Annotated in this window: 64 protein-coding genes and 9 pseudogenes (1 of these 73 running past the window's edge); 53 read left to right on the forward strand and 20 right to left on the reverse strand. The window is 38.9% G+C overall.

Annotated features, from left to right (window positions below):
- Positions 1-67 precede the first annotated feature (67 nt).
- Together M1D81_RS06050 and M1D81_RS06055 are read right to left on the reverse strand one after the other, a co-directional pair.
- Positions 68-331 (reverse strand): Arm DNA-binding domain-containing protein, encoded by a 264-nt coding sequence (locus M1D81_RS06050; protein ID WP_456265316.1) that lies wholly within the window; start codon positions 329-331, stop codon positions 68-70.
- Between the two features lie 49 nt (positions 332-380).
- The gene (locus M1D81_RS06055; RefSeq protein WP_456265315.1) at positions 381-1,037 is read right to left on the reverse strand and encodes a helix-turn-helix domain-containing protein; all 657 of its coding nucleotides are present in this window, start codon (positions 1,035-1,037) and stop codon (positions 381-383) included.
- 206 nt (positions 1,038-1,243) lie between these two features.
- Here M1D81_RS06055 and M1D81_RS06060 point away from each other — a divergent pair, with 206 nt between their 5' ends.
- The 14 genes from M1D81_RS06060 to M1D81_RS06125 all read left to right on the forward strand — a co-directional run bounded on the left by M1D81_RS06060 (position 1,244) and on the right by M1D81_RS06125 (position 9,306).
- The gene (locus tag M1D81_RS06060) at positions 1,244-1,426 is read left to right on the forward strand and encodes a helix-turn-helix domain-containing protein (RefSeq protein ID WP_456265314.1); all 183 of its coding nucleotides are present in this window, start codon (positions 1,244-1,246) and stop codon (positions 1,424-1,426) included.
- 263 nt (positions 1,427-1,689) lie between these two features.
- Positions 1,690-2,433, forward strand: a complete 744-nt coding sequence (locus M1D81_RS06065; RefSeq protein ID WP_456265313.1) for a phage antirepressor KilAC domain-containing protein — start codon at positions 1,690-1,692, stop codon at positions 2,431-2,433.
- Positions 2,434-2,479: 46 nt separating this feature from the next.
- A complete protein-coding gene (locus tag M1D81_RS06070) occupies positions 2,480-2,698 on the forward strand; it encodes a hypothetical protein (RefSeq protein ID WP_456265312.1) in 219 nt (72 codons plus the stop codon).
- Positions 2,699-2,798: 100 nt separating this feature from the next.
- The gene (locus tag M1D81_RS06075) at positions 2,799-3,002 is read left to right on the forward strand and encodes a hypothetical protein (RefSeq protein ID WP_456267152.1); all 204 of its coding nucleotides are present in this window, start codon (positions 2,799-2,801) and stop codon (positions 3,000-3,002) included.
- Positions 2,998-3,642, forward strand: a complete 645-nt coding sequence (locus M1D81_RS06080; protein ID WP_456270900.1) for an AimR family lysis-lysogeny pheromone receptor — start codon at positions 2,998-3,000, stop codon at positions 3,640-3,642. The genes M1D81_RS06075 and M1D81_RS06080 overlap by 5 nt, the downstream gene beginning before the upstream one ends.
- Positions 3,643-3,718: 76 nt before the next feature.
- Complete coding sequence (locus M1D81_RS06085) at positions 3,719-3,844, forward strand: lysogeny pheromone AimP family peptide (RefSeq protein ID WP_456265310.1); 126 nt, start codon at positions 3,719-3,721, stop codon at positions 3,842-3,844.
- 96 nt (positions 3,845-3,940) lie between these two features.
- Positions 3,941-4,090 (forward strand): hypothetical protein, encoded by a 150-nt coding sequence (locus M1D81_RS06090; RefSeq protein WP_456265308.1) that lies wholly within the window; start codon positions 3,941-3,943, stop codon positions 4,088-4,090.
- A gap of 77 nt (positions 4,091-4,167) precedes the next feature.
- On the forward strand, positions 4,168-4,566 hold the full coding sequence (locus M1D81_RS06095) for a hypothetical protein (protein WP_456265307.1): 399 nt from the start codon (positions 4,168-4,170) through the stop codon (positions 4,564-4,566).
- A 58-nt stretch (positions 4,567-4,624) separates the two neighbouring features.
- Complete coding sequence (locus M1D81_RS06100) at positions 4,625-5,599, forward strand: hypothetical protein (RefSeq protein WP_456265306.1); 975 nt, start codon at positions 4,625-4,627, stop codon at positions 5,597-5,599.
- 625 nt (positions 5,600-6,224) lie between these two features.
- A complete protein-coding gene (locus M1D81_RS06105) occupies positions 6,225-6,731 on the forward strand; it encodes a hypothetical protein (RefSeq protein ID WP_456265304.1) in 507 nt (168 codons plus the stop codon).
- 15 nt (positions 6,732-6,746) lie between these two features.
- The gene (locus tag M1D81_RS06110; RefSeq protein WP_456265303.1) at positions 6,747-7,079 is read left to right on the forward strand and encodes a hypothetical protein; all 333 of its coding nucleotides are present in this window, start codon (positions 6,747-6,749) and stop codon (positions 7,077-7,079) included.
- Positions 7,080-7,910: 831 nt separating this feature from the next.
- Positions 7,911-8,453 carry a hypothetical protein gene (locus tag M1D81_RS06115; protein WP_456265302.1) on the forward strand — a complete coding sequence of 181 codons (543 nt, stop codon included), beginning with the start codon at positions 7,911-7,913 and terminating at the stop codon, positions 8,451-8,453.
- Positions 8,454-8,523: 70 nt separating this feature from the next.
- Positions 8,524-9,063: a superinfection exclusion B family protein gene (locus M1D81_RS06120; RefSeq protein WP_456265301.1), complete on the forward strand. Its 540-nt coding sequence runs from the start codon at positions 8,524-8,526 to the stop codon at positions 9,061-9,063.
- A gap of 18 nt (positions 9,064-9,081) precedes the next feature.
- A complete protein-coding gene (locus M1D81_RS06125) occupies positions 9,082-9,306 on the forward strand; it encodes a hypothetical protein (protein ID WP_456265300.1) in 225 nt (74 codons plus the stop codon).
- A gap of 632 nt (positions 9,307-9,938) precedes the next feature.
- Here M1D81_RS06125 and M1D81_RS06130 read toward each other — a convergent pair.
- Together M1D81_RS06130 and M1D81_RS06135 are read right to left on the reverse strand one after the other, a co-directional pair.
- Positions 9,939-10,879, reverse strand: a pseudogene (locus tag M1D81_RS06130) (acetyl-CoA carboxylase carboxyltransferase subunit alpha).
- A 32-nt stretch (positions 10,880-10,911) separates the two neighbouring features.
- Complete coding sequence (locus M1D81_RS06135; RefSeq protein WP_285707907.1) at positions 10,912-11,358, reverse strand: MarR family winged helix-turn-helix transcriptional regulator; 447 nt, start codon at positions 11,356-11,358, stop codon at positions 10,912-10,914.
- Between the two features lie 500 nt (positions 11,359-11,858).
- On the opposite strand from M1D81_RS06135, the gene M1D81_RS06140 reads away from it, so the two are divergent.
- From M1D81_RS06140 to M1D81_RS06150, 3 genes and pseudogenes are all read left to right on the forward strand, one after another.
- Entirely contained in the window at positions 11,859-12,176 is a 318-nt protein-coding gene (locus M1D81_RS06140; RefSeq protein WP_025093598.1) for a hypothetical protein, read from the forward strand.
- A gap of 398 nt (positions 12,177-12,574) precedes the next feature.
- Positions 12,575-12,967 (forward strand): annotated as a pseudogene (locus tag M1D81_RS06145) (SMI1/KNR4 family protein); the annotation flags it as partial.
- A 44-nt stretch (positions 12,968-13,011) separates the two neighbouring features.
- Positions 13,012-13,353: pseudogene (locus M1D81_RS06150) on the forward strand (NUDIX hydrolase); the annotation flags it as partial.
- 43 nt (positions 13,354-13,396) lie between these two features.
- Here M1D81_RS06150 and M1D81_RS06155 read toward each other — a convergent pair.
- Positions 13,397-14,559, reverse strand: a protein-coding gene (locus tag M1D81_RS06155) for an IS3 family transposase (RefSeq protein ID WP_456265299.1) whose coding sequence is annotated in 2 segments (ribosomal slippage) — positions 13,397-14,283 and positions 14,283-14,559 — 1,164 coding nt in all. Because the reading frame shifts where the segments join, the coding sequence is not laid out codon by codon here.
- 84 nt (positions 14,560-14,643) lie between these two features.
- Between M1D81_RS06155 and M1D81_RS06160 the strand changes: the two are divergent.
- A pseudogene (locus tag M1D81_RS06160) lies at positions 14,644-14,742 on the forward strand (NUDIX pyrophosphatase); the annotation flags it as partial.
- A 325-nt stretch (positions 14,743-15,067) separates the two neighbouring features.
- Here the strand turns inward: M1D81_RS06160 and M1D81_RS06165 are convergent.
- Both M1D81_RS06165 and M1D81_RS06170 read right to left on the reverse strand, forming a co-directional pair.
- Complete coding sequence (locus M1D81_RS06165) at positions 15,068-15,325, reverse strand: YesK family protein (RefSeq protein WP_456265297.1); 258 nt, start codon at positions 15,323-15,325, stop codon at positions 15,068-15,070.
- Positions 15,326-15,359: 34 nt separating this feature from the next.
- Entirely contained in the window at positions 15,360-15,779 is a 420-nt protein-coding gene (locus M1D81_RS06170) for a stress protein (protein ID WP_285707914.1), read from the reverse strand.
- Positions 15,780-15,945: 166 nt separating this feature from the next.
- On the opposite strand from M1D81_RS06170, the pseudogene M1D81_RS06175 reads away from it, so the two are divergent.
- From M1D81_RS06175 to M1D81_RS06200, 6 genes and pseudogenes are all read left to right on the forward strand, one after another.
- Positions 15,946-16,776 (forward strand): annotated as a pseudogene (locus tag M1D81_RS06175) (sialate O-acetylesterase).
- Between the two features lie 108 nt (positions 16,777-16,884).
- Positions 16,885-17,544 carry a type A chloramphenicol O-acetyltransferase gene (gene catA, locus M1D81_RS06180; protein WP_456265296.1) on the forward strand — a complete coding sequence of 220 codons (660 nt, stop codon included), beginning with the start codon at positions 16,885-16,887 and terminating at the stop codon, positions 17,542-17,544.
- A 176-nt stretch (positions 17,545-17,720) separates the two neighbouring features.
- On the forward strand, positions 17,721-18,839 hold the full coding sequence (locus M1D81_RS06185; protein ID WP_456265295.1) for a response regulator aspartate phosphatase: 1,119 nt from the start codon (positions 17,721-17,723) through the stop codon (positions 18,837-18,839).
- Positions 18,829-19,005 (forward strand): hypothetical protein, encoded by a 177-nt coding sequence (locus tag M1D81_RS06190; protein WP_034621741.1) that lies wholly within the window; start codon positions 18,829-18,831, stop codon positions 19,003-19,005. Before M1D81_RS06185 ends, M1D81_RS06190 begins: the two co-directional genes overlap by 11 nt.
- Positions 19,006-19,114: 109 nt before the next feature.
- Positions 19,115-19,990: an SMI1/KNR4 family protein gene (locus M1D81_RS06195; RefSeq protein ID WP_456265294.1), complete on the forward strand. Its 876-nt coding sequence runs from the start codon at positions 19,115-19,117 to the stop codon at positions 19,988-19,990.
- Between the two features lie 81 nt (positions 19,991-20,071).
- Positions 20,072-20,233, forward strand: a pseudogene (locus tag M1D81_RS06200) (macrolide 2'-phosphotransferase); the annotation flags it as partial.
- A 44-nt stretch (positions 20,234-20,277) separates the two neighbouring features.
- On the opposite strand, the gene M1D81_RS06205 reads toward M1D81_RS06200, so the two are convergent.
- Positions 20,278-21,153, reverse strand: coding sequence for a LysR family transcriptional regulator (locus tag M1D81_RS06205; RefSeq protein WP_024424981.1), 876 nt, complete (start codon positions 21,151-21,153; stop codon positions 20,278-20,280).
- 23 nt (positions 21,154-21,176) lie between these two features.
- Positions 21,177-21,875, reverse strand: coding sequence for a cysteate racemase (cuyB, locus tag M1D81_RS06210; RefSeq protein WP_456265293.1), 699 nt, complete (start codon positions 21,873-21,875; stop codon positions 21,177-21,179).
- 170 nt (positions 21,876-22,045) lie between these two features.
- On the opposite strand from cuyB, the pseudogene M1D81_RS06215 reads away from it, so the two are divergent.
- Positions 22,046-22,569, forward strand: a pseudogene (locus M1D81_RS06215) (DinB family protein).
- Between the two features lie 4 nt (positions 22,570-22,573).
- Here the strand turns inward: M1D81_RS06215 and M1D81_RS06220 are convergent.
- Together M1D81_RS06220 and M1D81_RS06225 are read right to left on the reverse strand one after the other, a co-directional pair.
- Positions 22,574-23,137 (reverse strand): GNAT family N-acetyltransferase, encoded by a 564-nt coding sequence (locus M1D81_RS06220; RefSeq protein WP_456265292.1) that lies wholly within the window; start codon positions 23,135-23,137, stop codon positions 22,574-22,576.
- A 16-nt stretch (positions 23,138-23,153) separates the two neighbouring features.
- A complete protein-coding gene (locus tag M1D81_RS06225) occupies positions 23,154-24,044 on the reverse strand; it encodes a LysR family transcriptional regulator (protein WP_135031994.1) in 891 nt (296 codons plus the stop codon).
- 127 nt (positions 24,045-24,171) lie between these two features.
- Here M1D81_RS06225 and M1D81_RS06230 point away from each other — a divergent pair, with 127 nt between their 5' ends.
- From M1D81_RS06230 to M1D81_RS06245, 4 genes are all read left to right on the forward strand, one after another.
- The gene (locus M1D81_RS06230; protein WP_456265291.1) at positions 24,172-25,329 is read left to right on the forward strand and encodes an MFS transporter; all 1,158 of its coding nucleotides are present in this window, start codon (positions 24,172-24,174) and stop codon (positions 25,327-25,329) included.
- A gap of 41 nt (positions 25,330-25,370) precedes the next feature.
- Entirely contained in the window at positions 25,371-25,790 is a 420-nt protein-coding gene (locus M1D81_RS06235) for a GNAT family N-acetyltransferase (RefSeq protein WP_212053334.1), read from the forward strand.
- 129 nt (positions 25,791-25,919) lie between these two features.
- Complete coding sequence (locus M1D81_RS06240) at positions 25,920-27,053, forward strand: response regulator aspartate phosphatase (protein WP_456265290.1); 1,134 nt, start codon at positions 25,920-25,922, stop codon at positions 27,051-27,053.
- Positions 27,043-27,180 carry an aspartate phosphatase gene (locus tag M1D81_RS06245; protein WP_095408252.1) on the forward strand — a complete coding sequence of 46 codons (138 nt, stop codon included), beginning with the start codon at positions 27,043-27,045 and terminating at the stop codon, positions 27,178-27,180. Before M1D81_RS06240 ends, M1D81_RS06245 begins: the two co-directional genes overlap by 11 nt.
- A 37-nt stretch (positions 27,181-27,217) precedes the next feature.
- Here M1D81_RS06245 and M1D81_RS06250 read toward each other — a convergent pair.
- Positions 27,218-27,559, reverse strand: a pseudogene (locus M1D81_RS06250) (YunG family protein).
- A gap of 140 nt (positions 27,560-27,699) precedes the next feature.
- On the opposite strand from M1D81_RS06250, the gene M1D81_RS06255 reads away from it, so the two are divergent.
- From M1D81_RS06255 to hag (M1D81_RS06275), 5 genes and pseudogenes are all read left to right on the forward strand, one after another.
- Positions 27,700-28,311: a GlsB/YeaQ/YmgE family stress response membrane protein gene (locus M1D81_RS06255; RefSeq protein ID WP_456265289.1), complete on the forward strand. Its 612-nt coding sequence runs from the start codon at positions 27,700-27,702 to the stop codon at positions 28,309-28,311.
- 173 nt (positions 28,312-28,484) lie between these two features.
- Positions 28,485-29,666: an alanine racemase gene (gene alr, locus M1D81_RS06260; protein WP_456265288.1), complete on the forward strand. Its 1,182-nt coding sequence runs from the start codon at positions 28,485-28,487 to the stop codon at positions 29,664-29,666.
- Positions 29,667-29,767: 101 nt separating this feature from the next.
- Positions 29,768-31,086: pseudogene (locus M1D81_RS06265) on the forward strand (Kelch repeat-containing protein).
- Positions 31,087-31,318: 232 nt separating this feature from the next.
- Positions 31,319-32,152 (forward strand): flagellin Hag, encoded by an 834-nt coding sequence (gene hag, locus M1D81_RS06270; protein WP_456265287.1) that lies wholly within the window; start codon positions 31,319-31,321, stop codon positions 32,150-32,152.
- A 286-nt stretch (positions 32,153-32,438) separates the two neighbouring features.
- The gene (hag, locus tag M1D81_RS06275; protein ID WP_024424967.1) at positions 32,439-33,260 is read left to right on the forward strand and encodes a flagellin Hag; all 822 of its coding nucleotides are present in this window, start codon (positions 32,439-32,441) and stop codon (positions 33,258-33,260) included.
- Positions 33,261-33,668: 408 nt separating this feature from the next.
- On the opposite strand, the gene M1D81_RS06280 is transcribed toward hag (M1D81_RS06275), so the two are convergent.
- Positions 33,669-34,040: a DUF5412 domain-containing protein gene (locus M1D81_RS06280; protein WP_456265285.1), complete on the reverse strand. Its 372-nt coding sequence runs from the start codon at positions 34,038-34,040 to the stop codon at positions 33,669-33,671.
- A 242-nt stretch (positions 34,041-34,282) separates the two neighbouring features.
- Here M1D81_RS06280 and M1D81_RS06285 point away from each other — a divergent pair, with 242 nt between their 5' ends.
- Positions 34,283-34,906 (forward strand): poly-gamma-glutamate hydrolase family protein, encoded by a 624-nt coding sequence (locus M1D81_RS06285; RefSeq protein WP_456265284.1) that lies wholly within the window; start codon positions 34,283-34,285, stop codon positions 34,904-34,906.
- A gap of 3 nt (positions 34,907-34,909) precedes the next feature.
- Here M1D81_RS06285 and M1D81_RS06290 read toward each other — a convergent pair whose 3' ends face one another.
- Positions 34,910-35,458, reverse strand: a complete 549-nt coding sequence (locus M1D81_RS06290; protein ID WP_456265283.1) for an ImmA/IrrE family metallo-endopeptidase — start codon at positions 35,456-35,458, stop codon at positions 34,910-34,912.
- Between the two features lie 310 nt (positions 35,459-35,768).
- Between M1D81_RS06290 and M1D81_RS06295 the strand changes: the two genes are divergently transcribed.
- Entirely contained in the window at positions 35,769-36,668 is a 900-nt protein-coding gene (locus M1D81_RS06295; protein WP_456265282.1) for an N-acetylmuramoyl-L-alanine amidase, read from the forward strand.
- Here M1D81_RS06295 and M1D81_RS06300 read toward each other — a convergent pair.
- From M1D81_RS06300 to M1D81_RS06325, 6 genes are all read right to left on the reverse strand, one after another.
- Positions 36,657-36,788, reverse strand: coding sequence for a hypothetical protein (locus M1D81_RS06300; RefSeq protein ID WP_258954603.1), 132 nt, complete (start codon positions 36,786-36,788; stop codon positions 36,657-36,659). The genes M1D81_RS06295 and M1D81_RS06300 overlap by 12 nt on opposite strands.
- Positions 36,789-36,886: 98 nt before the next feature.
- On the reverse strand, positions 36,887-37,057 hold the full coding sequence (locus tag M1D81_RS06305; RefSeq protein WP_024424961.1) for a type II toxin-antitoxin system SpoIISB family antitoxin: 171 nt from the start codon (positions 37,055-37,057) through the stop codon (positions 36,887-36,889).
- Positions 37,032-37,802: a type II toxin-antitoxin system SpoIISA family toxin gene (locus tag M1D81_RS06310; protein ID WP_024424960.1), complete on the reverse strand. Its 771-nt coding sequence runs from the start codon at positions 37,800-37,802 to the stop codon at positions 37,032-37,034. The genes M1D81_RS06305 and M1D81_RS06310 overlap by 26 nt, the downstream gene beginning before the upstream one ends.
- A 146-nt stretch (positions 37,803-37,948) precedes the next feature.
- Positions 37,949-38,947 (reverse strand): anion permease, encoded by a 999-nt coding sequence (locus tag M1D81_RS06315; RefSeq protein WP_456265281.1) that lies wholly within the window; start codon positions 38,945-38,947, stop codon positions 37,949-37,951.
- A gap of 15 nt (positions 38,948-38,962) precedes the next feature.
- Entirely contained in the window at positions 38,963-39,580 is a 618-nt protein-coding gene (locus tag M1D81_RS06320) for a DUF47 domain-containing protein (RefSeq protein WP_024426775.1), read from the reverse strand.
- Between the two features lie 206 nt (positions 39,581-39,786).
- Positions 39,787-40,245, reverse strand: coding sequence for an ASCH domain-containing protein (locus M1D81_RS06325; protein WP_456265280.1), 459 nt, complete (start codon positions 40,243-40,245; stop codon positions 39,787-39,789).
- Between the two features lie 228 nt (positions 40,246-40,473).
- Between M1D81_RS06325 and ggt the strand changes: the two genes are divergently transcribed.
- From ggt to M1D81_RS06410, 17 genes are all read left to right on the forward strand, one after another.
- Entirely contained in the window at positions 40,474-42,225 is a 1,752-nt protein-coding gene (gene ggt, locus M1D81_RS06330) for a gamma-glutamyltransferase (RefSeq protein ID WP_456265279.1), read from the forward strand.
- 263 nt (positions 42,226-42,488) lie between these two features.
- Complete coding sequence (locus M1D81_RS06335; RefSeq protein WP_456265278.1) at positions 42,489-43,526, forward strand: sulfate ABC transporter substrate-binding protein; 1,038 nt, start codon at positions 42,489-42,491, stop codon at positions 43,524-43,526.
- A gap of 11 nt (positions 43,527-43,537) precedes the next feature.
- On the forward strand, positions 43,538-44,383 hold the full coding sequence (cysT, locus tag M1D81_RS06340) for a sulfate ABC transporter permease subunit CysT (RefSeq protein WP_456265277.1): 846 nt from the start codon (positions 43,538-43,540) through the stop codon (positions 44,381-44,383).
- 5 nt (positions 44,384-44,388) lie between these two features.
- The gene (cysW, locus tag M1D81_RS06345; protein WP_248351393.1) at positions 44,389-45,258 is read left to right on the forward strand and encodes a sulfate ABC transporter permease subunit CysW; all 870 of its coding nucleotides are present in this window, start codon (positions 44,389-44,391) and stop codon (positions 45,256-45,258) included.
- Positions 45,259-45,273: 15 nt separating this feature from the next.
- Complete coding sequence (locus tag M1D81_RS06350; protein WP_456265276.1) at positions 45,274-46,005, forward strand: sulfate/molybdate ABC transporter ATP-binding protein; 732 nt, start codon at positions 45,274-45,276, stop codon at positions 46,003-46,005.
- A 238-nt stretch (positions 46,006-46,243) separates the two neighbouring features.
- Positions 46,244-46,711: a PTS sugar transporter subunit IIA gene (locus tag M1D81_RS06355; protein ID WP_024424952.1), complete on the forward strand. Its 468-nt coding sequence runs from the start codon at positions 46,244-46,246 to the stop codon at positions 46,709-46,711.
- A 54-nt stretch (positions 46,712-46,765) separates the two neighbouring features.
- A complete protein-coding gene (locus M1D81_RS06360) occupies positions 46,766-48,139 on the forward strand; it encodes a PTS galactitol transporter subunit IIC (RefSeq protein ID WP_024426780.1) in 1,374 nt (457 codons plus the stop codon).
- 19 nt (positions 48,140-48,158) lie between these two features.
- The gene (locus tag M1D81_RS06365) at positions 48,159-48,437 is read left to right on the forward strand and encodes a PTS sugar transporter subunit IIB (protein ID WP_003212259.1); all 279 of its coding nucleotides are present in this window, start codon (positions 48,159-48,161) and stop codon (positions 48,435-48,437) included.
- A gap of 61 nt (positions 48,438-48,498) precedes the next feature.
- Positions 48,499-48,945 carry a hypothetical protein gene (locus M1D81_RS06370; protein ID WP_456265275.1) on the forward strand — a complete coding sequence of 149 codons (447 nt, stop codon included), beginning with the start codon at positions 48,499-48,501 and terminating at the stop codon, positions 48,943-48,945.
- The gene (locus M1D81_RS06375) at positions 48,942-49,982 is read left to right on the forward strand and encodes an alcohol dehydrogenase catalytic domain-containing protein (protein WP_456265274.1); all 1,041 of its coding nucleotides are present in this window, start codon (positions 48,942-48,944) and stop codon (positions 49,980-49,982) included. The genes M1D81_RS06370 and M1D81_RS06375 overlap by 4 nt, the downstream gene beginning before the upstream one ends.
- Positions 49,983-50,154: 172 nt before the next feature.
- Positions 50,155-51,138 (forward strand): pyruvate dehydrogenase (acetyl-transferring) E1 component subunit alpha, encoded by a 984-nt coding sequence (gene pdhA, locus M1D81_RS06380; RefSeq protein ID WP_024424949.1) that lies wholly within the window; start codon positions 50,155-50,157, stop codon positions 51,136-51,138.
- A 31-nt stretch (positions 51,139-51,169) separates the two neighbouring features.
- Positions 51,170-52,150, forward strand: a complete 981-nt coding sequence (locus M1D81_RS06385; RefSeq protein WP_163115341.1) for an alpha-ketoacid dehydrogenase subunit beta — start codon at positions 51,170-51,172, stop codon at positions 52,148-52,150.
- Between the two features lie 17 nt (positions 52,151-52,167).
- Positions 52,168-53,493, forward strand: a complete 1,326-nt coding sequence (locus M1D81_RS06390) for a dihydrolipoamide acetyltransferase family protein (RefSeq protein WP_456265273.1) — start codon at positions 52,168-52,170, stop codon at positions 53,491-53,493.
- A 12-nt stretch (positions 53,494-53,505) separates the two neighbouring features.
- Positions 53,506-54,888, forward strand: a complete 1,383-nt coding sequence (gene lpdA, locus M1D81_RS06395) for a dihydrolipoyl dehydrogenase (RefSeq protein WP_456265272.1) — start codon at positions 53,506-53,508, stop codon at positions 54,886-54,888.
- A 25-nt stretch (positions 54,889-54,913) separates the two neighbouring features.
- Positions 54,914-55,615, forward strand: coding sequence for an SDR family NAD(P)-dependent oxidoreductase (locus tag M1D81_RS06400; protein ID WP_456265271.1), 702 nt, complete (start codon positions 54,914-54,916; stop codon positions 55,613-55,615).
- Positions 55,593-56,378 (forward strand): SDR family NAD(P)-dependent oxidoreductase, encoded by a 786-nt coding sequence (locus M1D81_RS06405; protein ID WP_456267151.1) that lies wholly within the window; start codon positions 55,593-55,595, stop codon positions 56,376-56,378. Before M1D81_RS06400 ends, M1D81_RS06405 begins: the two co-directional genes overlap by 23 nt.
- Before the next feature lie 93 nt (positions 56,379-56,471).
- Positions 56,472-56,975, forward strand: partial view of a sugar-binding transcriptional regulator gene (locus tag M1D81_RS06410; RefSeq protein ID WP_024426787.1) — the 5' portion only. The gene runs 453 nt beyond the window's last position; 504 of the gene's 957 nt are visible here — the first part of the coding sequence; the start codon lies at positions 56,472-56,474; its stop codon lies beyond the right edge, outside the window.

The raw sequence follows: 56,975 nt of genomic DNA on the forward strand, positions 1-56,975 counted from the left end.
TCTGTGGTAATCTTTGATATTGCAACATCACCAAAAAAAGGAAACACGTATTTATCAAGTTAATTCTTTAGTTCTTAATAGTCTGTTTTGATAAGCCTATTTTTTTCTTATTGAACCACTTTTCAGCAAGCTCAGAAAAAGGGATCTTTGCTGGATCAATGTAAGTTCCTTCGTTAATTTCATTCTCTACTTTAGATTTAAATTCTTTTGCCTCTTTCTTTTTTTTGAAGCCTTTTTTCTTCTTCTGTTTGTGTTTGCCATTCACATAAATGTCGTACATGACATAATAATGCTCTTTTCCTTGCTTTTCATATGAATGAATAGAAGCCATATTATCTTCCTTTTGTATTCGTATCCTCATTCTTTTGCTTACATAAATATTACTTGCTCTTTTCAGGCTCCTCTTTCTCTTGTATTTTAAGAGCTGCGCTTTCTATTACGTTTTTTGCATCTAATAGTACCCCTGCTATTTTTTGATGTTCTTCAGATTTTTTGTTGAATATAGGGAAACTTACTTCAGCTGTCAATTCGGAAAGTTTTGAAACCAAATCGTCAGCTGCCTCTAAATCAGCAGCTATCAATATCTTTATGGTTGAGTTTATAGAATTTACTCTTCCTAAAATTTCAGCTCCTCTTTTCAAATCTTCGTCAGTGGCTTGTGGCCTCATACTATCCACCAATTCAAACAAGCTTTTATATAGATCATTGGATGCTGGATCGGTATTTAGTTCTTCGCTAAAGGATTCTCTGCGATGATGCAATGTTTCATTATTATAATGACTGGGTTCTCTGTAGAAATAAAAGTATACAATCTTATCAACCTCTTCTTGGGTTGTCCCAATTTTGTTTAACAGCCACCTTGCAGTGCTCTCATCAACGTTCTTAATTCGACCACTTTCTATTTGGCTTATATAAGCATCTCCCTTACCTAATTCTCTGGATAGATCTCTAGCGTTGACTCCCATTTCCTTTCGATATGATTTAAAAAATACTCTGAAATATGGAGAGTTTCTTAATAAAGATTCAATCGTTGTCATTTTTAACACCTCTGTTTTTGAGTATATCATAAAAACAATAACTTATTAATTATACGAAAATTATCATGTTTTCATCACTTTGATGATAATGATATTATTGTTATTATATTTATGATAAATATGTTTTGTTATCATATTTATCATGTTACTATAAGATTACACCCAGAGGATACGAGGGGAGTTCAAAAAGAAAAGGAGGGAATTTATTGACGGCAATTCTTGAGAAACCGGTACTTGAAGTGAAAGACATCCAGAATTTTATGGGCATTGGTAAGAGACAGGCATACGATCTTGTTAAAAAAGGATTTTTCCCAGCACATAAGATTGGCACAGTATACCCTATTCCAGCAAAAGCATTTTTTAACTGGTTTAACGGAGCATCAGAATAAACAAATACATACATAAGCAACAACCTATAACATAATCGGAGTGATCCAAATGAACAGTTTCTACATATCTAATAGAAAAATAGACTGGCACTACTCCAACTCGACTTAGAACAATAAAGCCACATACGATCCTTGAAAATTAAATAAACTTTTTTACATAACTGTCTTACGAGTGTCTTACGAAAGCCAACTATAACAAAACGTTTACTTTTGCGGACAATATAGTTGGAAGCAAAAAATCTAAACAAATTGGAGGAATTTTATTGGAAAATAAATTAACGGTAATTGAACAGAATGGACAGCTTTTGGTAGATAGCAGAGAAGTGGCTGAGATGACTGGAAAGAGACATGATCATCTAGTGAGGGATATTAATAGGTATATCAATATTTTAAGTCAAAACCCAAATTTGGGGGCTGACCAATTCTTCATTGAAAGTTCTTATGAATCAGGAACAGGAAAACCTTATAAATGTTTCTTCCTTACTCGTAAAGGCTGCGAGATGGTTGCTAACAAAATGACTGGAACAAAAGGTGTATTGTTCACAGCTCAATATGCTTCAAGATTTGAAGAAATGGAGAAGGCGTTAAAAGCTAGACCTTCATTAATTGACACTTATCTTGGACTGGATGAGGAAGAACGAGCAATTGCTTACTTCACTGAAAGAAAGGCGAAGCGTGAATTACAAGCGCAGTTGTCATTGGCAGAGCCTAAGGTAGAGAAATACAATCAATTCTTAGATGCAGACGGGTTAATGAAAATTGGACAACTAGCTAAAGTACTTTGTATTAAAGGAATGGGGCAGAATAACCTTTTCAAATATTTAAGAGAAAACAATATTTTAATGAGTGGGACAAACAAAAACGTTCCTTATCAGAAATATGTAGACCGAGGATTCTTTCAGGTGAAAACACAGGAAACCAATATCGGAATTAAAACAATCACACTTGTTACACCGAAAGGCGCAGACTTCATTGCTGATCTATTAGCAAATAGAGAAGCTGTATAAGAGAGGGGGGGGACTTCCCCCTTATACAATTAAAAGGGGTTAACGAATGTCAGCTTTACTTGAACATCCAGAATCCGTTCAATCGAGTGTGAGAGACAGACAGGAGCAGGCAAATCTTATTATGAGATCAGAGTTTGTTTTTAAGAATCCTGATGCTTACGTTCAATTTCTTAAAAATTACAGAAACACACCAGAACTAAATTTTTTAGCTCAACAAGAAATCGACACCGAAATAAAAATGTTTGATCCAGACTATTCTAATTAAATAAATTCGGGGGTTTACTATGAAAACAGTTGTTTCTGAGGGTTTTGATTCAATCAAAAAGTTAATAGAAGAAAGTTAGCAAAAGGAAGCGCCCAGTACGATCAAGAAGGTATCTGAAAGGCTGGACATTGATGCAAATTGGGCAAGAGATATATTAGAGTATGCGGACGTGAATCAGTATCACAGGCTTACAGATGCCCTTATATCGCTCCTGTCGAAATCATCGAATTGTATTAATAAAGAATGTGCTCAAGTCTATTCTATACATAGAGAATTAACAAATGGAGAGTTAAAATGCAATTAAGAAGACAGTGAAGTTAGACATTATCTCAATGGAAATGAAAGTCTTCTCCAGGTTGATGCTTCTTTACACGTACTTAAATCTTGGTCGTTTTGATCTTTTGGATGAGATTATCGGTGAGATAGACTTGGATGCACTTAAAGCAGACACCTACTTCAGAGATTCTTATAGATGTCGTATGTTAATTCTGTTAGCTAACAACGCCCTCAATAGAAACAACACAAAGAAATGCCGAATGTATGCTGGTTATGCTCTTGCAGAAACAAAGATTAGGAGATTTGTTCTTTACGCATATTTGAACATTGGTAATAGCTATATCTTCGAAGATTATGACATAGCGAAGGAAAACTTACTTAAGGGGTTAGAAAGAAGCAACAAGGGAGATATTTTTTATGATGACATTATCAGCAGCCTTTGCTTTGTAGAAAATGTTTGGGGAAAAGATAATAACTGGGTCATTAAAAATGCAGACAACATATTAGATATCCAAGAAGAGGCTTTTAGCTTAATCAATAAAAGAGAAATGATTAGAGCACAGCAAATACTTTTAGAACTAGAGGGAATGGATCAACATGATTCGTATCTAGGTTATCATTTTTATCTCAAAGCTCTAGCATTCAATGAAAAGGGTTACTTTGCATGAATTAGAACACCAAGGGGAGAGAATTTTAGAGTTATTAGCTATTTAAATGAAATATAACTTGAAGGGAGGTGAATATATGAAGAAAAAAGTATTATTTGGAATTGTTATTGCAGCAACACTGGTCGTATCTTTTGTAGGTGGACAGCAATCGGTTCAAACTGCAGCTGATTATCATACTGCCGGAATGGGGCGTGGAGCATAAATCGATACATATTGGAAGGGTAGGGAGTTGGATCCCTGCCTTTTTGATATATTAGCGCACGTGCGCTAATTTGATCTTAAACAAAAGGAGAATCAAATGAAACTAAACGACAATGAAAAATCTGTTGAATCAGACAAAAAGAAACGTATTAGGGAAGCTTCAAAATACATTGATAGGCAATATGATAAGTGTCCTCGTATGTTATCTGATCAAGGTGAAGGTGCATCATCGAAGGATTTTAGATAATGATTACATTGAGACATTAATTGATATGGAAATGTTATACTGTAATTACCAAATTTAAAGAAAGTAGGTTCTCTTCAATGGAGATTGTTGAAGTTATTCAAGATAATGGTGAAAAACAATATTTTAGAGCTATAGACAGATGGCCGTTAGAGGGTGATTGGATACTTCCAGTTGATAATAGAGAAAAACATATGGATAAATGTTTCAGCAATAGATTTCGAGTCCTAAATAACCTTAGATTTGATAGTGTTTATAAAGTTATAAAAGTTAAGAACGTCAAACATGTAATTATTAAAGATGACATTGGTGACTCTGCTGAATTGGATTCATATCAATATAAAGTTCTTAAAACGATTTCACCAAAGGAAATCAATTTTTTTAATGATCAAATACATGTGCTTAAGCATCTTGATTCAAATTTGAAAAAACTAAAAAGTCTATCATCGAATAAGGGGAGAGATTGTTATAAAAATTGAAGTTCTTGAACCAGGAGCAATTTTTAAAAATCATAAAGATTTTTGTGCAAAAACGGGTTTGGTTTATAAAAATTCTACGAATAGCAAAAAGTCTCAATTAAAAGAGTTAGCCCGATACTGTGAATATGAAAAGCGAGGGCATACAATTGTTATTAAATCACGTTATACAATTCCTTTGCCGAAAGAAAAAAACACTAAAAATGCCGTGTACATTCAATTAATTGAATCGCTTTTGTTAGATATGCTAGCACAGGAATATAGAAGAAATAAACTTCTTCATATTACAAAAAGTAAATTAATTAGTTCTCTTGGATTTGTTAATAAAAATTATTTTAGTGCTATGCATAAAAAAAGCGAAATTGCTTTATTAATTGGCTCTGACAGTGAAGTAGTACAAGATTTTTATAATACATGTCAAGGCAGCTTCAAAAAAACTATCAAAGCTGCTTTAGATTGCCTTTCGGATAGAAGCATGATACATTTCACAACTGTTTATAAAGTGAACGAAAATGGTCAAAGTTCTAGAGTAGCAACAGCGAAAGAAACAGAAGCAATTCTGGTTAGTCAAAAGAAAATATTGCAAGAATTTGGGTGTACTAAGCTTTCGCAAATTAGAGCAAAAGGGAAAAAGGTGTGGAGGGATTTCGAATCAAAAGTTAATAAAGAGTTATATTTATATAATAACATCAGTTCCTATTTCCAAGTATACGAAATTATTCTCAACAGTAAGCACATAGAAGATGAATGTATTAGTATGTTGGAATTGCTTTTGAAAGAGCCAACTCGCATTAAGTATATTCAAGAGATTAATATTAAAGCGTGTGCTAGATTACTACAAAACGCAAAAAAACGTCATATTGATTCATCTCAAAACGTATATAGGAATCAGTCAAAATACATAGATGATATTAATAAATTGATAGATATTTTAATTAAACATGATACTGAATCTATTTCAGAAGAGTTAAGAGAAATAGACGTTAGCACGCTTGATGAGAAGACCAATGAGGAAATAGCTCTAATTTTCAGTTGATAAAATTCGACCAGTAAACGTCCTTATCCAAATAATTATACTTACCTTTGTTGGTCGAATTTTTCTAGTATTATTCTAAATATAGCGAATCAGCATAATTGAGATTATTTTTTAGAAGGGAAAATAAAATCCCATATACAGTCTGAAGGGGGTATGGGGGATGGTTGGCTGCACGATAGATAATTTGGAACGCAGTGGAAAATTATCTATCTAAAGCATCCCCCATGTTATGGATTTGATAATGTCTTGAAGATAAAACTGTCTTTAAAACAAAAAGACCGACAAAATAAAATCAAAGTGAATGATTTGGCAGCTGTGTCTTGGATATCTCTGAAAGACCCGTCAGTGAGTTCCACCTCTGGAATTTACGATAAATCCGTATAACCAAGGTGTAAAATTAACACATAATAGAAGCCCGTCCTCTATTAGTTTTGACCACTATAGAACTCCTTTTAGTTGAATTTATCAAATTAATAATAAGGAGAATGGAGGAGGGTGGCTATATGTAAATGATGGAAATTAACTACTTAGTACCCTTGAAAAAAACAATGACTTTTCCCTATTTACTGTGTAAAAAATAACCATATATACTTTATAGTGGAGTGTTTACATAGGAGGATGAGTAATGAAATTTGGTTCAAGGTGGTTAATTAGATTATTAGTATTTATTTTATTAGTTAGCGTATTCCCAGCTAACACTTTTGCAGAAGAAGTATCTGGTGTTAATTATTATTCAGGTGAGAACAAGCAAGATTTAAAGGATCTTGAATTGACGCTTCTAGTTACAATGCCTGAGTTCCGTGGAATAACTCAGAAGATTGATGGTGATATTCAAACGAAGGCTGGCCAAACAAAAGCAATAAAAGAAGCAATTAAATTAGCCCTAAACAATAAGCACAAACTATTTAAAGCTATTGAATTTTTCAGTAATAAGAGAACAGCTCGTTCTGTAGAGATTAGATGGAATAAATATGTTGAACCAGGATTGAAGGAGCTTTTAAAATGGGATAAGCTTGTTTGGAAATCTGTTAAAGATGCAATTTACAGAGCGTTAAGAGCTGGTAAACTTTCCGAAACAACATCTGAGAGTATTTCTATTTGGGTAGTTGAAGCACTAAAATGGATCGCATAAAAGGAGAGATAAATAATGGCTGGAAATGATATTCATGACATCATTGCACAACAAGCTTTATTAACAAGTGCAGTCGTTAAACTATACGATAAACTTGCGCCAGATGAGATTAATACTGATATTGTCTACCTTAGACAAGGATGGAGAAATGATGAGATAGACGAATTCAGTAGCTATATTGCTAGACTGAAGATGGAAAAAGCATCACCCACACTTAAAGAAGCTAAAGAGAAAATTAAAGAAATTAGAACGATAGAGCCGACTAATGATGAAATTAAAGCTTTGTTCCAAGCGTATAAAAATATTATGATTGTTGGTACAGCAGAAACCAAAAACATATTGAAGTAAACTGAGCTGCTTATGCGGCTCTTTTTTTGTTCAAAAAACCACCTACACTAAATGTAAGTTGTCATTTGAACAATTTCCCCAATAGTCTCTCTTTTGCCTTTCCTGCGACTCTCCTAGCTATTCTCTTGCCTACTGTACTGTACCCTTTTGAACAGCCAAGTATCTTCCTGATTTATAAAGCGCAGAACAGATTTTATTGATTTTCATGTACATTACCCCTTTAAGCCTGCTTGTTGTGTACATGATTGCAATTGTTTTGTTTAACGAATTAAAAAAAATAAAAGCAATACTTTTGCTTAAGAGTCTTTAGAATCATCTTCTGTAATGTAAAGTAAATCCAAGGCGTCGCAAATCTTGCCCAGTGTTTCACGTTGGTATTGTTTAGCGGTGTTATTGTAAAACCTTCTAACGGTTTCAAATCTTAGGTCATTTCCGAAGGCGAAACCCCTAATGGGTGTATCGTTTCTGACGATGCAAGACAAGCCACAAGTAGGAGAGTCTAGATATGGGCTTTCTGACCCTGTTAGGGACATTTGACACAGTAGGCTTGTTTGGGGAATAACCAACGGCAAATAGGGTGACACATACGGATACCATAAGCTTGATACACTATCAAGATGATCAGTCGCCTGTCTGAGTTTGTTTCTTTTTTTACAAGCAAATTCAGGCAGACAACTTGTCCAGCCGGTGTCCATTGCTTTCAACCTATAAAGCCAAAAAGCAAACAACAAGTCAAGACTAATAGAGAAAGAAAAAATCTAGTGTCTCTACTTATTTGAAAGGTAAAGATTGTGATATTATGGAATTACTATCAGAAAAGGGGATTTGTAAATGACTACGGTGTTAGAGCAAAAAATAAACAATTTCACATGTGCTGTTAAGAAAGCTATTCAACATGAAAATTGGTATGCTGCACTTGCAATAGCTTTAACCTTACCTGATATATGCGGTAAGCTGCAAAATCCTAGCTTAGGATCAACAAAAAGGTATATTGGTTTCTTTAATGATTTTCTTAAGCCTAAATATGTTTATAAAATAGGCGCTTTACAGAGGGAACATGAGTTTTTAAATGGGAATGATATGTATGCCCTAAGATGTTCATTTTTGCATTCTGGAACTGTTGATATTTCTAGTGAACGGATACAAGAGGCTTCGAACAAATATGCTTTTCTCAAGCCAGATGAGGTTAATAGACAAGTTGTTCATATGGATCAAATTGGTAATACATTGCAATTGCAAATTGATAAGTTCTGCTTAGAGGTAATTGCAGGAGTTGATATATGGTTGAAGTCTTATAAGAATGATGAAGAGATACAAGCGCGAGCAAATTCAATGATCAATATCATAGATCCTTCCAATGGGGTAAGAATATAGAGTATTACCCAGCTACATAAAGAAAAAATGATAATGATTATATTGACTTTCGTGAACAGAGGATGATTATATGAACACCGAAAAAGAAACAAAAAGTGCATCATGGGTTAACGACATAATTAAGATGAGTCCAAAATATCTTATTGCATTTATGCTATTTTCTGGAGTGAGTTTGCTTTTAGGTAATAGTCAACTAGGAATAAGTCTCGGTTTGAAAGAATCAATGGATGAATATAAAGTGTATTTAGGTATTGTTTTTTTAGCGTCGAGTTGCTTCTTAATATCTCATTTTATTTATTGGTTATTCTCCATTTTGAAATTTAAAATAGAAAGCAAAATACGCAACAAAGAAATGATTAATAGACTTAATAATTTAAATGACTATGAAAAACGAATATTGAGAACTTTTGTATTAGATAATGAAAGATCGATTCAGTTAGAAATTAATGATGGTACTGTTGCTGAACTTGAACTTTTAAGAATTCTTTTTAGAAGTGCAAATATTAGCAGTGGTGGAATGACTTTTCCTTATAACTTAAATCCTGTAGCTAGGGACTATTTAACAAAAAATCAAAACCTTGTATCTGACCCAATAGAGCGTGTTTTCTAGAAAGGGGATTGTCAGTAAATGCTCAAATCAAAGTTAGTTATTTGGACGTTTATCGTTGTGACTGGATTCTATATGCTGGTGAGTATATGGAATATTGCTGTATTTCCAGATAAGACATGGACAGATTATGCAGGTCAGATTCTAATTGTCGTTTTTGGGAGTATGGTGAATGGTTTAATTGCTGTTTTCTTTATGTACGTAGCAGCTATGTTAGTGAAATATATTAATGGTGATAGAGCTTAAAACATTTGTATAAAAAGGTAACATTTTTTTCGGTTTTTAAAAAATACGAAAGAACACAAGAGGATACAGAAGGGTAAAGAAAGCTTATGTATCAAGGTTTATAAGCGAATTGAGGGTATCGTTGATAATCACAGGATTTCATATATCTACCTTGACAGGTTAGAGGTCGCTGGTTCGGGCCCAGTCGGAATCATCGTTTAAACCCCTGCGTAGCAAGGGTTTTTTGTTTTTTTGGCAACGAATATTTGTGCTGTTTCTTTTGATTGGGGACGAACTGTCCGGCTCTTTTTTGAATAGCATTAATGCTCTCACCTGCCTCTATAAGCAGAGCGACCCATTGTATGTCTTAAATCATATAGTCGAATGTTTTTTAATTTGTGTTTAATTTTGACCATTTGGAAGAAGGGGTTGTGCAATAATATGGCTCATCAAAGCGATTATGAAATAAATATTGGTGATGATCTCCTTCCCATAAGTCACCAACTAATAGTTTTTCTTTGCTCCACATGATATGGTACTGCTTTAATTCATCCATTGTAAATAGTATCAGCATATCCAGTTTAAGAGGTTACTTACAAAATATTTAGAATTCTTTGGGAGAATCCTCCGAATGTAATATGGACTTTAAATGTTCATTTATAATTCTCTATTTGTCTATACTTTTCATATCGCTGTTGTATAAGCTCTTCTGAGGATAATGGTATCAATTTTTTTAGAGATGATTCGATCACAGATTCAATCATTTTTGCCTGTGATTTTATATCATTTTGTGCTCCACCTTTCATTTCAGGAATGATTTCATCAATCATTCCTAACTGTTTTAAATCTTTTGCTGAAATTTTCATATGTTTAGCAGCTTCTGGAGCATACTTAGCGTCCTTCCATAGGATAGATGCTGCTCCTTCTGGCGAAATGACCGAGTACCATGAATACTCTAACATATGGATATGGTTACCGACACTAATGCCAAGAGCTCCACCACTTGATGCCTCTCCAATTACAATACAAACAATTGGCACTTTAAGAGTAGCCATTTCAAATAGATTTCGAGCTATCGCTTCAGAAATTCCACGTTCTTCAGACCCTTTTCCTGGATAGGCGCCTATTGTATCAAATAAATGTAATAATAGGGCGATTAAATTTATCAGCTTGTTTCATAAGCCTTAGCGCTTTTCTATAACCTTCTGGATGTGCCATTCCAAAATTTCTTTCTATATTTTCCTTTGTACTTCTACCTCTTTGATGACCTATAACCGTAACGGGCATTCCTTTAAATTTTGCAATACCACCTATCATTGCTTGATCATCACCATATAATCGATCACCATGAAGTTCGAAAAAGTTTGTAAACAATAAAGGTATATAATCCAATGTCGTGGGCCGGTTACGTAGCCTTGCAATTTGAACTCGTTGAAAAGCTGTAAGATTAGAATAAATTTCATCTTGCATTTTATTTAAACGTTTTTCTAATAATTTCTGACGATACATCTACATTATTTTCTTTCATCATTTTCTTTAATTCATCAAATTTCTCTTTTAGTTCAAGAATAGGACGTTCAAAATCCAAACTCATTTTATCCTCCAAAGGTTATGATTTACCTCACTCTAATCAAAAGACTTAGCAATAGAATCAATAAATAATTCAAAACCATCCACAACTATTTTTTGTTCGGATTCTGATAAATTATTGAGGATACGTTGATAAAATGTAAGGGATTGTTCTCTTAAGCGATTAACAGTAATGTGACCTTTTTCTGTGAGGTGCAGAAAAAGTTCTCTTCTGTTTTTTTCATTTACTTCACGATAAACAAGCCCCTTTTTTACTAACTTATCTACCAATCTACTCACAGTTGAAGTCTCTAATCTAAGTTTATTGGAAAGTTGCCAAACAGTTAATTTTTCCACCTCTAGTTCCTCTAACGCCATCATTTGAGAAGTTGGTAGAGGTTTTTCAAATGGTCCATTGGGCAAATTTTGAGATTCAAAAACCCCTGTTATTATAATCATTTTCTTAATATCTGATCTTAGTTTTAAGGCATCTTCTCTTTTCAAAAAGATCACCCTCCTACAATTCATGTATTATACATGAATATGATTTTTTCACAAGCTTAGCGTAAGCCAATATGACAACAAGGTTGAGATATTTCTTCTTGTTAAAATGGTATAAGTGGATTGATTTCTACAAATGATAGAACATCAATTATGTATCAGGTGCCTTTATGGGCTACGGCTCATCGCAATCAAGCTAAGATAATAAAACTACCCCAAAAACGAAATTTTGTGATAACTTGTAACAAAAAACTCATAATTTTTTGGGGGGAACATTAAATTCTTAGAAGGGGTTTATGATATTAATATAAATGAGGAGCAGTTGCCCGTAGGAAACAGCGTTTCGCTTATGCTGAAGCTGAAGCATAATGAATACGAAAAATATACCTGGTAATAGAAGCGGTACGTTTGTTCATGAAACACTCGATGTCAAAATAATTATAAATGAAGCTGGCGATGTTATCACAGTTATACCGAAATAATTAATAAAAGGATGAATACGAATGTTTATCAAGTATGATGAATATGATCTATTAGAACTTTTTCAAAGTGAGCCGGTGAGTATAACAGGCAATATAGATGATGGAGAATTAATCTATACTTACAAAGATGACCAAAATTTCAAGGTGATTTTAACTTTAGATGTATATAAGCAAACGAGTAGTCTAAGTATTACATTTAATGATTCTATAGTATTTACAGGTGATTTTAATAATGTAACAAGTATAAAAAAAGATGACAATGCTATGGTAATGAACGTGGGCGAAGAAGAGAAGCTAAAAGTTAAATTTTATAAACAAGTTGGAGTGGAGTTACTTTAAAATAGCCTTATTATATTAGAAAGAAATATAAAACAATTATGATATTCTCTCAGATAAATCAGTAGGTGAAGTAGTTGATACTTCTAAATATAATGTTATTGTTATCATACCTTGACTGGCTATATGCCTTTCAAGGTTTTTGTGTTTATTGGCCTTCATACCGATAAAAAGCCGACAAAAAGGGGATCTTTTTTCCTGAGTGGATAATCGTATGATAGAGACAGCAAAACGAACGCATTGAGCACTCTAAGTGCCTTTGTTGGTGTCCGCTTTTTTTATTGGGAGACGCGCATTTCCCTTATTAATGGTGTATCTGGATACGGAACAAAGGTGATGAGGAATGTGACCAAACGAGAGGGAAGTTTGTACGCTCTATAAATTCGAATTTACATTAAATAATGTCATTATTGTTAAAAAAGATCAACACAGAAGAAATAGCTAAAGCTGAAAAGAAATTTGGGGTCACTTTGCCAGATACATATAAAAAGCTTATATTAGAACAGAATGGTGGTTATGCAGTTCATAATGCTTTTCCAATCACTCATTCTAATTCATAGGCGTAGGATCATATTCAATTTAATCACTTGCTGGAAATTGCTGAAGATGAAGGAATTATGGATAGTGCCTACTTAATAAATGAGTGGGAGCTGCCAGAAGGGCTTGTTTTGATTAGCGGGGATGGCCATACTTGGGTAGTGATGGATTATAGAAAAATGAAAAAGAATCCTTCAATTCATTATTTTGATGTTGAGATGGAAGAAGACTTTAAATTAGCGAATTCCTTTGATGAATTGAGTATTATTTAAGGTGAATTTTAAGAAAAAGAGGTCAAGCAATGAGAGCACCGTATCAAGTTTTGATATTTCCTTATATAGAAACTGAAAATTCCATTCAATATGCTATTTTTCATCGAAGTGATTATGGTTATTGGCAAGGAATAGCTGGTGGTGGAGAAGATGGTGAGACCCCTATTGAATCAGCAAAACGGGAAGCGTTTGAAGAGGCTGGTATTATAAGAGAATGTCCATATATAAAACTCGATTCTGTGTCTTCACTACCAGTAGAGGATGTAGTTGGTGAATTTCTTTGGGGAGAAGATGTTTATGTGATAAAAGAATTTTCTTTTGGAGTTAAAGTTCCTACAAAAAATATTAAATTATCTAAAGAACACTTCGATTTAGACTGACATAGCAGATTGAGACACAAATAAAACACCCTTATTAGGTTGCCATGCTACCAAATGTTTTTGGTGCGTGGTAGCCTAATTTTTTTTGGATACGCTCTTCATTATAATACTTGATGTAACGGTCGATTCGTTGCCTGACATCTTTTTCTGATATAGAGTTGAACTTTGTAAACATAAATTCCTCTGATTTTAAGCTGGAATGGAATGATTCAATCACTGCGTTATCCCAACAGTTACCTCGTCTAGACATACTGCTTGTGAGGTTCCTTACCCCCAGCTCCTTTTGATATGCATACGAACTGTATACACTTCCTTGATCTGAATGCACAAGTACACCTTTAGGCGAATTCCTTTTCTCTAAAGCTGCTCTCAATGTGTCCAATATGAGTGATGTCTGTTGGTGATCATCTAGGGTGTAGGCAACAACTTCGTTGTTGTACAAATCCATAATGGTCGAAAGGTAGAGCGTTCTTGGTCCATACTGAATATAAGTAATATCTGTTACCCATTTTAAATTCGGGTGTATTGCGGTGAAGTTTCGATTTAATATATTTGGGGCAATGATGACAGATTCCCCTTTTGATTTCCATTTCCTTTTACGCTTCACACGACATTGAAGATGGTATTTTTGCATGATGAGCTGTATAGTATTTCGGTTTCGTTTGATATCATATTGACGCTGAAGTAGCTTTCGGATCTTACGATGGCCGTACCGGAACGACGTTTCGGTACATAAGGAAATAACAGCCTTCTCCACTTGTGATTTTTTACGTATTCCTTCGGATACCCAACGATAATAGGTCGATCTGGCGACCTGCAAAATACTTAAGACAGACTTTACTGTATATTTCTTCCGTAATCTCTCGATCAAATACAAGGTTACTCCCTTTTCAACTCCTCTACGATCTCCAAATACTTTTTTAGAATTTCATTCTCCATCTTAAGGTGTTCAACCTGCCTATTCACTTTTTCCTCTTTGGATACATTGTCAGGTCCATGCCCGAAGCTATATTGTTTTCCAATTGGCTGATCGAATCGATGTAACTGATTTCCTCGATACCACTTCATCCATGTTTTAATCTGAGATACATTCTTTATATGATATTTATCCATAATTTGTTGATTGGTAAACTGCCCGCTTAATTTATCTTTCACAACCGCCCATTTTATTTCAGCTGAATATTTGTTTTTTTTCATAAAAAATACCCTCCAAATTAGCACTTAGTTTAAGTGTATCACTTGAAGGGTGTTTTTTTATGTCCCATTTGACTAGGTTAGTCTAATTATAAATGGGTGTGTTTTGAGGAAGCGGTAAGTCTGTTAAAATGGGATAGTAACAAAACCGCTTTGTGGGAATTAAACAAAAGGCTATTAAAATAATTGAAATGTTGTTAACAAAGCCAATAGTAGAACGAGAATTAAACGGAAAAAGCTTTGCTACATTACCTCTATAGCAAAGCTTTTCCTAAAGACAACCACTCAAAGCGTATAGACAAAAATAAAACAGACCCTGCATGAGCTGTTTTTTTATGGGGCCAAAATTTTATCTGTAAGAATAAAAGCGATGATTATGGATGGTGAGTAAATAATTTAATGGCTTTTTCTTTAAAAGTCAGATATACAACCATCACTTGAGAATATTTGCTTACGAATCTATGATCCATCATGTTCGCAAGAGCAACTCCTATTCAGAAGTTGCTTCGTTTTATTCACTAATAAAATGACTAAAGGTGCTAGTAATTATTAAAGTGACCGCTGATGCAATCAGTAAAGACACACTGATTGCGCCGAGTCCTAAGCCTTCCCATCTCCCTGCAAAAAAACTTATTAGCAACAAGGTAATACTTATGAGTATGAAAATAGCTGGTATTCCATACTGTAGAGCTACATTCTTTCTTTTAAAGATTAAAGAAACACTAAGTATAATTAGAGTAAGGAAAACTGTCAGTAGCCAGTATGGCATTTATTTTACCTCCTTTTAGATAAGAAAAATGAAACTATTTTATTTCCTCATCCATCACTTTCTTATATTTTTCAAACTCAGAATCTTTCATTTCTCCGTTCATTTGAAGCAGGAAGTTCCCTTTTGAATATGTGTGAGAGAAGAACATGGATCCAGCATTTCCCAACTCATCATAATAAGATTTGGCTTGGTTAAGGTCAGTTTCATTTCCAAATTTAAAAATCCTTCCACCAGCATTTTCACCTAAAGAAGGAATGAGAATCCTTTTTCCTTCTTCTCTTATATTTCCAAACTCTTTTTGTTCAAGATCAGTTGGTTTTTCTGCTTCAAGCCCAGCACTTTTGAAAGCTTCAATCACGTTGTCTGTGGTGAGTTGTTTTTTAGTAGATGCTGCACTGCTACAAGCTGTTAACAATAATAAACATGTAAAAAATAATACAAAATATTTCTTCATAGTAGATCCTCCTGATTGATAGATGCATAAGGATTTTACACTAAGTAATTCCTTTTTACTATCCTTTCGACAAAAGTAGACAAATATGAAAAACAAAGGAAGGATAAAATGATAACGTTCAGGTGAATATATATTTGACAAACTATTTACCGAGGGGGAGGAAGATGTGAAGTCATTTTTACTAATTGGACAATCAAATATGGCGGGGCGAGGCTTCAAACATGAAGTGCCGCCAATTTATAATGAAAGAATCATGATGCTGCGAAATGGTAGATGGCAAATGATGACTGAACCGATTCACTTTGATAGACCGGTAGCTGGTGTAGGATTGGCGGCTTCCTTTGCGGAGGCTTGGTGTAAGGATCATGAAGGAGAGATGATTGGCATTATTCCTTGTGCAGAGGGTGGCAGTTCCGTTGATGAGTGGTCACCGGATGGAGCATTATTTCGTCATGCAGTAAATGAAGCTAAATTTGCAAAGGAAAATAGCGAATTGGCAGGGATATTATGGCATCAAGGAGAAAGCGACAGCCAAGATGGGAAATACAAAGAATACTATGAAAAAATACTAAGATTATTTCATGAACTAAGAACTGAATTATTTGTACCTAACATTCCGCTTGTAATAGGAGGTTAGGGCGATTTCTTGGGAAAAGTGGCATTTGGCGCAGGGTGTGTGGAATATCAACTGATTAATGAGGAACTACAAAAATATGCACATCATCATGAAAATTGTTATTATGTTACTGCGAAAGGCCTTATACCTAATCCGAACGGAATTCACATCAATGCGATGTCTCAGAGAATATTTGGTATAAGATATTATGAAGCATTTCGAAAAAAAGAACATATACATGAACCATTACCAAATGAACATGAGTTAGTGAATGAATGTCATAATAGAATGAATACCTCAGCGGAGAAAACATATATAGCACTGGAAAAGTTCACGTTAGGCAAGATGACTTACGAAGAGTTGCTGAAGGCTTTATCGTAGGCTAAGTGATAGACTGAAACATATATATATTGAAAGGATGATTGTGGTGGTGAAAGCAGATAAAGTTTCCTCCTGAATACAGTAAATCACATTCAGGAGGAGATAAAAATGTTTAAACAAATAGACGAAAATTATCCGAGAAAAGAGCACTTCCATCATTATATGAAGGTAACCCGATGCTCATATAGCCTGGTGATCAATCTAGACATCACGAAATTGCATTCAATTTTAAAAGAAAAAAAGCTAAAAGTATATCCTGTGCAAATTTATTTGTTAGCAAGGGCTGTGCAAAAAATACCGGAGTTTCGGATGGACCTAGTGAATGATGAACTTGGTCATTGGGAACTTCTCCATCCTAGTTATACGATTCTAAATAAAGAAACAAAGACATTTTCAAGTATTTGGACGCCTTATGACGAAAACTTTGCTCGGTTTTATAAAAGCTGTGTAGCTGATATTGAAGCTTATAGCGAAAGTAACAAACTATTTCCGAAACCTCATATGCCAGAAAATATGTTCAATATTTCAAGCCTGCCTTGGATTGATTTTACTTCTTTTAACCTTAATGTATCTACAGATGAAACTTATTTGCTGCCGATATTTACGCTAGGCAAATTTAAGGTGGAAGAAGGAAAAATCATCTTGCCAGTCGCCATTCAAGTACATCATGCTGTTTGTGACGGCTTTCATGCCGGTCAATATGTGGAATATTTGAGGTGGCTTATAGAACATTGTGAAGAGTGGTTAAACGAGTCATTGTATAATTAATTTTCAAAAGGTGAAAAAGGCAGACTTTTGCAGAGTCTGCTTTTCCGTTGTGAGAAGAAATGTGTAAATCGCAGTTACTCAATTGTTCTTTTTGCGGTTTCTTTTCGGTGCTTTGAAAACTTATACATGTGATAATAAATGTAATATAAGGGAAATTAGTGGAAGGGGAATAAGGGATGGAGAAAGTTATTTCTTCACATGTAGGTGTGAAAATAAATGAATGGTATAAAATGATTCGGCAATTCAGTGTACCTGATGCAGAGATTTTGAAAGCTGAGGTCGAACAAGAAATTGAGCGAATGGAAGAGGATCAAGACCTACTCATTTATTATCAATTAATGTGTTTTCGACATCAGCTTATGCTTGATTATATTAAACCTTCAGAAAAGCGATCGCCTTCTGTTTCTGATTTGGTTGATAAAATTGAAAACTCAAATCATCAACTTTCTGGTATGTTGCAATACTATAATGCGTTTTTTAGAGGAATGTATGAGTTTAGTAAGAAAGAATACATACAGGCTATTCAATATTATAAGATCGCTGAAAGGCAGCTCGCATTGGTTGTCGATGATATTGAGCAAGCGGAGTTTCACTTCAAGGTGGCTGAAGCCTACTATATTATGAAACAAACTCATGTTTCTATGCATCATATTATAAAGGCCTTAGACATCTATAAGCAGCATGAACAATATAAAGTTCGCCAAATACAAAGCTTGATTGTTATTGCAGGAAATTATGATGATTTCAAGCGATATGACAAGTCATTAGAGCATCTAAATACAGCTTTTTCTATAGCAGAAGAGCTCGCCGATAATATGTTAATTGCTAAAATTCTATTGAACATAGCGAATACATATGATCGACAACAAAAGTACACTGAAGCAATCATACGCTACAGAGAAGTTTTAGACATTATTACACCACGAAGTATTGATATAAAACCAATCACCCTATTTAGTTTAAGTTGGTCGTTGTATAAGTCTAGTCAACATGATGAAGCCGCTCCACTCGTAGAAGATGGTCTTAAGTGCTCCTTAGAGAGAAATGATTCGTTGTGTTTGATGTTATTTAAAGCTTTAAAAGCGATTTATATAAATGCTAATGAGAAAGCCATTCAAGAAGTGCTAGATTATTTTGAGGAAAAGCAACTATATGTCTATGTCGAGGCATTTGCTCAAAGTATAGGATTATCTTCTGAAAAAAAAGGGGACTTTGAAAAAGCTGCCGAATATTACAGAAAGGCTCTTAAAGCTCAAAATGATATTCAAAAAGGAGAGTGTCTGTATGATTATTAAAAAATTACTAGTCATTGTATCCATTGTATTGTTAAGTGTTTCAACAGCAGAAACTTTGAAAATCATTGGAACAAAATCAATTCGAAATACAACAATGGAGGAACAACAAAAATCAAATCGAAATACGACTATAATTGATCGAAATACAACCTCTGAAAACGTATAGACAAGATTAAAACAGACTTTAATAGTCTGTTTTTTTATGGAGTAGAATGAGCAAATGAATAGTTGGTCAATGTTATACTTATCTCAATAGACATAGGGAGGCATCCACTTTGAAGCCATTCTGGGAGAAAGAAGAAGAGAGTCCTTTCACGTTAGAAAAGATAGATGAGAAAAAAATTCGTGAAGCAGAGGGAAGACTTGGTGTCACTTTACCTGATACATATAAAAAGCTCATTTTAGAATGGAACGGTGGTTTTACAGTTCGTAATGCTTTTCCAACCGAAAAGCCGAATTCATGGGCAGATGACCATGTTCAATTTGACCATCTAAGAGGTATCGCCAAAGGTGATGGAATTATGACTAGCCCTCGGTTAAGTGATGAATTGGAGCTGCCTCAGGGACTTATTTTCATCAGCGGAGAAGGAGATACATGGATCGCAATGGATTATCGAGAAACTAAGGAACATCCGCCTATCCACTATTTTGATTTAGAAATGGGAGTCGATTTTAAGTTGGCGGATACTTTCGATGATTTTATTGAGCAGTTATATACAGCTGAAGACGCGATGGTCGAAGTAGTAGAGATTGATGAAGAATCCTCGGATTTGTATGTCAGTAAAGAGGAGCTTGAACAAATTTTTGAAAGACAAGACCTTCGTCAGCAGAATCTCTTTAAAATGGCACATTATCCGATGGAAGAAATTGAAGAGATTGAATGGTTTTTCGATCGTATGAAACAATGCATTCAACAGATAAAAGATCAGAATGTTTTGTATGAAGCGGCCAATACTGTTCACTCCATCCTTTTATTAAATCCAGATATGCCAAGGAATGATCGTATCAATCAAGAGCTGAAAGAAATAGCGGAGTTTCTAGAAAACAGTGGAGAGTCTCTTACCGTCCTTTTGGGAGAAGACGTTCATCCAGTAAAAACCATAGTAGACGAAGAAAAGCCCCTCAAAAGGGCTTTTAAAAATGTAGTTTAAGACCTCTTTTTATTTAAAGTTTTCATCATGAATAATGCTATATATGAAGCAATGAATGAGCCTAAAGTGTAAACAACTGACCATGCGTATGAAAAAGCAGGCGGGAGAACTTGGCCAGGAATGGATGAACATATAATAGAACTTCTGACTACAAGTGCGATCACTGTGGCCGAGTACGCACAGAGATCAGGATTAAAAGATATGCATGAAGCTGCAGCATACATGTTGGCAAACGAAAGTTAATCAATTAGAATGAATCCAAAAAAAAGCCCCTCAAAAGGGCTTTTTTAATTTAATTCATGAAAAAACTGTTTGAGTTGATCAATGAAAACGGATTTTGATTTTCCTTTTTTATAAATGAACTCGATATTGATATTGAAATTGATGGATGGATCGATTGAAATTTGTTTTAATGTTCCTTGTTCTACTTCATTTCTAACACAATGATGAGGTAGAAACGATAGCCCCATTCCTTGTAGCACTAAATTTTTTGCGGTTTCCATATGATCAACCTCAATGGAAATGTTCGGTGTGATGTTGTTTTTTTGAAATAATCGGTGAAGCATCAACCAATCAAATGACCCGTAGTCAAAGAAAATAAAAGGCTGTTCTTCTAGTTCTTTCATATTGATATTGTCAAGGCTGGCAAGCGGATGATGAGTTGGGACGAACAGCCCAATCGGATCGCTGAAAATAGGAATCGATTCAATTTGAGGATGTGTTTCAGTCCTGACAATGCCAAAGTCTACTTGATTGTTAATCACTTTTTGGACAACATCCTTTGAATGCCCTGTTACAATTTTTACTTTCAGGTTTTCGTATTTTTCTTTTAGGGCTGGCAATATGTTAGGCAATAGATTATTGGAAATAGAGGATGCGCATCCAATTGTCAATTCATAAGGGATCATCGTTTGTTTGAGACTATGCTTTGCTTCTTGATAAGAATGGAGAATCTTTTTGGCATGCGGGTAAAACTGTTCACCTTTTTCTGTCAGAGATAGTTTATTTCTCTGTCTATCAAATAATTTCAGATCTAATTCCTTTTCTAACGATTGAATACGTGCCGAAACAGAAGGCTGGGTTAAATACAGTGCTTCTGCAGCTTTATTGATACTGCCTAGCTGGCATACATAAATAAACGCTTCTATATTCTCAATATTCATGTTATCCCCTTATATGACGTTCTTTAAATGTTGAGTTTTTCAAGCTCATACACTAATTTTACAGCTTCTTTCGCCAAAATGACAGTAGGGTCAATCACTTTCACATCTTTAGTTGACCTTAGGACTAAAGGGATTTCTGTGCAGCCGGCAATGATGGCTTCTGCCCCTTGATTGATTAAAATTTCTGCAGCTAACGCCAATTCACTTTCGCCTTTACTTAATTTTCCTGCTTTTACCGCATATATCCCATTCATTACCTTTTTCTGAAGCTCTTCACTTGGGGTCATAACGTCAATCTTGTGATGAGCACAAGCCTTTTGGTAGAGCTTAGTTTTAAATGTGCCATCAGTACATAATAAGCCCACAGACGTATAGTGATGTTTGTTCAGGTGCTTTGCGGTTTCTAATGGCATATTCATGATAGGGATATGAGTGGATTGTTGTACGTTTTCTAAAAAGAAGTGAGCGGTATTGCATGCAATCAGAATAAAGTCCGCTCCTGCGCGTTCTAATCTTTTAGCTGATGCAATCATATATTCTGTAGGATCTTCGCCTTTCCCAAATATGGCGTTGGTTCTATCAGGAATTTGCGGATAATTATCAGCAATCACATGGAGATGATCCTGATCTTTTATCGCTGGAGTATGAGAAATGATTTTTTTCATCAAATCAATCGTTGCTAAAGGGCCCATCCCGCCCATAATTCCGATCGTTGTAGACATATACACCACCACATTTCTTTTTTTTCTATTATAAAAAAAGAAAGCATGGTGATCGTTATAGAAAAGTTCTATTTGTATATAGAAGGTTGATCAAAAACGCCTTTATCTGTTGAAGTATGAGTTGCAATCTATTCAAAAAACATTAGAAAAATTGAGAAAGGAGCAACCATATGAATTTCAATTTGAATGAAGCTTTAGATATGTTGAGTCGAACTCCTCACACGTTAGAAAGTCTTTTGTCGGGTTTATCGAAGGATTGGCTTCACAGCCGTGAAGGGGAGGGGACGTGGAATCCAGTTGAAGTCATTGAACATTTGATTGAAGCAGAGAAATTCAATTGGATTCCTCGATTAATGTGATTCTTGCTGATGGAGAGAATACACCATTTCCTGCGTTTGACCGCTACTCTCATTTGAACCAATCTGAAAGACAGATAGAACAAGCACTATCTGAGTTTCATCATGTGCGGATGGAGAATGTGGCATACATTCAGCGTATGACACATTCAGGTTTTGATTTAGAGAAAAAGGGCGTTCATCCGGAGTTTGGGGTCGTGCAAGTGAGCGAATTACTTTCTGCGTGGGTTGTCCATGACTTCACACATATGTCCCAGATTGTTCGGGTCATGGCGGAACGATATCGAGCCGATGTGGGTCCATGGAGCGCTTATTTAGGAATTTTGAATAAAAAATAATTGTTTAATGGTGCTTAGCGGCCCACTCAGATTGAAGCATGGCATATTGATATTCATCGACCCAATGCCCCTTCGACATATAATTTTGCAGCAAATGTCCTTCGCGTCTCATTTCTAAACGTTCCAGCACTCGAATCGATTTTTCGTTGCGCACATCTGTAAAGGCAATGATTTTATGTTTGCTTAGTGTTATAAAAATATATTCGAAAATTGCACTCAGAGCTTCATGAATATAGCCCATTCCTTGGTATTCAGGCGCGAGTGTAAAACCTATTTCAACAATTCTTGGCTCACTGTCAAGTGTATGAATGGCGCAATCTCCTATCAGCTGATTGGACTCAGATAAGGCAATAGCGTATTGAAACCATGTCCCCGGTTGATTAGGTTTTTGTGTCATTTGATGTTGAACAAATGATTCAGCATCTTCGTATGTGTAGTTTTCCCAGGATTGAAATTTTGCTATAGAAGGATTTGCTCGATATTGATAAAATGCTTCAATATCCTGCCTGTCAAATTGGCGAATAACAACCCGGTTTGTTCTTGTAAATATGCTGTTTTCATTCTTCATGTGTTTACCTCACTTTTTAGTTTGTTCTTGATTTGAAAAAGTCTATCAGCCATTCAGATAGCTGCTGTTGTGCTTTGCTGACAAATCGATCTGCATAATAAATTAATTCCAAGTGACGGACAGGTGCTGGCTCAGCAATAGGAATCGAAACAATATTTGGCCACGTCGAATGTTGTTTTAGTAATCCTCTTGGCTGAATGGTTGCGCCGATTCCCGCTTCAACCAGCTGCAATAGCGAAGATGCAGACCCAACCTCCATGGCAGTGTCCAGTTCAACACCCTGTTCTTTACATACGTCATCTACTAAATCCCTTCCTAGATATCCCTTCGGATACATGACCAACGCATGTTGAGTCAGCTCTTCTAAAGTCACTTCACTCTTTTGGGCCAAATCACTTTCTGAATGAACAAATAATTCGTAGGGTTCACTACCAAGTGGAATTTGAACGAGACGCTTATCCGCAGGCCCTCGCAGTCCGATGCCGAGGTCTACTTTATGTGAAAGGACTTCTTCACGAACGAAGATATTTGAATATGCCTTCAGATTGGTTTCGGGATAAAGGGTTTTAAATTCTACAAAAAGTGGAACCAGCTGAAAATCAAGATCGGATGGGAGTACTGCGAGACGAACGGTTCCTCGTTTTTCTGATAATAGTTCTTTCATCGCATTTTTTGCATCTCTCTCAGCTTGAAGCATTTTCATGCCATATTGATAAAGCAGCGAACCAGCTTCGGTAGCAACGACTTTTTTGCCGATTCGATCAAAGAGCGGCATCCCAACTTCTGCTTCAAGCAGTCGAATTTGCTGGCTAAGTGTAGGTTGTGATATGCCTAGCTGCTCAGCAGCTTTTGTAAAATGCAAATGATTGAATACAGCCATAAAATAGGTAATATGCCGGGTATCCATATGTCTTCCTTTCGTAAATGATAGTTTTCTCCTATCATCATAATACGAATTATTGTATTGATCAATGAATGCAGCAGATTTATACTCAAAGTAACCTTAACAAGATGAGAGAGAAAGAAGGGTATTGATGAAAAAAATATATTATTTAGCCGCTTTATTTTTAGCGGCATTAAACTTACGTCCGATCATTACTTCCGTAGCTTCCATGATGAGCATGATCCAATCAGAGCTTGGCGTAAACGCACTGACAGCAAGTCTTTTGACCACTTTGCCTGTTCTTTGTATGGGAATATTTGCTCCTGTTGCGACGATACTCAGCCGGCGTTTTGGTTTAGAAAGAACGCTGTTTTTCTCAATTCTGCTGATCACGATTGCCACCGCACTGCGTGGTACAAGCCAATCGGTTGCTATCCTGCTCATGACTGCGTTTGCAGGAGGTGTTGGGATTAGCTTCGCGGGTCCTTTATTGTCTAGCTTTATTAAAAAATATTTCCCGAGAAATCCTGGTATCGTCAGTGTGTATTCAATTTCAATGACGATAGGTGCAGCGCTCGCTTCCGGCTTTACCATTCCAATTTATTTACGTAGCCAGCATCATCTTCCATTTGCATTGTCCTGCTGGGCGATTCTAGGGGTGATTGCCCTTATTCTATGGGTCGGTTTAGTTCGCAAAAATGAGCAGAGTGATCATGTAACTTTGCCGTTAAAATTGCCGCTGAGAAATAAAAAGGCCATTCAATTCACCTTGTTCTTTGGTTTTATGTCCAGTATGTTTTATTCTTTGACGGCATGGATTTCACCGATTGCACTTAGCTTTGGAAACAGTCCGCAATATGCTGCTATGCTATTGACCATATTTACACTCATTCAGATACCGGTGGCACTACTCGTTTCAGCGGTCGTTACTCGATTAGGAAAACCGAAATTATTTCTCATCTTATGCAGTCTGTCTGAACTCATTGGACTTATCTTTCTTCTTCTGCCAATGCCGATCTTGCCAGCCGTCATTTTCCTAGGTATGGGTGCAGGTGGATTATTTCCTTTAGCGCTTATGCTCCCGATTATGGAGACGAGTACTCCGGAGGAAGCTGGAACCTGGTCCGCGATGTCGCAGATGGGCGGGTACATCGTGGGTGGATTCGGTCCGTTTTTCATTGGCTTGGTTTTCGATCTAAGCGGACATTTTTATGCTTCCATTGTGGCAATGCTTGTCATCGTCTCGCTGATGATTGGCGTTCAGTTATCAATGAAACTTGGTAGAAAAGCAGGAGAAGTGTCGAGTTAAATAATGCTGCTTCACATTTCAATAAAAACGGGGGAATTCTATTGCTCATTCGAGAAGCAAAAACGATCGATTATCCACAATTAAGGCAAATCTATTTAGAATCAAGGCGCCAGAGCTTTCACTGGCTCAATCCAGGAGACCTCAATCTGCAAGATTTTGATCAAGATACGCAGGAAGAGCAAATTTTCTTAGCTGAGGAGAACAATAAAATCCTTGGATTCATTTCTCTATATGTACCAGATCGTTTTATTCATCTCTTGTTTGTACATCCTGAAGCTGCTGGTCAAGGGGCAGGCGATCTGCTGCTCAAACAAGCGATAAAAGTTTTGGGAACACCAGTCACCCTCAAATGCGTCTCTGAAAATCACAAAGCTTTATCTTTTTATCAAAAAAGAGGCTGGAAGGCTGTTGTAGAAGAAGGAGAAACTGGGGCGGAATACTGGGTGCTTATTTATGAATAGAAGTCTTTTTATCTTATCATTCACAGGGCCCTTTATAGGGCCTTTTTGCGGTTTCTTTTCGGTGTCGAATGGTTCATAAAATGATAATATATGTAATTATAGGGAAAATAGAGGAAGGGGTAAGGGCTGATGGAGAAATTGCTTTCTTCTCACGTCGGTTTGAAAATCAATGAATGGTATTATCATATTCAAAGATTTAACGTACCGGACGCCGAAGCATATAAAGAGGAAATCAAATCAATGCTTGATCATATGGAAGAAAATCAAGATTTATTATTGTATTTCTCACTCATGGAGTTCAGACATAAATTAATGCTTGATTACTTGAATCCTTTAGAAAATGGGAAAGAGCGGGCCAACTTCAAGGAGCTCGCAATGAAGATCAAAAGGGACCAAGAGAAATTAACAGGATTACTCGAGTATTACTTCAATTTTTTCTACGGCATGTATGAATTTGAAAACTATGAATACCTAAATGCGATTACCTTCTATAAACGGGCAGAAAAAAAGCTGTCTCTTGTCAGTGACGATATTGAACGGGCCGAGTTCAATTACAAGATGGCTGAAATCTATTACCACATGAAACAAACCCACATGTCTATGCACCATATCGCACAGGCGATACAATGTTATCGAGAAAAAGATACATACACTGTAAGAGAAATACAATGTTCTTTTGTGATCGGATTAAACTATATAGATATGGGCTGCCCCGAAAAAGCAATACCCCATTTTCAACACGCACTAGAAAAAGCCGCCGACAACTCAACCAAACGATTAAAAGGATCAGCACTCTATAATTTAGGGTTGAGTTATTTCCATCACAATGAAATAGCCCAAGCAATTATACATTTTAATGACTCAATTCGAGCATTTAGAGAGCAGGGATACGAACATTTAAATAGAATCTTAGACCCGCTCATTATGTTGTCAAAAGCCTATTTCAAAAAGAAAGAACAGGATTTAGGTATATATGCTTTAAATAACGGAATAGAACTATCTGAAAAGCTGAAAGACCATGTGCTGTTATTGATATTCAAATTTTTAAGGTCACTATACGTTGACAACAACTTTGATCAATTGGAAAAGATAATGGAATTGCTAGAAATAAAGTCAATGTATCCTGATCTTGAAGATTTAGCCAAAGATGCTGCAAAATATTATAATGAGATGGGAGATAAAGACAATGCGATGCATTTCTATGAAAAGATTCTTTATTTCCAAACTCAAGTGAAACGGGGGGACTGTCAGTATGAAATTTAAAACGTTATCAGTCGTATTTGTGATGATCAGTGTCATCAGTATTGTTGGTTATTTTACATCTGAAGTGACAGCAAGTCATGATGAAGCTAGGAGAGGTCATACTGCAAGTATCGGTTATACTGCTTAAATAAAAAGCCCCTTAAGGGCTTTTTATTAAGTTTATCTCATGCATTTAAATGATTTAGGATTGCTTGCTTTAAATATCGATACTGATCCTCATTCGTATCTTCAAATGCTTCTTCTCGATTTGAAGGTACATCCATATAAACGATTTCCTCCGAGAATTGTGAAGAAGTAAAGTCGATTCTTGTTCCATTCACTACGTTGTAAAAGTGCCATCCATCGGGTAATGCGGTTTTGTTTATCCGCCTAAAAGATCATGGACGACTAAAGAAGTGACACCGCATTGTCCATTGGCCGGGTTGTCTTTACTCCATTTTGAACTATCGAGAGGACCAGGCTTTAAAAAGAGCATCAATGATTTCGTCTTTCGTGTAGAGGTTCATCATAAAAATCCTTTCTATTTAAAAGCGAAATGAATATAGTATCTGTTTAGTCTATAGTAGATTTTTTTTCGATCAAAATCCAGATGCTATACTTGATTAAACCAATATAACAATGAGGGTCATGACAGGAGAAGCATGGAGTGATATTCATCATAGGCATTGTCATCGCTTTTATTGTTGCTATTTTAGGCTTTACTATTTTCGTAGATATAGGTAATAGGCTGGGAACGGTTTTTAGCATCATCGGTGCAATGGTCATTTTATGGATAGCGGGTAGGCTGCAAAGGCAAAAAGAAAAGAATGATCCAAATATATTATTAGATAAAATGATAATGCTTTTTCAAGAAGACGGGATTCAGGCTTCAACATACCTCTTTTCACAAAATGTGGATAAAGGCTTTGCGATTGATGATGAGCGAAAGGTAATACGCTTTATTACACATCAACCTGGCGGCTTATCTCGAAAATTCAAGTTTGAAGTCACTGAGCTTTCCTTGAAAGAGTTGAAACAAGTTGACATGTTAGAAGATGGTGTGCCGATTGAACAATCTGTTGAGACTGATAATAATGAAGAGATCTCGACACTTGAATTGAGATTAACGATGAATGATCAGGAATCATCAACGATCACGATCACCTTCCTGCAATTTGATGTGCCAGTTCGTAAGAGCGACGCCGAATATTTAACTGAACGAGAAAACCTGGAGGAGATTTATCATGAAATTGATTCAATGATGAAATCTGCGGTTTAATAAATGACTGTTCATAAAGAAGAAATCACCATTTGAGGTGGTTTCTTTTTTTTATGTCCATCAAGACAAAAGCTGGTTCAATCATTGCGGTTGAATGTTTTTCTCAAAAATGAATAAAGATAGACTAGACACGAAAACGAACATTGATATCGAAATGACTGGAGGAAACATACATGCAAAAGCTTTGCAGGGAAGTCTGGATCGAGGTCAATCTTGACGCGATTAAAAGAAATATCGAAGCCATTCAAGCGCATATTCCAAGGAAAAGTAAGATCATGGCTGTCGTAAAGGCAAATGCTTATGGACACGGTTCAGTTGAAGTTGCGCGGCAGGCGCTAGAAAGCGGTGCGACAGAGCTTGCGGTTGCCAGCTTGGAAGAAGGCATTGTATTGCGGAGAGCAAAAATTGAAGCACCGATTCTGGTCCTTGGATTTACCCCGCTCGACTGTGTGAAAAGGGCTGCAGCCTGGAGAATTGACCTCTCTGGCCTTCGAGAAGACTGGATTGTTCAAGCAAATGAGATCTTAGCGGAAGAAGAAAGTCAGCATCGCCTGGGGATTCATGTCAATGTCGATACAGGGATGGGACGATTAGGTGTACGGACAAAGGAAGAGCTGTTAGAGGTGGTGGAGGCGCTTGAAAAGAGTGAAAACCTGAGGTGGGATGGAATATTTACGCATTTCTCTACTGCGGATGAGCCTGACCCTGATTTCACACTGCTGCAGCACAGCATTTTTATTGATTTTCTTCGTTTCTTAAAAAAACAAGGCATTTCACTGCCCACGGTACATATGAACAATACAGCGGCTGCCATCGCGTTTCCTGAATTTAGCGCAGATATGATAAGGCTCGGCATCGGACTTTATGGACTGTATCCTTCGCAATACATTGAAAGCTTAGACGCTGTTCAGCTAGAGCCCGCTCTCAGTTTAAAAGCAAGGATTGCATTCGTGAAAGAAATGGTGACAAAGCCAAGGACCGTCAGCTATGGGGCAACCTATGTAGCAAAACCTGATGAAGTGATAGCAACCATACCAATCGGTTATGCAGATGGGTACTCACGCGCTTTATCCAATCGAGGATTTATGCTTTTCCGCGGAAAGCGAATGCCGATTGCTGGCCGCGTCACCATGGATATGACGATGATCAGTTTAGGAGAAATGAAAGCAAAGCAAGGCGAGGAAGTCGTTATTTACGGCCGTCAAAAGGGCGGAGAAATTTCTGTCGATGAAATCGCCGAAATGCTTAATACAATCAACTACGAAGTCATCGCCACCTTAAGCCGCCGCGTCCCAAGATTTTACCGTCGAGGCGGAAAGATTATTAAAATATCGACGCCGGTGATGTATGTGTGAGGATTTCATCAAGAAAATGGATCAATAATAACCTTTAATGATAAAAAAAGTAAAAATAAGACGATATAAGGATAGGATGTCATAAACTGGAGGAAGTAAACATAAAAAAAAGGTTTTTACTATTTATCTTGGTACTTCTTTTAATAAGTACCATTAATCCATTCAAAGCGAATGCAGCTGAAAATTCAACTGGATGGACAAAACGAGCTGATTTACCAGAAGAACGTATTAATGCTGGGGTAGGTGTAATAGATGGAAAGATTTATGTGTTTGGTGGAGCAAGTGAAAAAAATAAGTTAAATAATCAAACATTTATGTATGATCCTAAGAAAGATGTTTGGGAAGAAAAAGCTAGTATGCCGAGAAACAGAACAGGCGGTACATATGCTGCAGTTGGTAAAAAAATCTATCTTATAGGTGGAATAAACGAAGAGACAAATGTAGCTTATAATACGATTGATATTTATGATGCAGAGCTTGATCAGTGGGCTGAAGAACCGATTCAAATTCCAAGAGACCCTGTTTTTTCAACTTATAGCAAGGGAACTTTGTACGCAGTGGCAGTATATATTGTATCTTCAAAAACTCTTATAAAAATAATGTCTATCAATTCAACACTGCCACTGGTGAATAGAAGAGCTTGAACTCATCGACTTTACCATCTCGAAATGGGAGAGCCATTTCTGCAATTGACGGCAAAATATATGTTGCAGGTGGAGAAAATTCGATTGGGCATAGTAGAGAAAGATCTTTGTTCCAGTATGATATTTCAACAGATAAATGGAGTAAATTAAAAGATAGTGACTTAACTTCATATGTATTTGAACCAGCCTATGAAACATATAATGGGAAATTCTTCGTTATTGGTGGACAGCGGACTGGTGATCGTTCAAGTGAATTGCTGAATAAAGTTAAAATTTTCAATCCGAAAGATGGTCAATTTAAAAATTCAGCGTATGATTTACCAGAAGGTAGAGTATCAGCTGTCGCAGCAATTGTTGAGGATCAATTGTATGTCATTGGCGGACGTGACTACTCATATTATATGGGGAATTTTTCTGCAAAAAGTGATTACAAATCAGTGATTTCTATTCCATTAAGTGACTTGCAAATAACTGAAGATGAAGCAAAGCCAGATGAAGATGCAACAGAAGAACCAAAAGATCAGGACGGAACAAAATCTGGAGAAGAAACTGCGAAAGGTATACTTTCTATTACCATGATCAATGGACTGCAAAAGGATTATCTGCTTTCAATAAAAGAAATCAACGATTTTCTTAAATGGTACAAAGAAAGAAGCTTTGGAATTGGTATGAACTTCTATGAAATCAATGATGAACACAATAAAGGTCCTTTCACAAGTAAGAAGGATTATGTCGTGTACCAAAATATCTTAATGTTTGATATCAAGCAATATTGATATTCATAGATTTTGTAAAGCTGCTGATTATAGATCAGCAGCTTTTATTTTTATAGAATTGTCAAAGTTAGGATCAACGTCATGAAAAAATACGATATTTTTTTAAAAATCTGCTAAACATCCTATAAACACATCCGATAATAGAATTGTCAGGGTTGATAAGCCCTAGAATAAAGGACTTTTTTCAGACAAGGACGTCTGTCAGGTCCCACATACATGGAGGTAATAGGAAATGAGAATTAACCACAATATCGCAGCACTTAACACATTAAACCGTTTGTCTGCAAACAACGGTGCAAGCCAAAAGAACATGGAGAAACTTTCTTCTGGTCTTAAAATCAACCGTGCAGGAGATGACGCAGCAGGTCTAGCAATCTCTGAAAAAATGCGTGGACAAATCCGCGGATTAGAAATGGCTTCTAAAAACGCACAAGACGGTATCTCTCTTATCCAAACAGCTGAAGGTGCATTGACTGAAACTCACTCAATCCTTCAACGTGTTCGTGAACTAACTGTTCAAGCGGGTAACACTGGTACTCAAGATGCAACAACAGATCTTAAAGCTATCCAAGATGAAATTGATAACCTTCTTGATGAGGTAGATGGAATTTCTGAACGTACTGCGTTCAATGGTAAAAAATTACTTGATGGTTCGGCTACAACTGGATTCACTTTCCAAATCGGTGCTAATAAGTCTCAACAATTAGATGTAACTATTGGAGATATGAGTACTGATGGTCTTGCAATGTTAAAAACAGATTATGTTGTTACTTTAGCTACTAAAGCTAACACTGATGCTCTTTTAGATAAAGTTGATGCAGCAATCAATACTGTTTCTTCTGAGCGTGGTAAACTTGGTGCAGTCCAAAACCGTCTAGAGCACACTATCAACAACCTTGGTGCTTCTGGTGAAAACTTAACAGCTGCTGAGTCTCGTATCCGTGACGTTGACATGGCGAAAGAAATGAGTGAGTTCACTAAGAACAACATTCTTTCTCAAGCGTCTCAAGCAATGCTTGCACAAGCGAACCAACAGCCACAAAACGTACTTCAATTACTACGTTAATGAAAGGCCCCTTTATGGGGCTTTTTTTTATGCTTTATTCTTCGCGTTTTCTCCAGTCTTATGATTCTTAAACCCCTGTTATAAATCATGAAAAATGACCTTTAAATTTGGCATACTCTAGCGAAACGATCATAGTGAATGAGACTTTATCCTTATTTATTCCTTTTTTGTTAAACATATTCCATTTAAGTTCGATAAATGGATTGTAAGGCTTACAAAAAAATTCTAATTTAGAACTTTTGGATAAGGACGTCCAATTGGTTCAAACACACGGAGGTCATTTAACATGAGAATTAACCACAATATCGCAGCACTTAACACATTGAACCGTTTGTCTGCAAACAATGGAGCAGGGCAAAAGAACATGGAAAAGCTTTCTTCTGGTCTTCGAATCAACCGTGCAGGAGATGACGCAGCAGGTCTTGCCATCTCTGAAAAAATGCGTGGACAAATCCGCGGATTAGAAATGGCGTCTAAAAACGCACAAGATGGTATTTCTCTTATTCAAACAGCTGAGGGTGCATTAACTGAAACACATGCGATTCTTCAACGTATGCGTGAATTGACAGTTCAAGCGGGTAACGTTGGGACTCAACAAACAGAAGATTTAACAGCTATTCAAGAAGAACTCGATGCTTTGGTTGAGGAAATTGATGGTATTTCTCAGCGTACAGCATTTAACGGAAAGCAACTGTTGGATGGTACTGTTGAGGATGGATTCCAATTTCAAATTGGAGCGAACATTGAGCAAAATATCAATGTAAAGATTGGTAAAATGGACGCTGAAACATTGACTGTCAAAGATATTAAAGTAAATGAAGAAGGCTTTAACTTTGACACTGAAGTAGCAAAAATCGACGTAGCAATCGGCGCTGTATCTAAACAGCGTTCAGCTCTTGGTGCAGTCCAAAACCGTCTAGAGCACACAATCAATAACCTTGGTGCTTCTGCTGAAAACTTAACAGCTGCTGAGTCTCGTATTCGTGACGTTGACATGGCGAAAGAAATGAGTGAGTTCACAAAGAACAACATTCTTTCTCAAGCTTCTCAAGCAATGTTAGCGCAAGCAAACCAACAGCCGCAAAACGTACTTCAATTATTACGTTAATGAAAAAGCCCCCTTTAAAGGGGCTTTCAGCTTGTAGACAAACCCTCGCATTCGTTGTCAGTCCTGTGCGCTGGTGCTCACGAATGTTAAATTCGCTCCGCGCCAGTGCTCGTCCTTCCTAGACTGCAAAGGGTTTCTATCACGCTGAAAAGAAGACAAAGGGCTTTGTCAACAATCTAAAACGAATCCAAGAGGGATTCGTTTCAGCGTGTAGACAAACCCTCGCATTCTTTGTCAGTCCTGCGTGCTGGTGCTCACGAATGTCAAATTCGCTCCGCGCCAGTACTCGTCCTTCCTAGACTTCAAAGGTTTTCTATCACGCTGAAAAGAAGACAAAGGGCTAAAATCAAGATCATTTTAGCCCTTTGTCAACAATCTGAAACGAATCCAAGAGGGATTCGTTTTTTTTTATTTTCTTTTGTTCCGATCAAAGCGATAATCGTATGTTTCTCCCTTTACCACATTTAAAAATTCATGCCCAATTTGAACAAGCTGTCCATTTTTCCATTTGATGAGAGGGTCTTTGTCAGGATATTTCCAGTAAATCGTTTTCTTTCGGTGGGTGAGTTTGTTTTCAATTTCTGCTCTAACTGCGTTCTCCTTTAGTTTCCCACCGCTATGTCGATAGGTGTTGATGATATATGTTCCGTCAGGTGATGTCATCGAGCGGATAAAGGTTCCGTGAGATACGCCTTGAAGAGAAAAGCATTTCCAGTAAATGATGCCAGCGAAGCTAAGGATTAAGATGATAAGGGTGATGGTGGTTTTCTTTTTTAACATGAATTCCTCCAGATGTAGATCACAATATTTCTAATTTATGAGAGAGAATGCAAAAAGATTCATATAGTCCAAAAGTTCTATTCATTTCAATTATCGGTCATTTTTTCTCAAAATTCAACAGATAGCCGAAAAGATAAGGAAAATTTAAGGATGTATTAAGTCGATAGGTCATGCGAAATCCCTTTACAAAAGAATTTAAGATCAGTAGACTTATGCTCATATAGAGAAATGGGGAAGATGGGATGACGCAAATCATTGATACATATCAAAGTTATGAAGAGCTTTCCGCTCATGAAAGAGAAGGAGTCGATTATCAAATTCTTCACGAGCGGAAAGGTGATCAGCTTTTGGTTTTGTCCCCTCATGCTGGGGGAATTGAATCTGGCGTGAGTGAGCTCATTCATGAAATCGCAAGTGATCATTCTATGTATTTATTTGAAGGCCTCAAAGTGAAAGGCAATCATGTGCTTCACATTACAAGCACACGTTTCGATGAGCCGGTCTGCCTTTCTCTAGTGCATACCCATCATTACACGTTTGCGCTCCATGGCTACGGGGAAACGGAGGTGCTACAAACATTAGTGGGCGGGACAGACAGAGAAAAAGCGGCAGAAACAGTGAAACGTTTAACGCTTAATGGATTTCCTGCGGTGCTGTTATCTGAATCTGATCGCTATTCTGGAACACATCCTGACAATATTAATAATCAATGTCTGACCGGAAAAAGTGTACAACTTGAAATCAGTCAGGCGCAAAGAAGAGCATTCTTTCAAGACTTCAGACGGCGCTATCGCCGTGAAACACAAAATGAGCAATTTTATCGGTACACAAATGTACTCAAGCAAGTATTAAACCTTTATGAATAAACCTCACGTTTGATAAACAGCTTCTTTTTCCGCGACCTTCTCGGCTTTCATTAAATAAGATGTAAACTCTTGTTGGAAGCGAATGCCTGCTTTCCGCTGTTCGAACAAGGCGAGCCGCTTTTCAGCGAAAGCCCAGGTGACATGAAATGTTTGCGCAATGTGCAAAATGGCTTGCTGCCGAAGGTTTGGAAGCTTCATTTTCATCAGCATAAAGGTCGGCACACAAAAGTGATACATGAATTGTTTAGCCTGAAACTCTTGCAGTTCTCGAAAGAGTTTGTGCATCTTGAAATGATTGCCTGCATGCTTCAGCACATGACAAAGCTCGTGGGCAAAATCCTGCCATTGTTCTTCTGACGATAGAGATCTGTTTAATATAATACTGTAAAGACCTTGATGTTTGATCATCATGCTGCCAGTATCCTCATAGTGGACCCATACATGAAATTCAGAAGCGATCCTTTGCATGTCTCTATAAGCAGGACCGCTTATTTGTAATTTGGCATATAACCGCTTAATCTCTTCTTCTAAATGGGTTAAAAAACCAGTCATTTAAAAACCTCCAAGCAAACATATGTTCTGTTTTTGGCATAAAAGAAAAGTCCATATAGGACTAAATAGCTAATGAAGCTATTACTTACTTTTAATATCGGCTTATTTTTAACAATTTTAACATAAAATCAAGGAAAAATGGAATTAATTCCTGTTTTTTTCTTCATTTTTGCGTTTTCCATTACTAAATAGAGTGGATTGAATTCAAATCTTACCATAGTCTTATCACTAAAACAAACCCAAGTTGTCTTACGAACGCCACCAATTGATGAGAAAGATCAATTCAATTTTTCAAAAGGGAGTGCAGAACATGGTAAAAATTTATCAAGATTTTATTCCAGTTGGAAACGGGAACCGTCCAGGATACGCCATGACACCGTTGTATGTGACGGTGCATAACACAGCAAACACGTCAAAGGGAGCGGATGCGAAAAGTCATGCGGCATATGTGAAACGCCCAACGACAGCGGAAAGCTGGCACTTTACAGTGGATGATCATGAAATCTTTCAGCATCTGCCGTTAAATGAAAATGGCTGGCATGCAGGGGACGGACATGGAAATGGGAACAGAAAGTCGATCGGCATTGAAATTTGTGAAAATGAAGATGGGAATTTCCAGCAAGCGGTTAAACATGCGCAATGGCTCATCCAAAAGCTGCTGAAAGAACATCATATTCCACTAGCGAATGTGGTCACACATCAACACTGGTCTGGAAAAGCATGTCCGCGCCTGCTTCTCGCTACATGGGATGAATTCAAAAAAGGAATTGAAACAGCAGGAGACCCTGAGTCGGTCATCACGTATGTCGTTAAAAGCGGGGATACGTTAACGAGTATTGCCAAATCTCATGACGTCACAGTTCAAGATCTACAGAAGTGGAATAACATTAGCGACCCGAACAAGATTCAAATTGGACAGGTTCTCAAAATTTATCAAAACGATGGAAAAATGATGTATGAGCTGCCAGATGGGATTTTAAAGGTGACTTCGCCTCTAACGAAGGGAGAGCACGTACGCCTCGTCCAAAAAGCGCTTGCTGCTGTTTACTTTTATCCTGATAAATCGGCTGCAGATAAAGGAATCGATGGTGTTTACGGGGAAAAAACGGCGAATGCCGTAGCGCGCTTTCAGCTGGTGAACGGGCTGACGAGTGATGGGGTATACGGACCTAAAACGAAGGAGAAGCTGCTTAAACTGTTAAATCAGTGAGTGTTTCTGTTTGTACGATTGGATGGCTGTTTCACTTTTTTCAATTAATCGCCGAGTATATGGGGAAGGCTGATATTCGGCAAACTGAACATATCTCAGTTGTTTGATTTTCTTTTTCATTTTGGCACCTCAATCGTTGCAGCGTATAGTGTATTGTATGCAGGTCTATGTAAAAATGGAATCAGGACGCGGATTTCGTTCCGCGTCCTTTAGTGTAATCAAGCCTTTTTATTTTTATACTCATCCAGAAGCTGTTCATTCTTTTTAAAAATTCGCTCAGTATGGGGGCTTACCTTATAATCGGCCATGCTGATATGGCGCTTTTTCTTTAAAATCTTAAAAGGGTTTTTCTTAGGATTGTTGTTATCCCCTTGAAGTGCGTGGTCCATCTTCATCACCTTCCTCTTCGTCAGGCAAGATTAGGTCATAAATTGTTGTCAGTGATGTCATTAATAAATAGTCGAACTCCGTGACAATCTCATCGGAGGTGAGCTTAATGACAAAATGAGCATCTGCTACAGAAAATGGGATGAGCACCAAATGACCGAAATCATCGTAATATACTTCCTGCCTGTCAAGCTTCGCCTGAATAAGAGCCCGCTGGTCAAGTGTCCGAAGCAGGTCGTCTTTTTGTTCCTGCATATCGTATGGACAAAGCACCGCTTGAATATTCATCTTGTCGGCAAAAGAATAAATCAGCCGCTCAATTCCCTCTATATATGCCTCTACACTTCCATAATATACATGGATCGGTTCATTTTTCAATAGGTATTGGTACGTTTTTAGTTTATTGAGGTAAGAATGAAGCAGATCGTTATTTTGTTCAAGGAGTTGATGGGTGTCGGTTTCCAGCTCATGATTTCCGAGTTTCTTAATATAGGAGCTAAGAAAGATGAAAGCATCGGTTAATGCGAAAAATACGGCAATGATCAAGTAGTGCATCCAATCGGTGAAGATAGAAGAAGGGTCATTTGTCCAGTACACAACAGCACCCGCTACATAAATCCAATACCACGTTTTACGAATGGCAAACATCTTTTCTTTTACTTTTTGTTCAAAGCGCCAAACCGCAAATACATACACAGCAAGAGCACCTAGCAATAACCATACAGTCAATTGAAAAAATAATAGCATGTTCTTCTCTCCCATAGACAGATGAATACTTGTTTATTTCTATGGATATGATTGGAAACCCTGCTTCATGAAAAAATGTCCTGCAGGAAAAGGGCATTTAAGTGTGCGGGCAAATAAAAAAAGACCTGTCTGACAGGTCTTTGATATTAGAGAATCGCATTTAAAACAAAGTATACAAGAGCACCTAGAGTTCCTGAAATCGGTAAAGTAATCACCCAAGTGACAAGCATACGTTTTGCCGTACCCCAGTTAACCCCTTTGACTCTGTGTGCAGAACCTACACCTAGAATAGAAGATGAGATAACGTGAGTCGTACTAACAGGTAAGTGAATAAACGTCGCACCGAAGATAATAGCTGCACCTGTTAAGTCGGCAGATACTCCGTTTACTGGACGAATTTTCATAATTTTACCGCCGACTGTTTTGATAATCTTCCAGCCGCCGATAGAAGTACCGAGTCCCATTGCAAGCGCACAAGAGAATTGTACCCAAAAAGGAATGTCGTCTGTTGTATGCAAATTACCTGCAATTAAAGCCATTGTAATAATTCCCATCGCTTTTTGCGCATCGTTTGTCCCATGAGTATACGATTGCAGTGCAGCCGTTAAAATTTGAACACGTCGGAATTGTTTATTTGTTTTTGCGAGATTGTTGTTTCTAAATATAATTTTGATAATGGTATACACGATATATCCCAATACGAAAGCTAGGATAGGTGAAAGCAAAAGTGCTTGAATGATTTTAATGAATCCCGAATAGTTTAAAGCGCCAAAACCGGCAGAAGCAATAACCGCTCCTGCAATTGATCCGATTAATGCATGTGAAGAACTACTCGGAATCCCGTAATACCAAGTAAGCAAGTTCCATGTGATGGCCGCAATTAAAGCAGCCAAGATCACAACAGAGCCGTTTTGAAGTGTAAATGGATCTGCGATATCTTTTGTAATGGATTTTGCCACACCTGTAAATGTCATTGCTCCTAAGAAGTTCATGAACGCTGCCATGATGATCGCATGTCTAGGCTTTAATGCCTTCGTTGAAACTGAAGTCGCAATGGCATTTGCTGTATCGTGGAACCCGTTAATGAAATCAAAAGCAAGTGCACAAATGACAATAAGTATGGTAAGGATGAGTAATGTGTCCATGTTTAACTAACCCCGTTACGCATTCTTCATAATGATTGTTTCTAGATTGTTGGCAACACTTTGACAGGAATCAGCGATTTCTTCAAGTGTTTCGTAAATTTCTTTGTATTGAATCACTTTAATTGGATCTGTTTCTTTTCCAAACAAGTTCTTTAATGATTTACGATGAAGATTGTCACAATTATGTTCAATCTCTTTGATCTTGATTGCGTGCGGATGAATATCTTTCAAGCGATTTTCAGCTAGTAGATCAATTGTGATTAAAATTTCTTTTGCACACTCTCTGATGTAGTGGCTGAATTTGTCGATATGTTCGTCAGAGCTTGTAATTGAGTAAATTTCTAATGTTGCGGAAAAATGCTCAATTCCATCTAAAACATCATCGAGGCTATTCGTCAATTGAAGAATGTCTTCACGTTCAATCGGTGTAATAAAGGCTTTGTTCAGCTCTTTAATCATGGTATGAACATGATTATCACCTTTTGTCTCATATTCCTTCAATGTGTCAGAAAATTCTTTCAGAGTGGTTTGATTTGTTACTTTATAGCTAACAAAATACTCAGCAGTTTCATCTAAATTTTTAGCAATTTCCGTTAACAAGACGGAAAACTTGTCTTTTTTCCTTTTTAACATGTAAAAACCCTCCATTGTATAAATGAGACAATGCACACATCAAATAATTATATATTCTTTTGTCGAAAAAAAACAGGTGTAGTCGAAAATTTCTTCACTTTTTCTATTTGATCTTATTCTGACCTAAAGATGTGATCTCAACACACCTTTTTCTAAAAGGGGAAAAGCAACGAAAAAAGCGGCCCATATTTGGCGCCGCTTAAAGGCTAAGAAGCTGAATAGATCAGCTTAAACCGTTCACAAACAAGAAGCATATCCTCTTTGAATTCTAAACCGTATGATTGGAGTGCTTTTGTGAAAAATTCTTTATGTTCTCTGTACCAATAGTCATAAGATAAGTCGCCTTCACCTTCTGCTTGTGCAAATGATACGGGGACTTCATTCATTGGCATGACATCTACATGTGTAATTTCAATGATGGCTTTTGGCTCTTCTTGGCTGTCCAAAATGACCGCATATTGTCCGGGTTGTGGAAGCGGCTCCTGTTCCTTTTCATAAAAAAGGTGTCCAGAACAAGTGGCTGTTTTTTTTCCTTGCTTTACAAGATCAAGCAAATGATCAGGATCTGAGCCGAATGCCCACGCCGAAACAAACGCGTCATCAGGTGCTTTTTCTGATTTATCTTTCCAATATTCTTCCCAAAATAATCTGCATTTGTTGTTCAATGTTTTTCCCCCTCTTTGTTAATGTTTATTATACCTTGAAGCTGAATCGTTGAAAATTCTGTGTCTTTATTCCTAATGAGTGAGTGCGTCATATGTTTTGAAAAACAATGTTTTATTTGGGAAATGTAGGATGATAGGATGAAAATTTTTGAAATTTTAGAATAATCTATTGTATTCTGGTCAAGAAGTCGGTAAGGTCAAAGTAAGAATATGGAAGGGGTGTTGTTCATGAAACGCATTTCTCTAACTGTTTTGTCCATATGTCTGTTTGTTTTCTCGTTTTTTCTGCCTGTCAGCCAAGTCAATGCGAACGAATCTCATGGGAGTAAAGTAGCTGTTGGTAAAGATGGCATGGTGGCTACTGCTCACCCGCTGGCATCAGAAGTAGGTGCTGATGTATTAAAGAAAGGTGGAAACGCAGTGGATGCTGCTGTTGCCATCCAGTACGCACTGAATGTGACAGAGCCAATGATGTCTGGAATTGGCGGCGGTGGTTTTATGATGGTTTATGATGGAAAGACAAAAGAAACATCCATCATCAATAGTAGAGAACGAGCACCACAGGGCGCAACACCTGACATGTTTTTAACGGATGAGGGAAAAGTCATCCCATTTGCTGAGCGGTCCACACACGGTAATGCGGTTGGTGTTCCAGGGACAGTAAAAGGTCTCGAAGCAGCATTAGATAAATGGGGAACCCGTTCGATGAAGGAATTGATTGAGCCTTCCATTCAGCTTGCAGAGGATGGATTTGAAATCGATTCTGTTCTAGCAAAAGCCATTGAAGATCATCAAGAAAAGCTGAAAAAAACGGCCGCAGCGCCAATCTTTCTTCCAGATGATCAGCCGCTCAAAGAAGGCGAGCAGCTTGTACAGCCAGGTCTGGCGAAAACATTTAAGCTCATTGCAAAAAAAGGAAGCAAAGCATTTTATGAAGGAAAAGTAGCAAAAGCACTTGCAAAGACAGTCCAAGATTTTGGCGGAACGATGACAACTGATGACCTTGGTCGTTATGAGGTCAAGACTGACAAGCCTATCTGGGGGGACTATAAAGGATACCAGCTTGCAAGTATGCCTCCACCAAGCTCAGGCGGTGTGTTTATGCTGCAAATACTCAAAATACTAGATCACTTCAATCTATCACAATATGACCCCAAATCATTCGAAAAATATCAGCTGCTAGCTGAAACAATGCATCTCTCCTATGCTGACCGTGCTGCATATGCAGGCGACCCCGAATTCGTAGATGTTCCACTAAAAGGACTACTAGACGATGATTACATTTCTAAAAGAGCTTCTCTCATTCAATTAGATCAAATGAACAAAAACCCAAAAGAAGGCGATCCATGGGCGTATGAGGATGAAAAAAATCCATCCCCAATTGTCCCGCAGCCAGAAGATAAAACCATTGGCGAGACCACTCATTTTACTGTTGCCGATCAGTGGGGAAATGTTGTGTCATTCACAACAACTATTGAACAGTTATTTGGTACAGGGATCCTTGTTCCGGAATATGGCTTTTTCTTAAATAATGAACTAACAGATTTTGACGCAAGACCAGGCGGAGCAAATGAAGTCCAGCCAAATAAACGACCATTATCCAGTATGACCCCGACCATCATATTTAAAGATAACGAGCCGGTCATGACTGTGGGCTCACCTGGAGGAACGACTATTATTGCTTCTGTTTCACAAACCATATTAAACTTGCTTGAATACGACATGGAGCTGCAAGATGCGGTGGAAGAGCCGCGGATTTATACAAACAGTACAACTTCTTACCGTTACGAAGTAGGTGTTCCCCTTGATGTAAGAACGAAGCTAAATGATATGGGTCATCGTTTTGGCAGTTCACCTATTGATATAGGAAATGTGCAAGCCTTGCTCATTGATCGGAAAGCAGGGACATTTACAGGAGTAGCTGACTCCTCGAGAAATGGAACCGCTGTTGGTGTCAATTTAAAGCTTTCTGCCGATTAAAACCATTTCCCGGGAAAAGAAGCGCCTCTTCAAGATGGCGTTTCTTTTTTTGTTTAAATGAAAAAAAAACAGAGTTGACACCTGTGAATAGTTTGAATAATATATAGACTAACATCAATCATACATAGCTGATCGGACAACCGAAGGCTCTTGGCAATTTGAAGTACAGGACTGTGATGTATTTCAGGTGGCTAAGGGTCTTTTTTGCGTATGAAACGGCAAGGTTGGTGTCACTATTTTTGATAACAGGGGAGCGGGATAACATGAAAAAGTGGAAATGGGTCTGGGTCGTGACCATTATATTAGTCTTGGCAGTGACGAGTACTGCATGCTCAAACGCAAACGAAGCCTCGAGCCAAAAAGGAAAGGTTGAGCTGTTAAATGTTTCGTATGATCCTACACGTGAATTGTATCAGGAATACAATCAAGCCTTTCAGACGTATTGGAAAGACAAAACAGGTGAGGATGTCACGATCAAGCAGTCTCATGGTGGATCAGGAAAGCAGGGAAGATCGATTATTGATGGACTCGAGGCAGATGTGGCAACACTGGCTTTAGGGTATGACATTGATGCGATTGCAGATCGCGGACTGCTTTCAAAAGATTGGCAAAAAGAATTTCCAAATCAGTCAACACCGTATACATCGACCATTGTGTTTCTTGTGAAGAAAGGGAATCCTAAAAATATTAAAGATTGGGACGATTTGATTCGGCCAGGTGTGTCCATCATTACGCCAAATCCGAAAACGTCCGGCGGTGCGAGATGGAATTACTTAGCTGCATGGGCCTACGCCGATAAAACATTTCATGGGAGTGAAGAAAAAACAAAGGATTTTGTCAAAAAGCTATATGAACATGTCGAAGTCCTTGATTCAGGTGCTCGCGGAGCCACAACGACCTTTGTTGAACGCGGGCTTGGGGATGTGTTAATTGCATGGGAAAATGAAGCCTATTTAACGCAGCACGAACTAGGCAAAGACAAATTTGAAATTGTCACCCCATCAATTAGTATTCTAGCGGAGCCGCCTGTTGCGGTCGTTGATCAAAATGTGAAACGTAAAGGAACAGAGAAAGTGGCGAAGGCTTATTTAGATTATTTATATTCTAAAAAAGGGCAGGAAATTGCGGCGAAAAACTATTATCGCCCTAGAAATCAACAAGTCTTAAATAAATATAAAGACCAGTTTAAAAAGATTGATATGGTGACGATTGATCAAGCGTTTGGCGGGTGGAGAAAGGCGCAGAAAAGATTTTTTGATGATGGCGGATTATTTGATCAAATATACAGCGGACAAAAATAGGGGGCGATGTGATGAAGAAAGCACATGCAGCCGCCAATAAAAGAAAACGTATATTGCCTGGATTTGGGCTGAGCCTTGGGGTGACGCTCGTTTATGTGAGTGCGATTGTCGTCATTCCTTTATCCATGGTATTTATTTGGACGGCTTCATTAGGAGCAGAGGGGATTTGGAAGGTTTTTACCGATGCAAGAGTATTGAAGTCTCTTCAGCTGACCGTGACGACTTCCTTTGCAGCTGCTCTCATCAATGCAGGGTTTGGTGTACTAATTGCCTGGGTTCTCGCCAGGTACACATTCCATGGAAAGAAAATCTTAGATGCTCTCATTGATTTGCCTTTTGCTCTCCCAACAGCTGTTGCGGGTATCGCCCTGACCACCCTTTATTCTCCTAATGGATGGATTGGTCAATTTCTGCATATAAAGGTGGCGTACACACCGATTGGGATTATTTTGGCACTGATTTTTATTGGCATTCCATTCGTTATCCGAACCGTTCAGCCTGTGATAGAAGGGCTTCAGAAGGAAGTGGAAGAGGCTGCGGCGATTCTTGGTGCGACAAGGAGACAGACCTTTTTTCACGTACTGCTGCCGGCCTTGTTTCCTGCGGTGATGACTGGATTTTCACTTGCGTTTGCAAGAGCGCTAGGTGAATATGGCTCTGTTGTGTTTATTGCTGGAAATATTCCGTTTAAAACAGAAATTACACCGCTGATGATCATGTCCAAGCTTGAACAGTATGATTATCATGGTGCAGCAGCGATTGCATGCTTGATGCTGCTTCTTTCGTTTTTCATCCTGTTATTGATTCACGGCATTCAGTGGTATGTTGAGCGGAAAAAACAAGTATACGTGAGGTGAAACCATTGGAGAGAGAGCTTAGTCATCAGCACCATGTTCAGTATAAAAGTCCTGTAACCGAATCTAAAACGGTGAAAATCCTATTGATTACGGTCGTGTATGCTTTTTTGATTTTATTTTTACTCATACCGCTGATCGCCGTTTTTTCAAAGGCATTTGAGAAAGGGTGGAGTTCATACCTTCTTGCCATCTCACATCCAGATACACTCGCGGCGATCAAATTGACTGTTTTCATTGTCGTCGTCACCTTGCCGCTTCAAATGATCTTTGGGGTGAGTGCTGCATGGCTTATCACAAAATTTAATTTCCGCGGAAAACGTTTGTTAACGACTGTGATTGATCTCCCGTTTGCCGTTTCGCCTGTGATTGCTGGACTTGTATTTGTGCTTTTATTTGGTTCAAACGGGCTTTTAGGGCCTTGGCTTATGGCGAATGGATGGAAAGTCATTTATTCTGTACCAGGTATGATCCTAGCCACCATATTCGTTACATTTCCGTTTATTGCAAGAGAGTTAATCCCGTTTATGCAGCATGAAGGCATTCATGAGGAGGAAGCATCGCTCACACTTGGTGCAAACGGATGGAAGACTTTTTTCTTTGTGACACTGCCGAATATCAAATGGGCTCTTTTTTACGGTGTCATTTTAGCCGGGGCAAGAGCGATTGGTGAATTTGGTGCCGTGTCGGTTGTATCAGGTCATATTCGAGGCATGACCAATACGATGCCGCTTCATATCGAAATTTTATACAATGAGTACCAATTTCAAGCCGCTTTTGCTGTGGCGTCTCTCATGGCGTTTGTGGCAGTCATTACTTTAATCATTAAGCAAATCATTCAGCAGAGGGATCACCGGCTTGGCAAGCGCTCAACATAAATGGAGGGATCGGCCTTGGGGATTACAGCAAAACAAATATCAAAACAATTTGGTCAGACAAAGGTTTTGCAAAACGTGGATTTATCGATAAGAAATGGTGAATTGATCTCTTTACTAGGACCATCTGGCTCTGGGAAAACGACTTTATTAAGAATCATTGCAGGTCTTGATTATGCCAATAACGGACAGATTTTATTTGGAGATCAGGATTACACACACATTCCAGTACGAAAACGACAGATCGGTTTTGTATTTCAGCAATATGCGCTTTTTCGAAATATGACGGTTTTTGATAATGTGGCATATGGGCTGAAAATGAAACCTAGAGGAGAAAGACTGCCTAAAAAAGACATCAAAGAGCGGGTACATGAGCTTTTAGCGGTTGTTCAGCTTACGCAGTTTGAGCAGCGGTATCCAGATCAGCTGTCAGGCGGGCAAAAGCAGCGTGTGGCACTGGCGCGCGCACTTGCCGTTCAGCCGAAGGCACTCCTCTTAGATGAACCCTTTGGTGCACTTGATACAAAGGTGAGAAAAGAATTAAGGCATTGGCTGAAAAGAGTTCATCGTGACTTTCAAATGACCACCATTTTTGTGACACATGATCAAGAAGAAGCTTTCGATATTGCTGATCGTGTCGTTGTGATGAATGAAGGAAGAATCGAAAAAATTGGCACAAAGGAAGAAATGGCAGTGCAGACAGACAATCTATTTGTATCTGAATTTTTAGATATAGGAAGCCACATTTAACAAGAAGTATAGAAGATTATAAAAAAAGACGCGGTGATCACTGCGTCTTTTTTTATAAAAATTTTCCTAGGGACATTGACTTATAATTTTGAATATTATAATATCTTTACAAAGGTAACAGTATTGAACATTTTTCAGGACACATAATTGTAAGCGCTTTATAAAAGGTTCTATTCTAAAATGTTCTTTCTTTTTGTTACATGTGTTCATATTTATACCAAATGAAAGGGGTGGTTGTTTGAACAGCTTGTTTGAGTTAGATGAACAACTGATTAAGCTGCAGTTCGAAGCATCTTCGAGAGAGGAGGTGACCACATATTTAGCAGGGCGGTTAGAAGCTGGAGGGTACATTAAATCTAGCTTTTTACCAGCAGTGCTTGAAAGAGAAAAAACTTATCCTACAGGCCTTCCACTTGCAGCCTTTGGGGTAGCGATCCCGCATACAGATCCTGAGCATGTGAACAAACCAGCGATTAGTGTAGCTACTTTAAAGGAACCTGTCATTTTTCATAAGATGGGAAGCCCTGATGAAACAGTGCAAGCCAAAATTGTGTTTGTCCTAGCAATCTCTGAGCCTAGCAAACAGCTTGTGATGCTGGAGAAGCTGATGACACTTTTTAGAAAAGAAGAAGTGATGACAAAGCTCTCACACATGACATCTTATGAAGAAGCAGTTGACGTGCTTCAGCAAGAATTAAACCAATAGCCATTCACGAAAATATGTAAGCGCTTTATCTGAAAAAATTCAGGAGGTGGATGTATGATCAAGCAAGCCGTCGATTTTATATTAGACCTTGGACCAACTATTATGCTCCCGATTATTATGACGCTTTTCGGTATGATTTTAAGGCAGGGCTTTAAGAAATCCTTCAGGGCCGGTATTACGATCGGAATTGGGTTTGTCGGTGTCAATCTTGTCATTAATTTGCTCGTGAGCGGACTTGGGCCAGCAGCAAAAGCCATGGTTAATTCCCTTGGGCTAAAGCTCGATATTTTGGATGTTGGATGGCCGATTGGAGCTGCCATATCCTTTGGTACACCCGTTGCCCCGCTCATGATTCCTCTTGTGCTTTTATTAAATGTCATCTTATTGTCCGTAAACTTTACGAAAACGCTGAATGTGGATATTTGGAACTTCTGGCATTTGATTTTCGCAGCCTCTGTTACTTACTACGCTTATCATAATATGTTCTTGGCTCTTGCTGTTGGCTTGATCGTCTCTGCGATCACGCTAAAATTAGCCGATTGGACGGCGCCGACAATCGAACACCATTTCGGATTAAAAGGCGTATCGATGGCTCATGCTGAAACGGTCAACTTTGCCCCGCTCATGTATGCGTCCAACCGCATCATTGATAAGATCCCTGGTTTAAACAAAATTCATGCTGATCCAGAAACATTGAAGAAACGCTTTGGCATTTTTGGCGAACCGCTTGTGATGGGTCTCATACTTGGTATCATTATTGGTCTTCTCGGCGGCTATGATGCAAAAGGCGTGATGACGCTCGGGATTCAAATGGCAGCAGTTCTTGTCTTAATGCCAAGAATGGTTGCGCTATTAATGGAAGGGCTCATTCCAATCTCTGAGGGCGCTCGTTCTTATATTCAAAAGCGTTTCCCAGGGAAAAATGTCTATATTGGTTTAGATACAGCGATTGTGATTGGTCATCCAGCGAATATGGCGGTAGCCCTTTTAATGGTACCGATTACGATTTTGCTCGCTGTTGTCCTGCCTTACAATGGCATGCTCCCGTTTGCTGACTTATCGGTTCTGCCATTTACAGTTGTCTGGGCAGTAGCAGCCGCTCGTGGAAATATTATTCGCGGTCTTATTAATAGTATTTTCACATTAATGATTGTCTTCTTTATCGCAACGAACCTTGCACCGCTTGCAACAACTATGGGGAAAGCAGTCGGCTTTGATTTCCCAGAAGGGGCAAACATGATTTCAGGTATTGACCTTGGTTCTCACGTTATTCCTTGGATCATGGTGAGACTTCTTGATCCGAGCAACCCTTACTTTATTGCCGCGATTATCTGTGCTTTGGCCTATGCGCTTCTATGGTACTGGGTGCGAAATGATATTAAAAAGCAGTATGCAAAAGAAATGGGCTTAGATCAGAAAGAACAATAAATGAGATGGAGGGATTTTAATGGCGAAGAAAATATTAGTATCATGCGGAACGGCAGTTGCAACATCAACGGTTGTGGCTAAAAAGGTAGAAGAGACGTTAAAGGAAAAAGGATATGATGTCGTTGTGGAACAGTGTAAGGCATCTGAAGTACCGCAAAAAGCGGAGGGTGCTGATTTAATTGTGACAACAACGCCTGTGAGTGATACAAAAGGGACACCTGTGATTCAAACATTATCCTTTTTAACTGGATTTGGTATTGAAGATGATATCGAGAAAATCATCGATCATATCAAGTAGAGAGTTATTGCATGGAGGAGCTTTTGCGGCTCCTTCTAGTGATCTGAAAGGAGGAAGTCTCATGCAGCATCATGCTTATAGCCGAACGTCTGCAATGTTGTCTATTTTTCTTCCGGCTGTGCTCATCTGTCTGTTTTTTCTCTGGGCTCTTTATACGTTATGGTCAGCAGGACCTGACCCGTTAGCTGTGTTAGGCGTTTATACGCTGCCTATTCTCATGCTCTCTAGTATTACAGGACTGAACCAGCCGACAAACGTCATCATTAGTGAAGATCAACTGAAGATAGGGGCTTTTGGCAGATGGCACACATATGCAGTTTCTGATATTAAAGGAAAGCTTTTTTTAAAGCCTTATCCTCATATCGGGAAAGTCTATGTCAGGGTGGGGCCATCTCGTATATTCGGAGGGCGCTACTGGATATCCAGCGAGATGAGTGAGTACAAGCAGCTTGTTCAAACACTGCAGGATTTTGCGAAGGGTGATGAAAAGGAGGATGCCGCTACATGAAATCAGCTGTCTTTTATTCTTCAGAGGACATTCGGTATGAGGAGCGGAACCGGCCAGTCATCGGTGATGATGAAGTTTTGTTAAAGCTGAGGGCCTGCGGCTTATGTGGAACGGATATTTACAAAGCAACACATGAGACAGTACCTCCTGGGACGGTGTTAGGGCATGAAATCGCTGGTGATATTGTCGAGACCGGCAAGCGTGTGACAAATGTCCAGACGGGAGACAGGGTTTATGTGGCGCATCATGTGCCTTGTTTCACCTGTGACTTTTGTCAAAAGGGGTTTTATACGATGTGTCCGCAGTTTACAGCCACAAATGTAGAGCCGGGCGGGTTTTCAGAATATATCCGTGTACCTGCTTTGCATGTCAAGCACACGATGGGCAAGCTTCCAAAAGACGTATCGTATGAGCAAGGGGCGATGGTAGAACCGGTTGCCTGCTGCCTGCACGGGTTTGAACGAGCACCTGTTCATCCAGGAGATTCCGTTTTGATCCTTGGAGCGGGGCAAATTGGCTGTATTCAATTGCAGCTCGCCAAATATTATTTGGCTGGGAAAGTGATGATAACAGACGTGAATGAGAACAGGCTGCTGCAAGCGAGGAGTTTAGGTGCAGACGTCTCCTTTCATCCAGCAGCCGAGCCGGTAGAAAACCGGGTGATGAAAGAAACAGATGGAAAGGGAGCAGACCTCGTCATTATTTCTGTTGGGAGCAGTGCGCTTTTAAAAGAGGCGTTTCAGGCTGTAGCGCGAGGCGGGACGATTTTGGTGTTTGCCCATTTTCCAAAGGGCGATATGGCCATTCCTGCAGAACGATTTTTCAATGATGAAGTGAAGGTAGTAGGAGCCTATTCTTCGCATCCATATCATTATCGTGAAGCCCTTGAGCTTTTGAAAGCAAAAGTGGTCAACACTGAAAAGATGGTAACGCATCGTTATCCGTTAAGCCAGCTGCTTCAGGCGATAGAATGTGCGAGGCATCCTGAGGGTGAGAGCGTCAAAATCATGATGTATCCAGATGAATTTAGTGTATGAGATTAAAAGAGAAAGAGAAGTTCTTTGGAAAAGGGCTTTGCCTTTCTCTTTTTTTCTGATAAAAGATGAAAACGCTTAAAAATGAGAGAGAAATGCTTGACTTCGATGACACTTAAACGTATGATAATTACAAATGTAACATACAAGAACAAATGTAAAGGGGAGAGAAGAAATGCAAAAACAGATCACTTTGCCTGAACAGATTAGTCATGAGAAATTAGCAGATTTATATAAACAAATGTGGTTAGTGAGATATTTTGATGAAAAGGTCGATCAATTCTTTGCAAAAGGACTTATCCATGGCACCACTCATTTATGTGTTGGACAGGAAGCGTCAGCTGTTGGATCGATTGCCGTATTAGAAGATAAAGATAAGATCGTCAGCACACACAGGGGACACGGTCACTGTATTGCAAAAGGGGCCGAGGTTAATAAAATGATGGCTGAATTGTTTGGACGTGAAACCGGCTATTGTAAAGGAAAAGGCGGCTCGATGCATATTGCGGACTTAGAAAAAGGGAATCTTGGGGCAAATGGCATCGTTGGCGGCGGTATCCCGCTGGCAACAGGTGCAGCGCTCACATCTAAAATGAAGCAGGAAGGCTTTGTTGTTCTTTGTTTCTTCGGAGATGGCGCCACAAATGAAGGCAGCTTCCATGAAGCATTAAACCTTGCATCCATTTGGGATTTACCGGTTGTGTTTATTTGTGAAAACAACCAGTACGGGATGTCTGGCCCTGTGAAAGAAATGATCAACATTGAAGACATTTCAACAAGAGCAGAAAGCTACGGAATGCCAGGGAAAACGGTTGATGGAAATGACATGGTCGAAATTATGAACACAGTTGATGAAGCAGTCAGCCGTGCGAGAGCGGGAGAAGGCCCATCACTCATTGAAATGAAAACATACCGCTGGAAGGGTCACTCTAAGAGTGATGCGAAAAAATATCGTACACGTGAAGAAGAGACAGAGTGGAGACAAAAAGACGGCATCAAACGCTTTAAGTCTCTCTTGATTGAACTGAATGTTTTGACAGAAGAGCAGGCAGCAAGCCTACAGGAAGAAGCAAAGCAGGAAATTGAAGCGTCTGTCGAATTCGCCAAAAACAGTAAAGAACCGTCAATTGACACACTATTAGAGGATGTATACGCCTAATTAGGAGGGGAATCACGTGACAAAAACAACAGTGAGAGAGATTTCATATTTAGAAGCCGTTCGAGAGGCAATGAGTCAGGAAATGAGAGAAAACCAAGATGTCTTCATTTTAGGTGAAGATATCGGCGTATATGGAGGTGCTTTTGGGGTCACGCGCGGCATGATTGAAGAATTCGGGCCAGAGCGCGTTCGCAATACACCTATCTCAGAGGCTGCCATCGCAGGTGGGGCAGTCGGAGCGGCTTTAACTGGTATGCGTCCGATTTTAGAACTTCAATTCTCTGACTTTATCACAATCGCAATGGATCAGCTTGTGAACCAAGCAGCCAAAACACGATACATGTTTGGCGGAAAAGGAAAGGTGCCGCTTGTCGTAAGAACACCAGCAGGATCAGGAACGGGTGCAGCGGCGCAGCACTCCCAAAGCTTAGAAGCGTGGATGGCGCATATTCCAGGACTTAAAGTGGTTCAGCCTTCAACAGCCTATGATGCAAAAGGACTTTTAAAAGCGGCGATGGATGATGACAACCCTGTCATTTTCTACGAGCACAAGCTTTTATATAAAACAATCGGTGAAGTGCCTGAAGAGCAATATTCCATTCCTCTAGGGAAAGCAGATGTGAAAAGAAGCGGGAAAGACGTCACGATTGTAGCAACAGCGATTATGGTACACAAAGCGTTAGAAGCGGCGAAGGAACTAGAAGCAGAGGGAATCGATGTTGAAATCATTGACCCAAGAACACTCGTCCCATTAGATGAAGAAACGATTATCGAATCTGTGAAGAAAACAGGTAAATGTATCGTCGTTCATGAAGCGGTAAAACGAGGCGGCTATGGCGGAGAGATTGCAAGTATGATAGCGGAAAGTGAAGCCTTTGACTTCTTAGATGCTCCAATTAAACGACTTGGCGGTCTTGCGGTCCCAATACCATACAACCCGACGCTGGAAAAAGCGGTCATTCCACAAGTGCCAGACATTATTGAAGCAGCAAAAGAGCTTGTGCGCTCTTAAGTAAAGGGGAGAAGATCATGCCAAAAGAGATATTTATGCCGAAACTGAGCAGTACGATGGAAGTCGGCACCTTGCTTCAATGGTTTAAAGAAGAAGGAGATTCGGTTGAAATCGGTGAGCCTCTTTTTGAAATTATGACAGACAAGATCAATATTGAGGTAGAAGCCTATGATGATGGTATTTTTCTAAAGAAATATTATGAAGCCGATGATCAAATTCCAGTCAATGCTGTCATTGGATACATCGGAGAGGCAAATGAACAGGTGCCAAGCGAACCGCCAGCACAATCAGTTGAAGATTCACCAGGCAGCAGCGAATCGTCTTCATCAGAAGCGGCTTCATCCAGTTCTACTGAAGCCCCAAAAACACCTAATGAAAAAGTACGTGCCACACCTGCGGCGAGAAAAACGGCAAAGGATCATCATGTAGCGATTCATGAGGTATCTGGCACAGGACCGAAAGGCAGAGTTCAAAAGCGGGACGTCGAGGCGGCCGTCCACTCTAGTGAAAAAGATCAGCGCGTGTCACCGCTTGCAGAAAAAGTGGCTGCTCGTGAAGGAATCAATTTAGCGAATGTTGCTGGATCTGGTGCACACGGAAAAATTATGAAGAGTGATGTAACGGCAGCAGCTGCACAAACAGCAGAGTCTTCTCCAGCGAAAACACAAAAACTAGCTGGCATGAGAAAAGTGATTGCCGATCGCATGTCACAAAGTGCCTTTACAGCACCGCACGTGACATTAACAAGTGAAATCGATATGACAAAAGCGAAAGAAGTACGCAAACAGCTATTGCCGGCGATTGAAAAAGAGACAGGCTACAGACTGTCATTCACAGAAATTATCATTCATGCGGTCAGCAATGTACTCACACGCCACCCGCATATCAATATGACGTTTGAACAAAATGAGCTCCATTTCCATGATGAAGTGCACATTGGTCTTGCTGTCGCTGTAAAAGATGGCTTAATGGTTCCAGTCATTTCTCATGCGAACCAAAAAGGGTTAAAACAGCTGACAAAAGAGGCGAAAGAAATCGGCCGAAACGCACGTGACCAAAAACTGCTGCCAGACCAGCTGAAAGGGTCCACTTTTACCATTAGTAACTTAGGGATGTATGCCATTGATAACTTTACCCCGATTATTAATCAGCCGGAAGTGGCGATCTTAGGGGTTGGGCGCATTCAAGAAAAACCTGTTGTAGTAGATGGAGAAATTCAGGTGCGGCCGATGATGGGCGTTAGTTTATCGTTTGATCACCGAGTGGTAGATGGCGCACCAGCGGCTGCCTTTTTAACAGATCTTAAAAAAGTGCTTGAACAACCATTTGAATTGCTAATGTAGGAGATGAATCGGATGACGAAAACGTATGATCTGACAGTCATTGGCGGAGGGCCTGGCGGGTATACTGCCGCCCTTCAAGCAGCTGAGCGTGGACGGAAGGTCGCATTGATTGAAGAGGATTTTCTAGGCGGTACTTGTTTAAATCGAGGCTGTATTCCTTCAAAGACGCTGCTCAAACATGCAGAAGTCATTGAATCAATTGAGAAGGCGAAAAGCTGGGGAATTGAAACAGGTGATTTGGTCCTTTCCTTCGATAAAATGAGAAAGCGCAAAGATGACGTCATTGAGAAGCTCAGAGGCGGAATAGCCTTTTTATTAAAGCAAGGAAAGATTGATGTATATAACGGCAGAGGTACAGCTGTTACAAAGCACCGGATTGAGATTGAAAAACAAGATGGGGCAGAATCGATTGAAACGAAAGAACTCATCATTGCCACTGGATCTTCACCTGCCATTCCGCCAATACCGGGCCTTAAAGACATTCAATTTGACACAAGTGATACGATCTTTGACATCCCAGATATCCCGGCTTCTGTCGTCATCATTGGCGGCGGTGTCATTGGACTTGAGCTGGCTTGTATCTTCCAGAGTCTTCAATCAAAAGTCACGATTATCGAAGCGGCTCCGTCTATTATTCCGCAAGAGGATGAGGAAGCATCTAAGCTGCTAGAAAGAGAATTAAAGAAAAAAGGCATCCATATCGCGAAAAAAACCACTGTGACAGAGGTGACGGAAAGCGAAGGAATCAAAGCGGTTCATGCATCAGACGATAAAGGAGAGACGCATATCTTTACGGCTGAAAGACTGCTTGTTTGTGTAGGAAGAAGACCTAGTGTTTCTGCTGTCAGCCAGCTTGACCTTCAGCTGGATGGTCCTTTTATCAAGGTGAACGACAAGATGCAGACAAGCGTGGAAGGTGTCTATGCAATTGGGGATGTCGCTGGCGGCTATCAGCTTGCTCACGCAGCGATGGCAGAGGCCGCTGTTGCGGTCAGTAATATATGCGGTGTGTCTGAAAAAATGAATGCTGCTATCATGCCTAGATGTATTTATACATTACCAGAGGTAGCAAGTGTCGGTCTGACTGAAAAAGAGGCAAAAGCCAAAGGACTTAACGTGCGGGCAGAACGATTTGATTTAGCGGCAAGCGGTAAAGCACTAGCGGCAGGCGAGCAAACAGGTTTTATTAAATTGGTATACGATACAGCCTATGGTGAAGTGATTGGTGCGACGATGGTTGGCCCGCACGTCACAGAGATGATTTCAGAAGCTTCCTCCTTTATGTATTTAGAAGGAACAGCAGAAGAGATGGCGAAAATGATTCATCCGCATCCGACCATCTCAGAAGGTTTTTATGAAGCAGCACTTGATATCGTGAGTAAGCTGAGAAAATAATTGCCAAACAAGGGATAGGGAGGAGATGCATGTGCACGTCCAGCTTCATCAGAAAGCGGCACTTGTGACAGGTAGCACAGATGGATTTGGAGAAGCCATCTGCCTGGCTTTAGCCCGGGCAGGTGCACATGTTTTTTTACACACGTTTCATGATGAATCAAAGGCTAAAACCATTCGTGAAGACATTCAAAAAATGGGCGGTCAAGCGAGTATCATTCAGAACCCGCTGGAAACGCCGCGTGATGCCGCACGGATGCTGAGGCAAGTGATTGATACATGCGGTAAACTGGATATTTTGGTCAATCAAGCTGAACAAGGAGCGGACGCGGAGCTTGATGACGTGAGCCCAGATGAGTGGGTGGATGAAGTGGAATCGGCTGTAAATACCGTCTTTCTTTCCAGTCAGGCTGCCGTATGGCATATGGTTGATCAGAGGCAAGGCTGCATCATTAATATATCGTCATCAGGCAGTATCACAGGGGATGGCGGGATCTCACATGCTACATCAAATTCTATGCTGAATGCCATGACAAAAGGGTTAGCAAGAGAATTTAAGGACAAAGGCATTCGGGTGCTTGCGCTGCTGCCGCCGCCTCTCGATTTGGTTCCTGATACAGAGCAAATCAAGGAGACTGTGGCCCATATGACGGTGTTCCTCAGTACATCCTATGGTGCATTTACAGATGGCGCGGCGATTATGCTTGATGGGGGTGAGAGTGCTGGCTAATGTTCAAAAACCAGTTCTCATCGTTGGCGGAGCCCAAGGGATCGGAAAAGAAATTGCTGAGCGATTTTTAAAAGAAGGGCACCAAGTCGCCGTGTCAGATATAGACGAAAAGGGACTTTCGCTCTTAAAGACACAGTATCCTCAGCTGCTGATATTTCAAGCTGACGTTTCATCGTGGGAAAGTGTTCAGCAAATGATATCAGCAGCTGAAGGGGAGCTGGGCGGCATTGCTCACCTTGTGTATTCAGCAGGAATGACAAAATCACTGTCTTTTTTAGAAGTCGATTTTTCACTTTGGAAAAAGACACTGGCTGTGAACTTATATGGTCTTTACTATTGCATCAAAGCGTTGGCACCCTATATGTGTGAGCGGCAGGAAGGCAGTGTTGTCATTATTGGATCGGGATCGGCAATCACCGGATCAGGCGGCGGTATTCAATATTATGCATCAAAAGCAGGGGCTTTTGGATTGATGCGTTCGCTCGTAAAAGAACTAGGCTCGCATCATATACGCATCAATGTGATTGCCCCCCGCGTAATTGAATCTCAAATGCTTGATACGCTCTATCCTACTGTAGAGGAGAAACGGCAGCTGCAATCACTTATTCCCATCGGAAGATTAGGAAAGCCTGAGGATATTGCAGGACTCACTTTATTTCTCACACGTGGCGAGGGGAGTTATTTGCACGGACAAATTATCCTGTTAGACGGAGGGAGAACGTATCAGCCGAAATATACTGAGGGAAAAAGAGCGGAGAGTTAATCGCTCTTTTTGTCATTTTCATAACAATTGTTCCAATTGGAAACGAATGTTTGGTATACTGGTAATCATAGTATATTAAAAGGATGATGTCACATGCTGAATTGGGAAGAAAGACGACAGCTCGTCAAAGTTGCTCATCTTTATTATACAGACGGGTGGACGCAGCAGGAAATTGCAAAAAAGCTCAATGTCTCTAGACCAGTCATTTCAAAGCTCTTACAAAAAGCAAAAGATGTGGGAATCGTTGAAGTGTACATTAAAGACGAAAGCATTCATACGGTGGAACTTGAAAAGCAGCTAGAAACAACCTTTCAATTAACAGATGCGGTCGTTGTCCCAAGTGTCGGGACAATGTCTGAGATGGTGAAGCGGGCAGTCGGTCAAGCAGGCGCCTATTATTTGTCTAAAAACATGAAAGATGCGGAGAAAATCGGCATTTCATGGGGAACGACACTTGCTGAGCTTGTCAAAGAATATCCGTTTGAACGAAGAAACGATGTGAAGGTCATTCCTTTAGAGGGCGGAATGGGCAGGCAGGCGGTCGACATTCATGCCAATCAGCTGGCATATGAGCTGGCAAAGAAAATGAACGGCACG

This window comes from Bacillus sp. JZ105, from assembly GCF_053903125.1.

Coding starts and splice junctions, on each gene's coding strand:
- M1D81_RS06050 (WP_456265316.1), bottom strand. CDS start 331: ATGGCTTCTATTCATTCATATGAAAAGCAAGGAAAAGAGCATTATTAT.
- M1D81_RS06055 (WP_456265315.1), bottom strand. CDS start 1,037: ATGACAACGATTGAATCTTTATTAAGAAACTCTCCATATTTCAGAGTA.
- M1D81_RS06070 (WP_456265312.1), top strand. CDS start 2,480: ATGTCAGCTTTACTTGAACATCCAGAATCCGTTCAATCGAGTGTGAGA.
- M1D81_RS06085 (WP_456265310.1), top strand. CDS start 3,719: ATGAAGAAAAAAGTATTATTTGGAATTGTTATTGCAGCAACACTGGTC.
- M1D81_RS06090 (WP_456265308.1), top strand. CDS start 3,941: ATGAAACTAAACGACAATGAAAAATCTGTTGAATCAGACAAAAAGAAA.
- M1D81_RS06095 (WP_456265307.1), top strand. CDS start 4,168: ATGGAGATTGTTGAAGTTATTCAAGATAATGGTGAAAAACAATATTTT.
- M1D81_RS06105 (WP_456265304.1), top strand. CDS start 6,225: ATGAAATTTGGTTCAAGGTGGTTAATTAGATTATTAGTATTTATTTTA.
- M1D81_RS06110 (WP_456265303.1), top strand. CDS start 6,747: ATGGCTGGAAATGATATTCATGACATCATTGCACAACAAGCTTTATTA.
- M1D81_RS06115 (WP_456265302.1), top strand. CDS start 7,911: ATGACTACGGTGTTAGAGCAAAAAATAAACAATTTCACATGTGCTGTT.
- M1D81_RS06120 (WP_456265301.1), top strand. CDS start 8,524: ATGAACACCGAAAAAGAAACAAAAAGTGCATCATGGGTTAACGACATA.
- M1D81_RS06125 (WP_456265300.1), top strand. CDS start 9,082: ATGCTCAAATCAAAGTTAGTTATTTGGACGTTTATCGTTGTGACTGGA.
- M1D81_RS06140 (WP_025093598.1), top strand. CDS start 11,859: ATGTTTATCAAGTATGATGAATATGATCTATTAGAACTTTTTCAAAGT.
- M1D81_RS06165 (WP_456265297.1), bottom strand. CDS start 15,325: ATGCCATACTGGCTACTGACAGTTTTCCTTACTCTAATTATACTTAGT.
- M1D81_RS06170 (WP_285707914.1), bottom strand. CDS start 15,779: ATGAAGAAATATTTTGTATTATTTTTTACATGTTTATTATTGTTAACA.
- catA (WP_456265296.1), top strand. CDS start 16,885: ATGTTTAAACAAATAGACGAAAATTATCCGAGAAAAGAGCACTTCCAT.
- M1D81_RS06185 (WP_456265295.1), top strand. CDS start 17,721: ATGGAGAAAGTTATTTCTTCACATGTAGGTGTGAAAATAAATGAATGG.
- M1D81_RS06190 (WP_034621741.1), top strand. CDS start 18,829: ATGATTATTAAAAAATTACTAGTCATTGTATCCATTGTATTGTTAAGT.
- M1D81_RS06205 (WP_024424981.1), bottom strand. CDS start 21,153: ATGAATATTGAGAATATAGAAGCGTTTATTTATGTATGCCAGCTAGGC.
- cuyB (WP_456265293.1), bottom strand. CDS start 21,875: ATGTCTACAACGATCGGAATTATGGGCGGGATGGGCCCTTTAGCAACG.
- M1D81_RS06220 (WP_456265292.1), bottom strand. CDS start 23,137: ATGAAGAATGAAAACAGCATATTTACAAGAACAAACCGGGTTGTTATT.
- M1D81_RS06225 (WP_135031994.1), bottom strand. CDS start 24,044: ATGGATACCCGGCATATTACCTATTTTATGGCTGTATTCAATCATTTG.
- M1D81_RS06230 (WP_456265291.1), top strand. CDS start 24,172: ATGAAAAAAATATATTATTTAGCCGCTTTATTTTTAGCGGCATTAAAC.
- M1D81_RS06240 (WP_456265290.1), top strand. CDS start 25,920: ATGGAGAAATTGCTTTCTTCTCACGTCGGTTTGAAAATCAATGAATGG.
- M1D81_RS06245 (WP_095408252.1), top strand. CDS start 27,043: ATGAAATTTAAAACGTTATCAGTCGTATTTGTGATGATCAGTGTCATC.
- alr (WP_456265288.1), top strand. CDS start 28,485: ATGCAAAAGCTTTGCAGGGAAGTCTGGATCGAGGTCAATCTTGACGCG.
- hag (WP_456265287.1), top strand. CDS start 31,319: ATGAGAATTAACCACAATATCGCAGCACTTAACACATTAAACCGTTTG.
- hag (WP_024424967.1), top strand. CDS start 32,439: ATGAGAATTAACCACAATATCGCAGCACTTAACACATTGAACCGTTTG.
- M1D81_RS06280 (WP_456265285.1), bottom strand. CDS start 34,040: ATGTTAAAAAAGAAAACCACCATCACCCTTATCATCTTAATCCTTAGC.
- M1D81_RS06285 (WP_456265284.1), top strand. CDS start 34,283: ATGACGCAAATCATTGATACATATCAAAGTTATGAAGAGCTTTCCGCT.
- M1D81_RS06290 (WP_456265283.1), bottom strand. CDS start 35,458: ATGACTGGTTTTTTAACCCATTTAGAAGAAGAGATTAAGCGGTTATAT.
- M1D81_RS06295 (WP_456265282.1), top strand. CDS start 35,769: ATGGTAAAAATTTATCAAGATTTTATTCCAGTTGGAAACGGGAACCGT.
- M1D81_RS06300 (WP_258954603.1), bottom strand. CDS start 36,788: ATGAAAAAGAAAATCAAACAACTGAGATATGTTCAGTTTGCCGAATAT.
- M1D81_RS06305 (WP_024424961.1), bottom strand. CDS start 37,057: ATGGACCACGCACTTCAAGGGGATAACAACAATCCTAAGAAAAACCCT.
- M1D81_RS06310 (WP_024424960.1), bottom strand. CDS start 37,802: ATGCTATTATTTTTTCAATTGACTGTATGGTTATTGCTAGGTGCTCTT.
- M1D81_RS06315 (WP_456265281.1), bottom strand. CDS start 38,947: ATGGACACATTACTCATCCTTACCATACTTATTGTCATTTGTGCACTT.
- M1D81_RS06320 (WP_024426775.1), bottom strand. CDS start 39,580: ATGTTAAAAAGGAAAAAAGACAAGTTTTCCGTCTTGTTAACGGAAATT.
- ggt (WP_456265279.1), top strand. CDS start 40,474: ATGAAACGCATTTCTCTAACTGTTTTGTCCATATGTCTGTTTGTTTTC.
- M1D81_RS06335 (WP_456265278.1), top strand. CDS start 42,489: ATGAAAAAGTGGAAATGGGTCTGGGTCGTGACCATTATATTAGTCTTG.
- cysT (WP_456265277.1), top strand. CDS start 43,538: ATGAAGAAAGCACATGCAGCCGCCAATAAAAGAAAACGTATATTGCCT.
- M1D81_RS06360 (WP_024426780.1), top strand. CDS start 46,766: ATGATCAAGCAAGCCGTCGATTTTATATTAGACCTTGGACCAACTATT.
- M1D81_RS06365 (WP_003212259.1), top strand. CDS start 48,159: ATGGCGAAGAAAATATTAGTATCATGCGGAACGGCAGTTGCAACATCA.
- M1D81_RS06370 (WP_456265275.1), top strand. CDS start 48,499: ATGCAGCATCATGCTTATAGCCGAACGTCTGCAATGTTGTCTATTTTT.
- M1D81_RS06375 (WP_456265274.1), top strand. CDS start 48,942: ATGAAATCAGCTGTCTTTTATTCTTCAGAGGACATTCGGTATGAGGAG.
- pdhA (WP_024424949.1), top strand. CDS start 50,155: ATGCAAAAACAGATCACTTTGCCTGAACAGATTAGTCATGAGAAATTA.
- M1D81_RS06390 (WP_456265273.1), top strand. CDS start 52,168: ATGCCAAAAGAGATATTTATGCCGAAACTGAGCAGTACGATGGAAGTC.
- lpdA (WP_456265272.1), top strand. CDS start 53,506: ATGACGAAAACGTATGATCTGACAGTCATTGGCGGAGGGCCTGGCGGG.
- M1D81_RS06400 (WP_456265271.1), top strand. CDS start 54,914: ATGCATGTGCACGTCCAGCTTCATCAGAAAGCGGCACTTGTGACAGGT.
- M1D81_RS06405 (WP_456267151.1), top strand. CDS start 55,593: ATGGGGGTGAGAGTGCTGGCTAATGTTCAAAAACCAGTTCTCATCGTT.